General features: G+C 37.0%; 56 protein-coding genes and 1 pseudogene (1 of these 57 running past the window's edge). 31 read left to right on the top strand and 26 right to left on the bottom strand.

Features of this window, described 5'->3' with window-relative positions; genetic code table 11:
- The 4 genes from B3C16_RS08450 to B3C16_RS08435 all read left to right on the top strand — a co-directional run.
- Positions 1-2,121 carry the 3' portion of a choice-of-anchor I family protein gene (locus B3C16_RS08450; RefSeq protein WP_291130871.1) on the top strand. The gene continues 1,806 nt to the left of window position 1, outside the view, so 2,121 of the gene's 3,927 nt are visible here — the last part of the coding sequence; the start codon falls outside the window, past its left edge; its stop codon occupies positions 2,119-2,121.
- Between the two features lie 117 nt (positions 2,122-2,238).
- Complete coding sequence (locus B3C16_RS08445; RefSeq protein ID WP_291130869.1) at positions 2,239-2,832, top strand: TetR/AcrR family transcriptional regulator; 594 nt, start codon at positions 2,239-2,241, stop codon at positions 2,830-2,832.
- A 63-nt stretch (positions 2,833-2,895) separates the two neighbouring features.
- Positions 2,896-3,774: a hypothetical protein gene (locus tag B3C16_RS08440; protein ID WP_291130867.1), complete on the top strand. Its 879-nt coding sequence runs from the start codon at positions 2,896-2,898 to the stop codon at positions 3,772-3,774.
- 4 nt (positions 3,775-3,778) lie between these two features.
- Positions 3,779-4,267 carry an acyl-CoA thioesterase gene (locus B3C16_RS08435; protein WP_121314271.1) on the top strand — a complete coding sequence of 163 codons (489 nt, stop codon included), beginning with the start codon at positions 3,779-3,781 and terminating at the stop codon, positions 4,265-4,267.
- A gap of 217 nt (positions 4,268-4,484) precedes the next feature.
- Here the strand turns inward: B3C16_RS08435 and B3C16_RS08430 are convergent, their stop codons facing one another.
- Together B3C16_RS08430 and B3C16_RS08425 are read right to left on the bottom strand one after the other, a co-directional pair.
- Complete coding sequence (locus B3C16_RS08430) at positions 4,485-5,366, bottom strand: pirin family protein (RefSeq protein WP_291130863.1); 882 nt, start codon at positions 5,364-5,366, stop codon at positions 4,485-4,487.
- A gap of 104 nt (positions 5,367-5,470) precedes the next feature.
- Positions 5,471-6,001, bottom strand: coding sequence for a YceI family protein (locus tag B3C16_RS08425; protein WP_291130860.1), 531 nt, complete (start codon positions 5,999-6,001; stop codon positions 5,471-5,473).
- Between the two features lie 222 nt (positions 6,002-6,223).
- Between B3C16_RS08425 and B3C16_RS08420 the strand changes: the two genes are divergently transcribed.
- From B3C16_RS08420 to B3C16_RS08400, 5 genes are all read left to right on the top strand, one after another.
- Positions 6,224-7,972 carry an ABC transporter ATP-binding protein gene (locus tag B3C16_RS08420; RefSeq protein WP_121314268.1) on the top strand — a complete coding sequence of 583 codons (1,749 nt, stop codon included), beginning with the start codon at positions 6,224-6,226 and terminating at the stop codon, positions 7,970-7,972.
- Between the two features lie 177 nt (positions 7,973-8,149).
- Complete coding sequence (locus B3C16_RS08415) at positions 8,150-9,670, top strand: tetratricopeptide repeat protein (RefSeq protein ID WP_291130856.1); 1,521 nt, start codon at positions 8,150-8,152, stop codon at positions 9,668-9,670.
- Between the two features lie 195 nt (positions 9,671-9,865).
- The gene (locus tag B3C16_RS08410) at positions 9,866-10,741 is read left to right on the top strand and encodes a T9SS type A sorting domain-containing protein (protein ID WP_291130853.1); all 876 of its coding nucleotides are present in this window, start codon (positions 9,866-9,868) and stop codon (positions 10,739-10,741) included.
- Positions 10,742-10,959: 218 nt separating this feature from the next.
- Entirely contained in the window at positions 10,960-15,999 is a 5,040-nt protein-coding gene (locus B3C16_RS08405; RefSeq protein ID WP_291130850.1) for a translocation/assembly module TamB domain-containing protein, read from the top strand.
- A gap of 21 nt (positions 16,000-16,020) precedes the next feature.
- On the top strand, positions 16,021-18,330 hold the full coding sequence (locus tag B3C16_RS08400) for a BamA/TamA family outer membrane protein (protein ID WP_291130846.1): 2,310 nt from the start codon (positions 16,021-16,023) through the stop codon (positions 18,328-18,330).
- Here B3C16_RS08400 and B3C16_RS08395 read toward each other — a convergent pair.
- On the bottom strand, positions 18,307-18,804 hold the full coding sequence (locus B3C16_RS08395; RefSeq protein ID WP_291130843.1) for a DNA-deoxyinosine glycosylase: 498 nt from the start codon (positions 18,802-18,804) through the stop codon (positions 18,307-18,309). The genes B3C16_RS08400 and B3C16_RS08395 overlap by 24 nt on opposite strands.
- Before the next feature lie 2 nt (positions 18,805-18,806).
- On the bottom strand, positions 18,807-19,562 hold the full coding sequence (locus B3C16_RS08390) for a S1/P1 nuclease (RefSeq protein WP_121314262.1): 756 nt from the start codon (positions 19,560-19,562) through the stop codon (positions 18,807-18,809).
- Between the two features lie 208 nt (positions 19,563-19,770).
- On the opposite strand from B3C16_RS08390, the gene B3C16_RS08385 reads away from it, so the two are divergent.
- Positions 19,771-20,871, top strand: coding sequence for an AI-2E family transporter (locus B3C16_RS08385; protein ID WP_121314261.1), 1,101 nt, complete (start codon positions 19,771-19,773; stop codon positions 20,869-20,871).
- Positions 20,872-20,963: 92 nt separating this feature from the next.
- Here B3C16_RS08385 and B3C16_RS08380 read toward each other — a convergent pair whose 3' ends face one another.
- The 3 genes from B3C16_RS08380 to B3C16_RS08370 form a co-directional block, all read right to left on the bottom strand.
- The gene (locus tag B3C16_RS08380) at positions 20,964-21,407 is read right to left on the bottom strand and encodes a DUF6265 family protein (protein ID WP_121314260.1); all 444 of its coding nucleotides are present in this window, start codon (positions 21,405-21,407) and stop codon (positions 20,964-20,966) included.
- 70 nt (positions 21,408-21,477) lie between these two features.
- The gene (locus tag B3C16_RS08375) at positions 21,478-22,293 is read right to left on the bottom strand and encodes a helix-turn-helix transcriptional regulator (RefSeq protein WP_291130837.1); all 816 of its coding nucleotides are present in this window, start codon (positions 22,291-22,293) and stop codon (positions 21,478-21,480) included.
- A gap of 139 nt (positions 22,294-22,432) precedes the next feature.
- Positions 22,433-23,500 carry a branched-chain amino acid aminotransferase gene (locus B3C16_RS08370; RefSeq protein ID WP_291130834.1) on the bottom strand — a complete coding sequence of 356 codons (1,068 nt, stop codon included), beginning with the start codon at positions 23,498-23,500 and terminating at the stop codon, positions 22,433-22,435.
- Positions 23,501-23,779: 279 nt separating this feature from the next.
- Between B3C16_RS08370 and B3C16_RS08365 the strand changes: the two genes are divergently transcribed.
- The 5 genes from B3C16_RS08365 to B3C16_RS08345 all read left to right on the top strand — a co-directional run bounded on the left by B3C16_RS08365 (position 23,780) and on the right by B3C16_RS08345 (position 26,149).
- Positions 23,780-24,286 (top strand): DUF4920 domain-containing protein, encoded by a 507-nt coding sequence (locus B3C16_RS08365; protein ID WP_291130831.1) that lies wholly within the window; start codon positions 23,780-23,782, stop codon positions 24,284-24,286.
- A gap of 6 nt (positions 24,287-24,292) precedes the next feature.
- Positions 24,293-24,751: a hypothetical protein gene (locus B3C16_RS08360; protein ID WP_291130829.1), complete on the top strand. Its 459-nt coding sequence runs from the start codon at positions 24,293-24,295 to the stop codon at positions 24,749-24,751.
- A gap of 2 nt (positions 24,752-24,753) precedes the next feature.
- Complete coding sequence (mnmD, locus tag B3C16_RS08355) at positions 24,754-25,428, top strand: tRNA (5-methylaminomethyl-2-thiouridine)(34)-methyltransferase MnmD (protein ID WP_291130826.1); 675 nt, start codon at positions 24,754-24,756, stop codon at positions 25,426-25,428.
- Between the two features lie 119 nt (positions 25,429-25,547).
- Positions 25,548-25,742, top strand: coding sequence for a hypothetical protein (locus tag B3C16_RS08350; RefSeq protein WP_121314254.1), 195 nt, complete (start codon positions 25,548-25,550; stop codon positions 25,740-25,742).
- Positions 25,743-25,954: 212 nt separating this feature from the next.
- On the top strand, positions 25,955-26,149 hold the full coding sequence (locus B3C16_RS08345) for a hypothetical protein (RefSeq protein ID WP_121314253.1): 195 nt from the start codon (positions 25,955-25,957) through the stop codon (positions 26,147-26,149).
- Positions 26,150-26,180: 31 nt separating this feature from the next.
- Here B3C16_RS08345 and B3C16_RS08340 read toward each other — a convergent pair whose 3' ends face one another.
- Positions 26,181-27,122 carry a LysR substrate-binding domain-containing protein gene (locus B3C16_RS08340; protein ID WP_121314252.1) on the bottom strand — a complete coding sequence of 314 codons (942 nt, stop codon included), beginning with the start codon at positions 27,120-27,122 and terminating at the stop codon, positions 26,181-26,183.
- A gap of 102 nt (positions 27,123-27,224) precedes the next feature.
- On the opposite strand from B3C16_RS08340, the gene B3C16_RS08335 reads away from it, so the two are divergent.
- The 5 genes from B3C16_RS08335 (at position 27,225) to can (ending at position 31,166) form a co-directional block, all read left to right on the top strand.
- Positions 27,225-27,704 (top strand): Dps family protein, encoded by a 480-nt coding sequence (locus B3C16_RS08335; RefSeq protein ID WP_121314251.1) that lies wholly within the window; start codon positions 27,225-27,227, stop codon positions 27,702-27,704.
- Between the two features lie 61 nt (positions 27,705-27,765).
- Positions 27,766-28,050, top strand: a complete 285-nt coding sequence (locus tag B3C16_RS08330) for a hypothetical protein (protein ID WP_233549822.1) — start codon at positions 27,766-27,768, stop codon at positions 28,048-28,050.
- A 58-nt stretch (positions 28,051-28,108) separates the two neighbouring features.
- Positions 28,109-29,740: a SulP family inorganic anion transporter gene (locus B3C16_RS08325; RefSeq protein ID WP_291130819.1), complete on the top strand. Its 1,632-nt coding sequence runs from the start codon at positions 28,109-28,111 to the stop codon at positions 29,738-29,740.
- A gap of 15 nt (positions 29,741-29,755) precedes the next feature.
- Entirely contained in the window at positions 29,756-30,439 is a 684-nt protein-coding gene (locus B3C16_RS08320) for a carbonic anhydrase family protein (RefSeq protein ID WP_291130816.1), read from the top strand.
- 85 nt (positions 30,440-30,524) lie between these two features.
- Positions 30,525-31,166, top strand: a complete 642-nt coding sequence (can, locus tag B3C16_RS08315) for a carbonate dehydratase (RefSeq protein ID WP_121314248.1) — start codon at positions 30,525-30,527, stop codon at positions 31,164-31,166.
- Positions 31,167-31,223: 57 nt separating this feature from the next.
- Here can and B3C16_RS08310 read toward each other — a convergent pair whose 3' ends face one another.
- From B3C16_RS08310 to B3C16_RS08280, 7 genes are all read right to left on the bottom strand, one after another.
- On the bottom strand, positions 31,224-32,420 hold the full coding sequence (locus tag B3C16_RS08310) for an LETM1-related biofilm-associated protein (RefSeq protein WP_291130813.1): 1,197 nt from the start codon (positions 32,418-32,420) through the stop codon (positions 31,224-31,226).
- A gap of 71 nt (positions 32,421-32,491) precedes the next feature.
- Entirely contained in the window at positions 32,492-33,067 is a 576-nt protein-coding gene (locus B3C16_RS08305; RefSeq protein WP_291130810.1) for a YdeI/OmpD-associated family protein, read from the bottom strand.
- 6 nt (positions 33,068-33,073) lie between these two features.
- On the bottom strand, positions 33,074-33,601 hold the full coding sequence (locus B3C16_RS08300) for a superoxide dismutase family protein (RefSeq protein WP_291130807.1): 528 nt from the start codon (positions 33,599-33,601) through the stop codon (positions 33,074-33,076).
- A gap of 69 nt (positions 33,602-33,670) precedes the next feature.
- Positions 33,671-34,195: a hypothetical protein gene (locus B3C16_RS08295; protein ID WP_121314244.1), complete on the bottom strand. Its 525-nt coding sequence runs from the start codon at positions 34,193-34,195 to the stop codon at positions 33,671-33,673.
- A gap of 121 nt (positions 34,196-34,316) precedes the next feature.
- Positions 34,317-34,715, bottom strand: a complete 399-nt coding sequence (locus B3C16_RS08290; RefSeq protein WP_291130805.1) for a response regulator — start codon at positions 34,713-34,715, stop codon at positions 34,317-34,319.
- Positions 34,712-36,220, bottom strand: coding sequence for a PAS domain-containing sensor histidine kinase (locus B3C16_RS08285; RefSeq protein ID WP_291130802.1), 1,509 nt, complete (start codon positions 36,218-36,220; stop codon positions 34,712-34,714). Before B3C16_RS08285 ends, B3C16_RS08290 begins: the two co-directional genes overlap by 4 nt.
- Positions 36,221-36,548: 328 nt before the next feature.
- Positions 36,549-36,950, bottom strand: coding sequence for a hypothetical protein (locus B3C16_RS08280; RefSeq protein ID WP_291130799.1), 402 nt, complete (start codon positions 36,948-36,950; stop codon positions 36,549-36,551).
- Between the two features lie 335 nt (positions 36,951-37,285).
- Between B3C16_RS08280 and B3C16_RS08275 the strand changes: the two genes are divergently transcribed.
- The 8 genes from B3C16_RS08275 (at position 37,286) to B3C16_RS08240 (ending at position 43,556) form a co-directional block, all read left to right on the top strand.
- Positions 37,286-38,380 carry a sensor histidine kinase gene (locus tag B3C16_RS08275; protein ID WP_291130796.1) on the top strand — a complete coding sequence of 365 codons (1,095 nt, stop codon included), beginning with the start codon at positions 37,286-37,288 and terminating at the stop codon, positions 38,378-38,380.
- Positions 38,381-38,382: 2 nt separating this feature from the next.
- Positions 38,383-39,717, top strand: a complete 1,335-nt coding sequence (locus tag B3C16_RS08270; protein WP_291130793.1) for a sigma-54-dependent transcriptional regulator — start codon at positions 38,383-38,385, stop codon at positions 39,715-39,717.
- A gap of 172 nt (positions 39,718-39,889) precedes the next feature.
- Positions 39,890-40,114 (top strand): hypothetical protein, encoded by a 225-nt coding sequence (locus tag B3C16_RS08265; RefSeq protein ID WP_291130789.1) that lies wholly within the window; start codon positions 39,890-39,892, stop codon positions 40,112-40,114.
- A 6-nt stretch (positions 40,115-40,120) separates the two neighbouring features.
- A complete protein-coding gene (locus B3C16_RS08260; RefSeq protein ID WP_291130786.1) occupies positions 40,121-41,395 on the top strand; it encodes a Glu/Leu/Phe/Val family dehydrogenase in 1,275 nt (424 codons plus the stop codon).
- Positions 41,396-41,420: 25 nt separating this feature from the next.
- Positions 41,421-41,813, top strand: a complete 393-nt coding sequence (locus B3C16_RS08255) for a GreA/GreB family elongation factor (protein WP_121314232.1) — start codon at positions 41,421-41,423, stop codon at positions 41,811-41,813.
- Between the two features lie 18 nt (positions 41,814-41,831).
- Positions 41,832-42,245, top strand: a complete 414-nt coding sequence (locus B3C16_RS08250) for a hypothetical protein (RefSeq protein WP_121314231.1) — start codon at positions 41,832-41,834, stop codon at positions 42,243-42,245.
- A gap of 162 nt (positions 42,246-42,407) precedes the next feature.
- Positions 42,408-42,989 carry a DUF417 family protein gene (locus tag B3C16_RS08245; protein ID WP_291130781.1) on the top strand — a complete coding sequence of 194 codons (582 nt, stop codon included), beginning with the start codon at positions 42,408-42,410 and terminating at the stop codon, positions 42,987-42,989.
- A 12-nt stretch (positions 42,990-43,001) separates the two neighbouring features.
- A complete protein-coding gene (locus B3C16_RS08240) occupies positions 43,002-43,556 on the top strand; it encodes a TetR/AcrR family transcriptional regulator (protein ID WP_291130776.1) in 555 nt (184 codons plus the stop codon).
- Positions 43,557-43,586: 30 nt separating this feature from the next.
- Here B3C16_RS08240 and B3C16_RS08235 read toward each other — a convergent pair whose 3' ends face one another.
- Positions 43,587-44,303: a hypothetical protein gene (locus tag B3C16_RS08235; RefSeq protein WP_291130765.1), complete on the bottom strand. Its 717-nt coding sequence runs from the start codon at positions 44,301-44,303 to the stop codon at positions 43,587-43,589.
- A 10-nt stretch (positions 44,304-44,313) separates the two neighbouring features.
- Positions 44,314-44,937, bottom strand: a complete 624-nt coding sequence (locus B3C16_RS08230) for a hypothetical protein (protein ID WP_147406866.1) — start codon at positions 44,935-44,937, stop codon at positions 44,314-44,316.
- A gap of 164 nt (positions 44,938-45,101) precedes the next feature.
- Between B3C16_RS08230 and B3C16_RS08225 the strand changes: the two genes are divergently transcribed.
- On the top strand, positions 45,102-45,344 hold the full coding sequence (locus tag B3C16_RS08225; RefSeq protein WP_121314226.1) for a hypothetical protein: 243 nt from the start codon (positions 45,102-45,104) through the stop codon (positions 45,342-45,344).
- A 355-nt stretch (positions 45,345-45,699) separates the two neighbouring features.
- On the opposite strand, the gene B3C16_RS08220 is transcribed toward B3C16_RS08225, so the two are convergent.
- The 9 genes from B3C16_RS08220 to B3C16_RS08180 form a co-directional block, all read right to left on the bottom strand.
- Positions 45,700-46,707 (bottom strand): alpha/beta hydrolase, encoded by a 1,008-nt coding sequence (locus tag B3C16_RS08220; protein ID WP_121314225.1) that lies wholly within the window; start codon positions 46,705-46,707, stop codon positions 45,700-45,702.
- Positions 46,708-46,906: 199 nt separating this feature from the next.
- The gene (locus tag B3C16_RS08215; RefSeq protein ID WP_291130754.1) at positions 46,907-48,046 is read right to left on the bottom strand and encodes an acyltransferase family protein; all 1,140 of its coding nucleotides are present in this window, start codon (positions 48,044-48,046) and stop codon (positions 46,907-46,909) included.
- Between the two features lie 165 nt (positions 48,047-48,211).
- A complete protein-coding gene (locus B3C16_RS08210) occupies positions 48,212-49,591 on the bottom strand; it encodes an alginate export family protein (RefSeq protein ID WP_291130751.1) in 1,380 nt (459 codons plus the stop codon).
- A 13-nt stretch (positions 49,592-49,604) separates the two neighbouring features.
- A complete protein-coding gene (locus B3C16_RS08205; protein WP_291130748.1) occupies positions 49,605-50,120 on the bottom strand; it encodes a CYTH domain-containing protein in 516 nt (171 codons plus the stop codon).
- Between the two features lie 159 nt (positions 50,121-50,279).
- Complete coding sequence (locus B3C16_RS08200) at positions 50,280-50,873, bottom strand: short chain dehydrogenase (RefSeq protein WP_121314221.1); 594 nt, start codon at positions 50,871-50,873, stop codon at positions 50,280-50,282.
- A 136-nt stretch (positions 50,874-51,009) separates the two neighbouring features.
- Positions 51,010-51,921 (bottom strand): NAD(P)/FAD-dependent oxidoreductase, encoded by a 912-nt coding sequence (locus tag B3C16_RS08195; RefSeq protein WP_121315080.1) that lies wholly within the window; start codon positions 51,919-51,921, stop codon positions 51,010-51,012.
- A 95-nt stretch (positions 51,922-52,016) separates the two neighbouring features.
- On the bottom strand, positions 52,017-52,313 hold the full coding sequence (locus tag B3C16_RS08190; RefSeq protein ID WP_199717180.1) for a hypothetical protein: 297 nt from the start codon (positions 52,311-52,313) through the stop codon (positions 52,017-52,019).
- A gap of 88 nt (positions 52,314-52,401) precedes the next feature.
- Positions 52,402-53,262 (bottom strand): AraC family transcriptional regulator, encoded by an 861-nt coding sequence (locus tag B3C16_RS08185; RefSeq protein WP_291130743.1) that lies wholly within the window; start codon positions 53,260-53,262, stop codon positions 52,402-52,404.
- A 39-nt stretch (positions 53,263-53,301) separates the two neighbouring features.
- Positions 53,302-53,559, bottom strand: a complete 258-nt coding sequence (locus B3C16_RS08180; protein ID WP_121314219.1) for a hypothetical protein — start codon at positions 53,557-53,559, stop codon at positions 53,302-53,304.
- A 1,062-nt stretch (positions 53,560-54,621) separates the two neighbouring features.
- Between B3C16_RS08180 and B3C16_RS16495 the strand changes: the two are divergent.
- Both B3C16_RS16495 and B3C16_RS08175 read left to right on the top strand, forming a co-directional pair.
- Positions 54,622-55,344: pseudogene (locus B3C16_RS16495) on the top strand (Calx-beta domain-containing protein); the annotation flags it as partial.
- Positions 55,345-55,899: 555 nt separating this feature from the next.
- Positions 55,900-57,671: beta strand repeat-containing protein (locus B3C16_RS08175; protein ID WP_414655260.1), on the top strand; the 1,772-nt coding region annotated here is incomplete at its 3' end.

Genomic DNA, 57,671 nt, shown 5'->3' with positions numbered 1-57,671 from the left:
ATGTCTTGTCCATTCTCATATCCGTTTTCTTACAATACTTCAGTAAGCTTAGCTTCGAATTTTATCACGGTAAATGAAACGGCTGGCACACTTTCTTTTGTAGTTAATTTGTCAAGTCCGGCGACAAGTTCGGTAGATTTAGTAGTAAAAGGAACGCCTTTCAGTACGGCTGACAGCAACGATTTTACTTTGGTAACACAAACTTTAAACTTTAACGGTTCAAGTGCTTTGACACAAACCATTACTATTCCAATTATTGACGATATTTTGGAAGAACAACAAGCGGAGTACTTTGTGTTGAGTCTTGAAAATGCAGTAGGTTTATCAATTTCAGGAACTCCAACTGCAACGGTTTATATTATTGATAACGACAGATTAGCGCCGGTTCCAAACAACCAAATCGAGTTAAATTATATTGGTAGTTTTGATCCATCTGGTAGTAATACAAGTACTTGTGAAATTGTAGTTCATGATCCGGTTTCTCAACGATTATTTACAACGAGTGCGATTGCAGGATTTTTAGATATTATCAATTTTAGTGACCCAACAACACCAACAGTAGTAAGCTCAATCGATATGAATTCATACGGTGGCGTAACTTCGGTTGCGGTTAAAAATGGAGTAGTAGCAGTGGCTTCGCCTAATGCTGATGAAACTTTGAACGGTTCTGTCGTGTTTTTTGATACCAATGGCGTTTTCTTAAAACAAGTTACTGTTGGCGCTTTACCTGATATGATTACGTTTTCACCGGATGGAACTAAAGTAATGACAGCCAATGAAGGTCAGCCAAACGCTAACTATTCTGTCGACCCTGAAGGTTCAGTAAGTATTATTGATATTTCTGGCGGAATTGCTGCTTTGACACAAGCCAATGTAACTACCTTATTGTTTACGGCTTATAATGCGCAAGAAGCCACTTTAATTGCATCGGGTGTTAGAAAATTAAAATTGACAAGCACTATGTCTCAAGATTTCGAACCGGAATACATAACAATTAGTGCTGACTCTCAAAAAGCTTGGGTTACTTTACAAGAAAATAATGCTATTGCTGAAATCAATTTGGTAACAACTTCATTCACCGATATTTGGGCACTAGGAACCAAAGATGTTAGCGTTCCGGGGAACGGAATGGATATCTCTGACAATAACAACCAAGTATTAATTGCCAACTGGCCAATTCAAGCGTTCTACATGCCGGATGCCGTTGCCAGTTACAATGTTGGCGGTGCAACTTATATAGTAACGGCCAATGAAGGAGATGAAAAAGAGTACACAGGATTTGTAGAAAGAACTACCGTTGGTGCGGCTTCTTATTTGTTAGATGCTGTGAATTTTCCAAATGCAAGTGTCTTGAAACAATCGTATAATATGGGTCGTTTTAGAGTTTCTAACTTAAGCGGAAATACAGATGCTGATCCTGAATTTGAAACCATCAATGCTGTTGGAGCGCGTTCATTCTCTATTTTCAACGCTACAACTAAACAATTAGTTTATGATAGTGGTGATGATTTCGAAATGTTTACAGCAGCTAATTTACCAACACTTTTCAATGCAGACCATGAAGATAATGTAGCCAAAGGAAGAAGTCGTGCCAAAGGACCGGAACCGGAAGGTGTAACGGTTGCTCAAATTGGATCAGAAACTTTTGCTTTTGTTTCTTTGGAAAGAGTAGGTGGTGTGATGGTTTACAATGTAACCAATCCGAATAATCCAACTTTTATAGATTATAAAAACAGTAGAAGTACATCAGCGTATGCTGGTGATCATGGTCCGGAAGGGATTACGTATGTGTCTGCAGAAAACAGTCCAACAGGAACACCTTATATTTTAGTAGCGAACGAAATTAGTGGAACGATTACCATTTTCGAAGTTGACGCAAATGATTTGTCTACACCTGATTTTGAAGGGAATGTGCCAACATTTGTTGTTTTCCCAAATCCTTCTGTGGATAATGGTTTGGTTTACTTCAATCGTACAGCTGATATTGAAGTTTATGATATTTCAGGAAAAATAATTTTATCGCAAAAAGAGGCACAAACTATTGATACGAAAGATTTCAGTGCAGGAATCTATATTATCAAAACCGGTGAAGGCATCGTAAAACGATTGATTATTAAATAAATTGGGTTAGTTATCAATTTGTGAAAACCTCTGATGAAAGTCAGAGGTTTTTTTTTTTAGTCTTAAAATATACCGATAAGTATATTTTGTATATATTTGCTTAATAATAATTTTCAAATGATTTCAAAAGCAGACCGTACCAAACAATTTATTATTGAGAAAATCGCCCCTATCTTTAATTGTAAAGGGTACGCGTGTACTTCGCTCAATGATATGATTGTGGCTACCGGCTTGACCAAAGGAAGCATTTATGGAAACTTTGAAAGTAAAGATGAAGTAGCTTTGGCAGTTTTTGATTATAATTTTCAACTTGTAGTTACTCATATCAGAAGTAAGATGGAAGCCCGAAATTCCATTGTGGAGAAATTGCTTGTTTATCCCGAAACGTATAGAAATTATCTTCAATTGCCATTTTTGCAACACGGTTGTCCGGTGATGAATACCGCTATTGAAGCTGATGGAACGCATCCGCAATTAAAAGCTAAAGCGGCTAATGCCATACAATTCTGGAGAAGTTCAATGGAAAGACAATTGAACGAAGGAATGGCATCAGGCGAAATCAAATCAGATAGTAATACCAACGAAATTTGTACGGTCATTATTTCACTTATACAAGGCGGCGTTATGCAGACAAAAGTTACAGGGAATACAATTGCGCTCAACAGCGGAATGGATTATTTAGTGCGTTTTATCCAAAACCTTAAAGGCTAAAAAAATTTATCATAAAATATACCGATTGGTATATTGTAATATTTAAAACTAAAACCAAAAACAATGAAAAATTTATTCAAAATGATGCTTCTCGGAAGTATAACGCTAAGTAGTGCTATTGAAGCACAAACTATTAAAGGATTCAATCATCTCGAAAGTGTAGTCGCCGATGGACGCTATTTTTATGTCGCCGATATTGGAAAAGACTTAACACCGGATGCTAAAGACGGCGATGGCAAAATTCTAAAACTTGATTCAAAAGGAAACATACTTGAGTCAAATTTTGCCAAAGAAATACTGAATGCTCCAAAAGGTTTAGCGATTCACAAAGACATTTTATTTCTTACCGATATTGACAGAGTCGTGGCTGTTGACAAAAAAACCGGAATGACTTTATACCAAATCGATTTTAGCAATGATGCTCATTTTCTCAATGATATAGCCGTTTGGGATGCGAATACACTTTACGTTTCGGCTACCGATGTAAGCAAATTGTACAAAGTTAATCTCTTAGATAAAACCTATACTGAAGTGGTTATTGATAAACCCATAGCCGGAATCAACGGATTGTTTTGTTATAAAAAAGCAAGTTTATTGTATGTCAACGGTTTGGGAACCAATAACAAATCGAATGGTGTAGTGGGTTTCATTAATTTAAAGAACAATACTTTCACCCAATTGACGGCTGCCGAAGGGATTTATGATGGATTATTTGTAGCCAATGATGTGCTTTACACCAGCAATTGGGTAGCTTATGAAAAGAAAGGAATTTTGCTTTCTATTCAATTGTCAACCCGACGCATTAACCGATTGCCATTGGCCGAACCTATAGCCGGACCGGCTGATTTTATTATAGAAGGCAACAGTTTTGTTGTTCCCGCTATGATTTCGGGAGAATTGCATTTTCTTCCCTATACTAATTCATTAACTCAAAAATTATAAAAATATGGACATAACTCCAAAATCGGTTTATACCGTTCGTTTCAGCGACTGTGATTTATTTGGACATTTAAACAACGCTCGTTACATCGATTATTTTTTAAATGCCAGAGAAGATCATCTTAAAACTTATTACAACTTAGATTTGGTTGAATTCTATCAAAAGAATGTTTCTTGGGTTGTTGGCGGTCACGAAATTGCTTATCTCCGTCCGGCTATGTATAATGAAAAAGTATCCATTCAATCCACTTTGCTCAAAGCCGATGCCGAATATTTATTAGTAGAAATCCAAATGAAAAGCGAAAATGAATCACATCTAAAAGCCATTATGAGAACCAAATTTGTACCCATTGATACAAAAACCGGTAGAAAATCACCTCATGAAGCTTCCTTTTTTGATTGGGCAAAAACCATTGAGAACAGTAAAATTGAACATTACAATACACTAGAAGAGCGAATTAATCAGTTATTGTTCAGAAAAGTATCAGAAATATAACTGTTTGTCAAAAAGCAAATACACAAAAACCGTCGCGATTGCTCGTGACGGTTTTTTATCTTTTTCATAGCATAAATTGTCATTGGTTAGGACCAAAATGGGGATTTTGGTGAAAGCTTCTTCTCTTGACCCAACAACATTGTTTTATTATAAAAACAAATTTGCTGCTTTTTAAAAAAGTTGTGTTCTAAAATTTTTTCTAATTGTTATATAATTTTCATCCTCCAAAAGGTTGAGGTAACGGAACAAACTCGGTTTCATTGGGCACTTTCGGAAAGCGTTGGGCAGTCCAGTCTTCCTTAGCTTGATCAATAAAGTCTTTGTCAGAATGCACAAAATTCCAATAAATAAAATGCTCTTCAGGAAAAGGTTCACCACCAAAAAGATAAAGCGTAGTGTTTTCACTCATTTCAAATTCGCAAAGACTGGCTTCTTTGGCAACTAATAACTGTTTGGTGCCATAAATATGACCATCATTAGTAATGCTTCCATTCAAAATATACATGGCACTTTCACCATAAAGTTCGTGACCGATATTGACTTTGGTACGAGCAGTACTTTTGATTTCAATAAAGTATAACGGACTATAAACCGGAACCAATGATTTTTTACCAAAAGCTTTTCCGGCAATCAGTTTTATCGTAACACCATCTTGTTGCCATTCGGGAATGTCTTGAGCTTCTACATGTGTAAACGAAGGTTCCATGTTTTCTAAAGCTTTGGGCAAAGCAACCCAAATCTGTAATCCGTGTAGCCTTTTTTCGGTATGGCGCAAATATTCGGGTGTTCGTTCCGAGTGTACAATTCCTTTTCCGGCAGTCATCCAATTTACCGCTCCGGGTTCGATGACCATTTCGGTGCCCAAACTGTCTCTGTGCATAATAGCGCCTTCAAATAAATAAGTCAGCGTAGAAAGTCCGATATGCGGATGAGGCGGAACATCCATATTTTGATAGTCTTTTAATTGCGCCGGTCCCATATGATCGATAAAAACAAATGGACCAACGGCACGTTTTTCTCGAAAAGGCAACAATCGCCCAACCAAAAAGTTCCCAATATCTGCGGCGCGTTCTTCTATAATGATTCCAATATTTGACATGTCGTGTTGTTTGTTTTAATAACTACTAAATTAATCATTTTTGGCTCAAAAAAAACCGCAAAGCTCAAAAGTGCCTTACGGTTTCAATCAAAAACTATCAATCATTATTGTTTCACGAATTGTACTTCGGCGTTTAATTTTATGTCTTCTCCAACCAATACACCACCGGTTTCTAAAGCAGCATTCCAAGTCAAGCCAAATTCTCTACGGTTGATTTTTCCATTTAAAGAAAGCCCGATTTTAGTATTTCCCCATGGGTCTTTCATCAATCCGCTGTATTCAGTGTCTAAAGTGATGCTTTTGGTCACGTCTTTAATTGTCAAATCACCACTGATTTTGTATTCGCCTTCGTTTACTTTTTTGACATTGGTGCTTTTGAAAGTCAGTTTTCCGAAGTTTTCCACATCAAAGAAATCTGCACTTCTCAAGTGATTGTCTCTGTCGTCGTTTCCGGTGTTGATAGAATTTACTTCTGCGGAGAAATTAATCGCTGCGGTTTCAAAATTTTCTTCTTCGTTTTCAATATCCGCATCAAATAAATTGAATTTTCCGGATACGTTTGTAAACATCATGTGTTTCACTTTAAAACCTATTTCTGAATGTGTTGGGTCTATAGCCCAAGTTGTTTTTGCCATTGTTTTTTATTTTAAGGAGTTAAATAATATGTCTTGTTTTAAAGTATGGCTGATACTTCTTATGAACATTACAAAGGTAGAATGAGTTCAACCCTGACGCACTTAACCTAGATTAAGAAATGACAAGGTTTTATTTCTGGATATTTAAAAGTTAATTTTTTCAAAAATTAATTACAGTGACCAATAGTATAGTAGTTTTGCACTGTCATTTTTTAGATAACTATGAAAATATTATATACTTATATTCAAAAGCACAAAATGCTTTTGTTTTTTGCTCTTTTTTTAGCCGCGATAAACCAATGTTTTTCTTTATTCGATTCGATTATTATTGGAAAATTACTAAATGAATGTGGCGTAGGTGTTGCCAACTTCAATCACAACCAAGAAACTTTTGTCAAAGCGGTTTTGGGTTGGTTGGGCTTGTCATTAGGCGCCGCCATGATGTCGCGTATTGCTAAAAATTTCCAAGATTATTTTACCAATATTATCATCCAACGCACCGGTGCTCAAATGTACACTGACGGAATTCAAAAAGCTTTGCAATTACCGTATCAGGATTTTGAAGACCAACGAAGTGGTGAAACTTTAGGCAAATTGCAAAAGGTAAAAATTGATTGCGAAAAGTTTATCACTTTGTCCATCTCGATGGTTTTTCAAACGTTGATAGGCATTATTTTTGTCGTGGTTTATGCGATAAATATCCATTGGCTTTTGGGTCCGATTTTCTTGGCAACCGTTCCTGTTATTGCTTTGGTTAGTTCCTTTTTAGGCAAAAAAATCAAAAAGGTTTCTCGTGAGATTTTAGGTGAAACTACTGCTTTAGCCGGCGCTACTACTGAATCCCTTCGCAATATCGAATTGGTCAAAAGTTTAGGTTTAACCGAACAAGAAGTCAATCGATTGAACAATACTACGATTAAAATTCTGGGATTAGAATTGAAGAAAGTGCGTTTCATCCGTTCGCTAAGTTTTATTCAAGGCACGTCCGTTCACTTTATGAGAACGACTTTGGTGTTTGCTTTATACATGTTTATTTTTAACGGTATTATCAAACCCGGTGATTTAATTACATTGATGTTTTTCTCTTTCTTTTTGTTCAATCCGTTGCAGGAATTGGGGAATGTGATTGCGACTTATAACGAAACCAAAGCTTCGATGGACAATTTCAGTGAGTTAATGAATGCGAAAAGTGAAAGCAAACCACTGCATCCGCAAACTATTGGTGCAATCAATCATTTGAGGTTTTCGCATATTTCGTTCAAACACCAATCGGCTTCGACTTATGCCGTAAAAGATATTTCTTTTGAAGCCAAAGCAGGTGAAACCATCGCATTTGTTGGTCCGTCGGGAAGTGGTAAAACGACTTTGGTTAAGATGTTAGTCGGATTATATACGCCGGAATCAGGCTCCATTTTTTACAATGAAAAAAATGCGAAAGACATCGATTTGAATGAACTCAGACAGCAATTGGGATTTGTGACACAAGATGCGCAATTGTTTTCGGGAACAATAAAAGACAACTTATTGTTTGTAAAACCAACTGCTACCGATGAAGAACTAAATGATGTTTTGCAAAAATCAGCCTGTCAAAACCTATTGTATCGTGCCGAAAAAGGGATTGAAACCACCATAGGCGAAGGCGGAATCAAAGTTTCCGGCGGAGAAAAACAACGTTTGTCTATAGCGCGAGCTTTGTTGAGAAATCCGAGATTACTGCTTTTTGACGAAGCGACGTCAGCATTAGATTCAATTACTGAAGAAGAAATTACCCAAACCATCAGAAATATTTCTTCGAAACAAGACCAAATTACGGTTTTGATTGCGCATCGTTTGTCTACGATTATGCATGCGGATAAAATATTTGTGTTGGAACAAGGGCAAATTATTGAGCAAGGAAAGCACCTCGATTTAATTGAAGAAAAAGGATTGTACTACGCCATGTGGCGACAACAAATTGGAGAACGAAAATAGTTTCTCAGCACAATAAAGAGTACATTTAATTAAAATATTAGCCTTATTTTTGGTGTGGTTTTAAAATTAAGGCTTATCAAATCAGTATATCTTTTTATTAGCTTATTTTGGCTTACTACGGTCAGTGCCGCAGATAGTAAGCAATGCGATTCTCTTATCAAAACGGGAGTCGAATTGATGCTGAAGAAAAATCACGTCAAGTCGTTAGAGTTACTTTCCAATGCCCGAAATATGGCAGAAAAAAACAAATGGTACAAACAATTGTTTTTAGCCCAAAACAATATCGGAAACAATTACTACATGCTGTTGGATTATGGCGAAGCTTTGAAACAGTATTTAATTAGTTACCAAATTGCCGTCAAGCACTTAGATCCGCAACACGAGATGATAGTGCTGAATAACATCGCGATTTTATACGGTAAGGAAAAGAAATTTGAGAAATCCAATGAATATTTTTACAAGGCCTTTCTAATTGCCCAAAAAAGCAATGATTCCCTTAAAATGGGTTTGTATTCAATGAATTTAGGCAGCTTGGCCAACGATGAAAATAAACTCCGGAAAGCCCGAAATTATTTCAATGATGCGCTGCGTTATACCCAAAGACCTGAAGTGAAAATTCCGGCGCAAATCGGACTTAGTGCCAATGATTTATTGTTGGGTGAAACCAACAGAGCTCGATTAAGAGCAATTGCGCTGCTTCCAAAACTAAAAGAAGAGCAAGACATAGACCATCGCATCAGTCTTTCTACCATTATTGCCAAAACTTATTTGAAGGAAAATAATTTGTCGGCCGCATTGCAATGGACGAATAATGCCTTGGCAGAAAAACCTGATTTGGAGAATAAAATGGAGTTGTTCAAACACTTGTCTGATATTTATTTCAGATTAAAGTCTTATGATTTGGCTTTTCAATATAAAGATTCCATCAATGTTTCTAATAATGAACTGAATAGAATAAAAAACGGAAAGCTTTATGAAAGTAGTGAAGTCAAGTTTCAAATTCAGAATTACAAAGAGAAGATTTCAGAAAACGAAGCCAAAATAAAGAGCGAGCGCAATATTTTCTATTCTATCATCTTGGTGATTGTTTTAGGGATTATCATTCTGATTTTAATCTTCCGGAACCAACTCATCAAAAACAAGCAAAAGGCGCTCATCATTCAACGCGAACAAGAATTGATATCGTTCAAATTGGAAAAGGAAATTGCAGACAATGCTTTGTTGTTGGAAAAAGAAAGAACAGCTTTATTGGAACAAGAGCGACTTCAAAATGAAATAGAACTTCGAAACCAAAAAATTCTCTCTCGAGGTTTATACCAATCGGGCAGAAACCAATTGTTGCAGGATATTTTAAAATCATTGTCGAATATACCGCAACTTTCTGAAAACGGAACTGTTATCAATGACATTCGCGCTTTAAAAGAGCATCTCAAAACCGAAGAAGGTTGGGACAATTATGTGCGTCATTTTGACGATGTCAACCAAGGATTTATTAAAAAGCTCACCGAAAAGCATCCCGATTTAACTACTACAGACATCCGTTATATTTCTTATGTCTACATGAATTTAGATACCAAAGAAATCGCCACCATGCTCAATATTACTCCGGTGGCTTGTAGAAAACGCAAAGAAAGAATTGAAAAGCGTTTGCAGTTACCCGAACACCTTTCTTTGAACGCTTACTTGCTGAGTATTTAATCTTGATTCTCATTTTATCGAATTTTTAATTATTAATCATCCGTTAATCAGCTGATTGTAATTGCTTGAATTGATGCTGTCACAATTTATATTGTCCAATGTCACAATTTGTCACGCCCAAAAAGAGAGTTGTTTGATGTACCCTTTCTAAATTTGTGTACAACTAACAAATTAATCTTTTAAAAAACTTGACTTATGAAAAAAGCTTTACTTCTTATCGTTTGTTTAATTGGTTTTGCAACTGCTTCCGCACAAGCACCGCAAATTACTGGTGACTTGATGCTTTGCCCTTGGACGAATGGAACGGCGACGGTTACTAATCAACCTTTTGATACTTACCAATGGTATTCTAAATATTGGTTTACTGATGATCCATATGTGGCTATTGATGGGGCAACTCAGTCGTCTTTTACTTATGATTGGTACACTTATGACCAATCTCTTTTTAAAGTTGTGGCAACGCTAAACGGTGTTACTTATGAATCAAATGTGATTCAGATTGACAGTTATGCTTGGGTTGGTTTTACGGTTGGCTCTGAAATGAATGAATTTGTAACCATTGATCCAAACAATGGGAATATGTTATTGTGTCCAGGAGGCAGTTTTACGGCTTCCATTTTTATGCCTTACAATTCCGGTATACAATGGTATAGAAATGGAGATCCTATTAATGGTGCCAATCAAATGGAATATTTGATTACCGGTCCGGGAAGTTACCACGTTGTAGCGGCGCCAAGTTTTTGTCCGAATAGCTCCAGCAACAATGAATCCCTACCAATTGTTGTAGAAGTGAATGCCAATTGCAATTTAGGAACTAATCCTAATACCAGAGAAGATTTTGCGGTTTATCCCAATCCCACTAAAGAAACATTATTCCTGAATTTAGAGGCCAATACTCATTTCAACAACTACCGCATCATCGATGCTTCAGGGAAAGTATTAACCGAAAGCAATTTGATCTCAGGACAAAACACAGCAGCTATCAATGTGAGTAATTTATCCGATGGATTTTACTTCATTCAATTACAAGGCGAAAACCAAAGCACTGTGAAACGATTCATTAAAAACTAAATCAACATACTTGCAACTGAAAAATCGGGACTTGTTCCCGATTTTTTTATTCCTTAACTATTAAATTTCACTTTCAAAATTACCTCGGCAATATGCGAATTATATAAGAAAATGCTTTTCATCTATAAGGCTATTCTAATTTTTTTATGCCAAATTTGTAGCAATAACTGAATATCTTCTAATTAATATTATTAGCACGTAATCATTAAAAGCGTAAAGTGAGATTACATAAGTATGTAAAAAAAGGACTGAAAATAACCGGCTGGGTAATAATATCTATTATTGGGCTGTTTCTTCTTGTGGTATTGTTAATCCAAATTCCTGCGGTGCAAAATAGTATCAAGGAAAAAGCGGTTGCTTATTTAGAAGGAAAAATTCACACGCCGGTTCGGATTGGCCGAATTGAAATTGGTCTTCCCAAAAAAGTCATACTCGAAGACGTTTATTTCCAAAGCCAATCCGGAGATACTTTGCTCGCCGGAGGAAAAATAGCCGTTGACATCAGTCTGTTTAAATTGTTTGATGATGAAGTAGAAATAAATTCTATTAGCCTTAAAAATATCACCGCTAATGTCAAACGCGATAAGGATTCTGTTTTCAACTTCGACTATATCATTGATGCTTTTGCTTCTAAAGAATCTAAAAGTACTAGTAAGAAAACAATATTTTCAGTGCACAACATCAATTTGGACAACATCAAAGTGCGTTTTGATGATGCCATTACCAAAAACAATCTGAACGTATCCTTGGTTCATTTTGATACCAAAATGAAAGTCTTTGACCTTGATCAAATGAGTTTTGAAATTGCCAAAATTAAACTCGACGGACTCAATGTCAAACTCAAACAAGGAGAATTGATAAGGGAAATTACCACCAACACGATTGTAAAGACAGATTCTCTTCTAAGAAAAAGACCCGATTTAAAAATCAAACTGGGCGAAATCGCTTTGTCCAAAATAAAGGTTAGTTATGACAGTGATGGTACGCATCTCAATAGTGGAATTTCACTCGAAAAACTCTTTGTTTCTTTTGCTGAAACCAATTTGCCCAAACAACGAATTACTATCGATAAGTTTGAATTAGAAGGTGTTAAAGGCGGACTGACTTTTGGTAAATACGACCGTGAACTAAATATCAAAACCCCTGCACAAAAACTGCCCGACTGGAATGTTTCGCTTGCAAATGCCAGTATAAAGCAAGTCGATTTTCGTTTTGATGATGAAAATGCTATCCGAGCAACTCGTGGCATCGATTATAGACATTTGGATATAAAACAGCTCCAACTGGAAGCCAATAAGTTGAAGTGGAACACCACAGCTTTTTCCGGCAATATCAAATCCTTTGCCGTAAAAGAACAAAGTGGTGTTGAGGTGAAAGCATTACGAACCGATTTTATTTACAGTTCAAAAGGTGTACAGCTCAAAAAGCTGTATTTAGAAACGCCAAAAACGTTGATTCGTAACGAAGTGGAAATCAATTATCCGTCTTTAGAATCACTGAAAGAGAATCCGGGATTATTGGGTTTGAATGCCAATTTGCAGCAAAGTCGTATTGCTTTCACCGACATTCTACTATTTGCTCCTGAGTTGAACGAAGTCTCTTTTTTTAAAAATAATCCAAAAGCGATAGCCCAAATCAATGGTCAAATTACCGGTCAACTGCGAGATCTTACTTTTCCTCAAATGCAAATCAGTGGTATTGGAACAATGAGTATTGTTGCCAGCGGAAGAATTATCGGCTTGCCGGATGGCGCAAAAGCTTGGTACAACCTTGACATAAAAAATCTTCAATTGAGCGCTGGTGATGTTCGCAACGTTTTAGGTTCGGAGCTTATTCCGAGTAACATTCAGCTTCCGGAACAGATGAACGTTAAAGGAACTTTCAAAGGAGAATTGGATAATTTTAATACTGATGTAGTTTTAAACAGCAGTTATGGAGCCGCCAAAATTAAAACCAATTTTGACTATCGATTAAAAAATAAAGAAAAGTATAATGGTGTCGCCGAACTGAATAATTTCGATATTGGCCAATTAATTAAAAACAATGCTATCGGCAAAGTTACCCTAAAAGCCAAAGTAAAAGGCAATGGACTAAACCCAAAAACAGCTACTGCGAATGTTGATGGCTTTATGAGTAAAGGCTTTTTGAATGGCTATACTTATCAAAATCTTGCGGTAAAAGGTAATATTGTAAACGGAAATTATAAAGCTATTGCCAACATCAACGACCCGAATCTTGAGTTTGATTTGGTATCCGAGGGCAGTTTCAAAGACAAATATCCTCAGACAAAAGTTAAGCTGAATGTAGATATAGCCGATTTGGAAAAACTGAATCTGCATGCCGGTCCATTTAAACTTAAAGGTCAAGTCGATGCTGATTTATCTACCGCTGATTCCGATTATCTAAACGGGAAAATAGCGATTCATCATTTGCTTTTTGCCAATGGGAAAGAGAATTTTCAATTGGATTCAATCAGCGTTTTGGCAACTGCAACCGCCGAAAAAACCGCAATACAAGTGAAATCACAAATTTTAAAAGCGACTATTGAAGGTAAATACCAGTTGAGCCAAATCGCAACAGCCTTGTCCAATTCGTTTGCCAAATATTATGATTTTGAACCTTCGGTGAAGAAAAAAGTATCCTCACCACAACGGTTTAATTTTAGCGTTAACATCAACAACGATCCAATCATAAGTAAATTATTTCCCGAGATTACACAACTACAGCCCATCAGTATGAACGGCCGTTATAACAGTGTTAATGATACTATTGTACTCAAAGCTTTGATGCCAAAAATCGTTTATGGTGCGAGTACGATTAACAATGCGGTTATTAATATCAATACGAAAGACAATGCCTTAGCTTACAGCGTCTTTATTGATGAAGTACAAAATGCGGAATTCCGTTTGCCCCATACTTTAGTAGAAGGTATTATAAAAGACAATACGTTAGGCTATAGATTGCTATTGCTGGATGATAAGAATAAAGACCAGTACATAGTGGCAGGAACATTAAAAGCGGTCAATGGTAAAACAGAACTCCGCTTTTTACCCGAAGATTTACTGCTGAATTATGAAAAGTGGAGTTTGTCGGAAAGCAACCTGATCAGTTTTGGAAAGCAAGGCATTTATGCTAATGATTTTGAGTTGCGCAATGGCAATACTATGATAAAACTGCAGTCTCAATCGAATATTGCTAATGCGCCTTTATCAATTGACTTTACCGATTTTGATATCGCCACCTTATCACGAATGGTACAAAAAGAAGCACTGGCTTTCGGCGGTTTGATTAACGGAAAAGTGACTTTTGAAAATTTGGCGACTCAACCCAATTTCACTTCGGATTTGACTATTGGAAATTTTACCTATAAGAAAGAAGCCATTGGCGATATCAGTTTAAATATCAACAATCGCGTAGCCAATACCTATGATGTAAAAGCAGCAATTACCGGTCAAGGAAATCAAGTCGGATTGGCGGGAATTTACCGAAATGGTGATCAAAGTTTTGATTTAAAACTCGATATGCAACATTTAAATTTGTTGAGCATCCAACCGTTTACGCTCGACCAACTTTCAAAAAGTAGCGGTTATGTTTCGGGAAAATTTCATATTAAAGGTACTTTTGAGCAACCCAAAATCATAGGTGATTTGCAATTCCACAATGGTGCTTTTACAGTAAAAACGCTTAATTCGGCCTTTGAATTACTGAACGATTCTATGAGTTTTACAGAAGAAGGTATGGTGTTCAAAAAGTTCAGTTTAGGTGATTCCGAAAAAAATACTTTAGAACTGCGAGGGAAAATAGATACGCCGAATTATCGCGATTATGCTTTTAACCTTAGGATCAATGCCGATAATTTTAAAGTGACCAATTCGACGGCAAAAGACAATGATTTGTATTACGGTAAACTCTATGTCGATTCGCGTTTGCGCATCAACGGAGATTTGAACAAACCGATTGTCGATGGAAGTATTAAAGTCAATAAAAACACAGAATTGACCATTGTTTTACCACAATCAGATCCGGCTATAGCCGATAGAGAAGGCATCGTTGAATTTATCGACCAAGATGCGCCACCCATAGACGAAAGATTCAATGTTGCTTTGGATTCGCTCAACCAGTCCAAATTTAAGGGGATGAATATTTCGGTCAATATTGAAGTCGATAAAGAAGCCGAATTGACTTTGGTTATTGATAAAGGAAATGGCGATTACCTTAAAGTGAAAGGCGAAGCCCAACTTAACGGAAGCATCGACGAATCCGGAAAAACTTCGCTAACCGGACGTTACGAACTTCAAGAAGGTTCGTATGAAATGACCTTTAATTTCCTGAAAAGAAAATTCGAAATCCAGAGCGGCAGTTATATTTTATGGACAGGCGAACCGACGACGGCAGATATTAATATCAAAGCCGTTTATAAAACTAAAACCGCGCCGATTGATTTGCTCGATGACCAGTTGGGTGATATTTCTCCGACGGTGAGAAATACCTATAAACAGCGAATCCCTTTTGAAACTGTGTTGAAAATGACTGGTGAATTGCTAAAGCCTACTATTGCTTTTGATATCATTTTGCCGGAAGGTAATTATAATGTTTCTTCTGAAATAGTGAACACCACGCGAACCAAATTAGAACAACTACGCCAACAGCCGGATGAAATGAACAAACAGGTATTTGCGCTGTTGTTGTTGAATCGTTTTATCGGAGAAAACCCTTTTGCCAGCGAAGCCGGAACCGGAACAGAAACCTTTGCCCGTCAAAGTGTGAGCAAAATATTGTCGCAACAATTGAACAATTTGGCCGGAGATTTAATCAAAGGCGTTGAACTCGATTTAGACTTAGAAGCTACCGATGATTACACTACTGGTGAAAAGGCCAATCGAACCGATTTGAACGTAGGCGTTTCCAAACAATTGTTGGATGATCGATTGAAAGTAAGTGTTGGAAGTAGTTTTGGGATTGAAGGACCGGAACAAGTTAATCGGGATGCCACCAATATTGCCGGAGATGTTTCTCTAGATTACAAACTATCTAAAGACGGGCGATACACCCTAAGAGCTTATCGAAAAAATGAATACCAAGTCGCTTTACAAGGACAAGTAATAGAAACCGGAGTGGCTTTTATCATCACTATGGATTACAATAAGTTCAGCGAACTTTTTCACCGCTCCGAAGAAGAAAAAGAAATCAAAAGGAAGTTGAAAAGAAAAGCTAAGGAAGAAAAACGCTTAGAAAAGGAAAAGCGGAACAACCTATAAAGCCGGAATAGAGATTAAAATATGAAAGCATTAAACCGATATTGTTTTATTTTTTTACTGTTGCTAATTGCATCGTCCTGCAGCAATACCAAGCGTTTACCTGAAGGCGAATTGTTGTATGTTGGCGGCAAAGTGAAAGTAGTAGATACGTCAACTTCCAAAAAAGAACGCAAGGCATTAGCCAAAGAACTAAAGCTATTGGTACGTCCCAAACCCAATACTAAGTTTTTAGGAATTCGTGCGAAACTGTTTTTCTACAATCTGGCAGGAGAACCAAAAAAGCAAAAAGGGTTCCGCCATTGGTTGCGCACTAAAGCTGGCGAACCACCGGTGTTATTTAGCCAAGTCGATTTGGATTACAATACCCGTTTGCTCCAAAATTATTTAGAAAATCGAGGCTATTTTAAAGCGACGGCAACGGCCGATTCTACCAAAATAGGCAAGCGTGCTACCACAGAATTTACCGCAATGCCAGGTAAACAATACCATATCAAAGCAATTAAATTTCCAACCGATTCTTCGGCATTAGGAAAAGCAATCGCAGCTACTCAGGATAAGACACTTTTTAAGAAAGGCAAAGGCTATGATTTAGAGGTGGTAAAAGCAGAGCGTGTCCGAATTGATGCCCGACTCAAAGAACAAGGCTATTATTATTTCGGTCCGGATTATATGATAGTCCAAGTCGACAGCACCGTTGGAAGTTATGAAACCGATTTGATTCTGAAAGTCAAACCTGAAACGCCCGCGCAAGCCAAAAAAGTGTTTACCATTGGCAAAATAACCATCTTTCCCAATTATTCTATCAAAGACAATAAGCGCCGTTTGGACAAACAAGAAAATGACACTACAGCGGTTGTACAGTATAAAGATTTTACGATAGTTGACAAGGAAAAAACATTCAACCCACGCATTTTTGACAGAACGCTTTATTTTTCTAAAGGTGATTTGTACAACCGAACCGACCACAATCTTTCGCTCAATCGATTGGTAAATTTGGGAACGTTCAAGTTTGTAAAGAACCAGTTTACCGTTTCTGATTCTTTGGATAATGTTTTGGATGCTTATTATTATCTCACGCCTTATAAAAAGAAATCGATTCGGGTAGAACTTTTGGGTAAAACCAATTCGGCCAACTACACCGGAACCGAATTGAATGTGAATTGGAGCAACCGCAATACTTTTAAAGGAGCCGAATTGTTTACGGTTTCTGTTTTTGGCGGATTAGAAGTTCAAGTATCCGGTCAGAATAACGGCTTTGATGTTTATAGAGTAGGTTCGGAAGCGAGTTTGATTTGGCCTCGTTTTGTAGCGCCTTTTAAATTAAAATCTTCCAGCGGATTTGTACCCAAAACCAAAGCCACGATTGGTTATGAATTTCAGAAAAGAGAACAATTGTATGCGCTTAATTCCTTTAAAGGTTCTTTTGGTTATTTATGGAAAGAAAACATCCGTAAGGAACACCAATTCAATGTCACTAATATCCAATATGTCAGTCCGAATAATGTGACCAGTTTGTATTATGAGCAAATTGAGGCCAATCCAACTTTGGCGAAAGTCATTGAAAAGCAACTGATTTTTGGCCCGACTTATTCCTATACTTATACCAATACCATGGAAACGGCAAGGAGACATACCATTTACTATAAAGGAATGTTTGATACTTCGGCTACCTTGACGGGTTTACTTAGTGGTGCCAATGTAAAACAAGGCGATACGGTTAAAGTGCTTGGTGTTCCTTTCAGTCAATTTGTCAAATTTGAAAATGATTTTCGCCATTATATGAAGCTTGGAACAGAGTCTCAATTGGCGAGCAGAATTATTGTTGGCGTCGGTTACGGCTATGGCAATTCTACCGAACTTCCTTTTATCAAACAGTTTTTTATTGGTGGTACCAATAGTATTCGGGCTTTCCGTTCGCGTTCTATTGGTCCGGGTTCTTATCTTCCGGAACCGGGAACGAGTTCTTTTTTACCCGATCAATCAGGTGATATCAAACTGGAATTCAATACCGAGTATCGAACCAAATTGTTCAGTTTTGTCAAAGGTGCCGTATTTGTCGATGCCGGAAATATATGGTTGATGAACAAAAATCCGGATAAACCGGGTGCAGAATTTTCTAAAAAGTTCATGGATCAAATGGCGGTTGGAACCGGAATTGGACTTCGGTTTGACCTTTCGTTTTTACTGTTGCGTACCGATTTTGCCTTTCCTATCCGAAAACCTTATTTGGAAGACGGCAGTCGGTGGGTTTTAGACCAAATTGATTTTGGCAGTGGTTCGTGGCGCAAGGAAAATCTGGTATTCAATTTAGCTATTGGCTATCCCTTTTAAAATATTTTCTTGCCAAAAGACTAACTTCTTTTCAAAAGACATTCCTGCATTCGCCGGACTTGTAGAAGGCAAAGTCGCCAAAGTATAAATGGATTCAGTCTTAACATAGCGCTTAAAAAAATGAGCTGCTTTTTGACCGTTAAAATAGATATGGGTAATGTTCGGATGTGCTTTGAGAAAGGTTACAAAATCATTTGGGACTTCTTTCATGATGGCACTGTCTAAACTACCTGTTCGCTCACAGGCTTGCAAGACATCCCATAATGCAATCTTATTTTGCAGCAAAAGACTTTTCTTTGTTTGATAATCCGTTGAAAAGGGTTGTTGGCAAATGGTGAACAAAAACTTCCAAAAGTGATTCCTCGGATGTCCGTAATATTCATTGGCACGCAACGAAGCTTCGCCCGGCATAGTGCCTAAGATTAATATTTTGGCAGTTGGATTGGAAATAGGAGGAAAGGAGTAAATTTTCATCTTTATTTTAGTACAGTTCGCAACACAGCAGCCAATCTAACGCCGGCTTTGGCTATTTGTTTTTTTACAATAATGGCACTATGGTCAACATATTTTTGAGAAACTTTGGGTTTCTGAAAAGCATAGCATTGGTTCAGTAGGTTATTAGATTCTTGTGCCCAAGTCACTACATTGATTTTTTGAAGATTGGTTAATTCTGTTTTAGAGAATGGGTTAGCCGACAGACAGTCTTTCAAATTAATTTTTTTATGTCGGATAATGCCACTGTCCCAAAACGCATGTAGGTTGGTTCCTTGGTTTTTATAATTGAGCTGCGTTTTATTCCCGCCTTTGTCATAGCCATAACCCACATGCAATGGTTGGTGAACATCGCCGATTAAGTGAAACAAAAACAGCAACTTCGTTCTGATTTGGGCTTTATTGAATTGCTTTTTGTTTTGTAACTCACGGATGGTTTTATCTAAAACAGATAGGATGTTATTGCCTTTTTTGAGCGTTACTTTTTCGCCTTTGTTAAAATTCACATAGTGATAAGTTTTCATATAACCATAACCCGGTTTTTGACTCACTTCATCCATCCAAGTAGCGGCTTGTTGTATGGTCATGCCGTCAAGATAGAATAACACTTTCTTTTTGGTAGCGGCATCCAGTTGGTTAAAAGCGGCTTCCGCCACCATAATGTGTCCTTTTTTACCCCAAGCGAAAGAATGAGTTGTAAAGAATAGCATTAAGAAAAGGAGTAAGAATAGGCGTTTCATAGTTGGAATTTTGGTAAAGACAAATATAGGTCTTTTGAGGTTATTGGATAATTAGCGATAAGGGAAAAGGGATAAGGCAATATGAATTTCTTATTGTAATCATGTAAATAATCGACCGGATTGTATAATAATCCGCAGGGTAGATTCTCCGAAATTTGTAGGGTATTAAAATCATAATTGCCAAGTAATTAACCAATCAATATTTATTATGACAACAGACATACAACAGCTACCGTTTTATGCAAGATTTGCTTTTATACTTATTATAATAATAGCACTTGGTTTTTTATTCTATATCGGACAAAGCGTTCTTTCTCCTTTATTGTTGGCGTTATTGTTTGCCATATTGCTAAGACCCGTAACGGGGTTTCTAAGTAATAAGTTACACATGCCCAACGTTTTGGCGTCCTTAATCAGTGTCATGCTTTTCTCTTTGATTTTTATTGCTATTTTTTATTTCATTACTATTCAGGTGGCTGATATGGCCGATGATTGGGGTAAGATTAAAAGAAACGTAAACATTCATTACCATAATATACAGGCCTACGTTACGGAAACATTTAACTTTAGTAAAAGAGAACAAGATGTAATGGTTAGTAATGCAACCAGCAGTTCAGCCGATAGCGGAAAAGAAATCATCGGAATCACCTTAGTTACTTTTACCGATACGATGCTTACGATGGTGTTGATTCCGATTTATATGTTTTTAATATTGTTATACAGAACGCATTTCACCAAATTCTTCTCCAAATTATTTAATATAAAATACCATGGTGTGCTTCAAGATGTTATCACGACCATAAAGATTTCTGTGCAAAGCTATATTTTAGGACTGTTGATAGAGTTGCTGATTGTTTCAGGTCTTACAACGGTAGGATTGTTATTTCTAGGTGTTGAATATGCTATTTTATTAGGGGTTGTAACCGGTCTTTTAAACTTAATCCCTTACATCGGAATTCTAATTGCCGGACTGCTTACCATAATCGCCTCGCTAACCGGATCAAGTGACTTGTCTATCATTATTGGAATAATTGTAGTGAATGTGGTCGTACAAATTATCGACAACAATCTTTTAGTACCATGGATTGTTAGTTCAAAAGTTGAAATCAATCCGATTGCTTCTATTGTCGGGATTGTTATAGGTGGCGGTCTCGGAGGTGTAGCCGGAATGTTCTTGGCGATTCCGTTGATGGCCATGATGAAAGTAGTTTTTGACAGGGTTGAATCCCTTGAAGCTTGGGGTTATCTTTTAGGCGATGACTTACCAAAGTCTTTCAGATGGCGGCGTAAACCGGTGCCGAAAGAGTAAAAGTATTAAGTGAAAAGTCAAAAGGGAAAAGTTCATATCGTTTAAACGAGGACTTACTTATCCCTTTTGACTTTTCCCTTATCCCTCCTCTACTACTGCTTCAACATCTTATACGAAAATCCCTGATCGTTATCTCCTAAAACTTCCACAAACAAGGTTTTGTCATCGACAACAGTATATTGTATTTTTTTAGGAAAATCGTGGGTTAGGTTTTCAAAGGAGAATTTGTTTTTCACTTCTTTATTTAAAACAAAATCAACCGGTTGTCCGTTATTTTGGTCGAGAACTATGGCAGTGTAAGTTGCTTTATCTCCTGAGATTTTGATAGACAAATTCTCGGTAGTGATTTTTTTATCGCCTTTTATTCTATAAGAACTGCCTTTTAGTTCATGGTCATTAACCATTTCCCAAGTTTCATAATTTTCTTTGGCTTCCATTTTCCAAGTGCCATGCAGAAAGCCTAGTTTGGGAGTTTCTCCTTTTGGAGTAAAAGAAAAAATGGTAAAAAGTGTAAGTAAGCTAAGGATAGTTTTCATAATGTTTGTTTTAAATGAGAAGACAAAGATGAGCGTTCCTTTGCTGACAAAATTGTAAAAACGCGACAACTTATTCGTTTTCCGTAAACAAGTTGGACAGTTTTAAGTTTTCAGAATAAAACGCCTTTGGACTAACACCGGTAAACTCCTTGAATTCTTTTACAAAATGGGCTTGATCATAGTAATGGTTGTCATGGGCAATTTCAGTAAAGTTTTTGAAATCATTCTTTAAGACCATTTTTAAGGTAGTTTGTAGCCTGACGATTTTAGCCAATTGTTTAGGGCTAACGCCAATTATCGTGGCAAATTTTCGTTCCAGCATTCTTCGGTTGATTTTCATATTCTCCGATAATTCATCGATAGACAATTGCCCTTTCAATTCCAACATCATCGCCACGCTTTCTTTGATGGTTTTGTCAATTTGTTTGGCATCCGTTAGCGCATTTAGTAAAAATTTTTCGGCTATTTGAATTCGCTCTTCAGTCGTGGTGGCTTCGAGTATTTTGTGTTGAAAAATTATTCCGGCTTCGCCAAATAGTTCTTCCAATGGAACGGCTCGGTTTTCCATATTGCTAATCGGCATAGTAATAAAAGGCGTAAACCCATCTGTTTCAAAACGAATCGCAAAAATGTCGGTATGACCTGTAGGCTCAATATACAATGGTTTGGTAATTTGTCCAAACACAAAACATTTTGGTTGAATGATATAATGGTCACCTTCAATATACTGTTGGTATAAATCGCCACAATGAAATATCATTTCCATACAACCATCCGGAACAATACGTTGTCTTTCAGGATAAGCTTCTTTGGGGGAATTTAGTGTCCAATAGCAATTGATAAAAGCTGATAAATCGGTATGCGGTTCAAAAGTTAAATAAGTCATTGTCCATTATTTGCTTTGCTAAAATTAATTAAAGTTTGCCTAGATTGTTGCTTTTAGTTTCTGGAATCATAATAATTATAAATAAAAAACTCCGAGTTTCCCCGGAGCTATTATTTTAAGCTGAACACTGTCAACTGAACTACACTTTAACTGTCCAACCAAAAGTATCGTCGGCCAATTTGTATTGAATTTTAGTCAGCTTGTCTTTTAATTCTAAAGCAAATGAGTTTTCTAATTTCGGCAACTCATAATACACGTCTTTGTATTGGAAACCAACAATTGGATTCACTACCGCAGCAGTTCCGGCACCAAAAATTTCTTTTAAACTTCCGTCTTTGGCAGCGTTTACTAACTCTTCTACCAATACCGAACGCACTTCCACTTTAATACCTTCGCGTTTGGCCAAGTCAATTAAACTTTTACGCGTTACACCATCCAAAATTCTTTCGCTGGTTGGTGCCGTATATAAAGTATCGTTAATTCTGAAAAAAACGTTCATTGTTCCGGCTTCTTCCAGTTTGGTATGCGTGGCATCATCCGTCCAAATAATTTGTTGGAATCCTTTTTCCTGAGCTAATTTTTGTGGATAAAATTGTGCCGAATAATTTCCGGCCGCTTTTGCCGCTCCGATTCCGCCATTGGCAGCGCGACTGAAATGTTCTGCAATAATTACTTTCACTTCACCCGAATAATAAGAACGAGCAGGCGAAAGGATAATCATAAATCGATATTGAGTTGAGGGTTGCGCAATAACGCCCGAACCAATCGCAATCATAAAAGGTCTGATGTATAAAGTGTTGCCTAAGCCTTTTTTTACCCAATCTTTTTCTAAATCGAGAATAGCATTTAAACCACCAATGAAGATGTTTTCCGGAACTTCCGGCATGGCCATTCTTTTGGCCGATTTGTTGAAGCGATGTAAATTTTCATCCGGTCTGAACAACCAAACGTCATCATTTTCATCTTTATAAGCTTTCATCCCTTCAAAAATGGCTTGACCATAATGAAACACTTTAGCAGACGGATCAATTAAAAACGGTTCGTAGGGTTTGATAACTGGTTTTTGCCATTGCCCTTCTTTGAAATCACAGATTAACATGTGGTCAGTAAAAGTATTTCCGAAGGCAAGGTTTTCAAAATCGACATCCTTAATTTTAGATGCAGTAGCTCTAACTATATCGATTTCGGAAGGTGTTTTTAACATCATTTAGTGATAGGTTTTGCGAAGAAAAAATATTTAATTTATTTAAAATCAAATAGTTGTGTATTTTTTCCTCAAATTATGCGTTGTGTTGTTAGTTTTTTGTAAAACTAATAAAAATATATATGCATTTAACACCCCAAAAAAATATTGAATACTTTTTCTCAAATTCTCTTTTGGGGCTTATTTTTTGTCTTAATTTTTCATTAAATATTCAATTTATTTGTCATTATATTATGTGAATTTGTTAATTGGTTTACTTTTGTAATTCTAAAACAGAAAAACATGAAAAAAATAAACTTATTCCTAATTGCTTTTGTATTGTTAGTAGGTGGCAATGCGATGGCACAATCAAAATCTAAAACACCAACCAAAGTATTTAATGCTAAAGATTATACCTTATTTGGCGAAAAATTTAAAGTAACTAAGATTTTGACCAAAGACCAAATGCTTGATAAGTACAAAAACCTTAAAAAAGGTGACACTATTACGGTTCAATTTCAATCTACTATCAAATCGGTTTGTAAAAAGAAAGGATGTTGGATGAAAATGGAATTGGTCGGCGATGATAATTCTTTTGTGAAATTTAAAGATTATGGTTTCTTCGTTCCATTGAATGCTGACAACAGTAAAGCAATTGTTAATGGAAAGGCTTTTGTAGATGTGGTTTCTGTGGAAGAATTGAAGCATTATGCGAAAGACGGTGGAAAATCGGAAGCAGAAATTGCTAAAATTACTAAACCGGAAGTGACTTATTCTTTTCTGGCTGATGGTGTTTACATCAAAAAATAAACCTCGATGAAGAAAGTTATTGTTGTCATTCTGGTGTTGCTGTTTTTAGCTTTATCTGTGATTTCTTGTCAAAAAAAGGAAGATAAAGTAGCGAAAGAAAAGTGTGAACCCAAAACCGAAAAGAAGTTGGAAATGTACCAAATGTCAGAAATGGCAGCTTTAATGGAGCAAATGTACGTTGACAACAAACGATTAAAAGAACGCATTCAAAAAGGCGATACGATTGGTCAGTTTCCACAACATTTTATGAGAATTCATGAAGCCGTGATGACCGATGAATCGGATAATGATGCTTTTTTTAAAGAACAAGCGTCGAAGTTTATCAAGGCACAAGAAATGATTTATAAAGATCCGAAAAATGCCGCAGCGCATTTCAATACCGGTGTTGATGCTTGTATTCAATGTCACCAACAAAAATGTGGCGGACCGATTCCAAGGATTAAAAAATTGTATATAAAAGAATAATTTTGAAACGCGAAATTATTCAAACCCAAGATGGTTCAACCACTATTCATTTGCCCGATTGGAATGAAAGTTACCATTCGAAACACGGTGCAATCCAAGAAGCCTATCACGTATTTATAAAGAATGGGTTTTCTCTTTTCGAGGGAAAATCCATTTCCATTTTAGAAATAGGTTTCGGCACAGGATTGAATGCTTTTATCACTTATTTGGAAGCAAAGAAAAACACCAATCAAATGATAAATTATGTTGGAGTAGAAGCCTATCCTGTAGTTTTAGAGGAAGCTTTGCAAATGAATTATGCCAAAGAAATTGATAAAAATGAGCAGCAAGTTTTTGAGCTTATGCACCAATCTGATTGGGAAGAAACCAACTCAATTTCTGCTGATTTTACGTTAACCAAACGCAAGCAGTTTTTTCAAGACATCAAGGATAGTAATACTTTTGACTTGATTTACTTTGATGCCTTCGGTTTCAGAGTACAGCCCGAATTGTGGTCGGAAGCCATCTTTAAATCAATGTATGAAGCTTTAAAACCTAATGGTGTTTTGGTCACCTACGCATGCAGAACTTCCATTAAAAAGGCTATGTTGTCTGCAGGATTTTCTGTAGAAAAGCTGCCTGGCGCTCCGGGTAAAAGAGAGATGTTGCGCGCAACAAAAGGCGTTGTGAAAAATTAACTTTTTGTGTAGTTATTTTTAACTATGTTTTCTATTGACGAGATTAATTTTTCAATAAATTTGATAAAACAATTATTCGTTCTTATCCAATTCCTAAACCTAAAAAATTAATCCACTCTATGTCTAAAACAATGTTAGACCACACTAAGTCAGTGTTAAAAAGAGTAAGTTTTGATGTTGGCCTTTTTGGCAAAGAGCTTTCAAAAGCCTATAAGTTCTTATTACCTTATGAACTTGAAGAGTTAACCAATTGGTTACTAAAATTTACCGAAGAAAAACCGGAACTTAGACAATGTATTTTAAATGTGAAATAATATAAAACTAAAGGAGCTTAAACGGTTCCTTTTTTTATATTTAATAATCAATATAGTAAGATAAAAGCTAATTAAAATGCTAAAAAATGTGTTTTATCGATTATTATAGTAATTAAACGATGGTTTTTAACATTTTTTGTGGGACGAAAACATTTTTTATTTTACTTTTACGAAACGTTCTTACAATAAGATAACCCCAAATCTTAACCATTATGCCTAGAATGATCTACGATTACACTAAATCTGTACTCGAGCGAGTAAGTTTTGACCCGATTCTTTTCGCTAAAGAACTAAAAAAAGCAGTAAAAAATTTACTGCCTTATGAAATCGAACAATTGAGAAAATGGCTTCAGTTCTTTACAAATGAACATCCGGAACTAAAAGATTGTTTAACAGTAGTTAGTTAACAGAAGAATAAGGAGTTTTGTGCAAAGCTCCTTATTTTTTTTGTATCGGACTGATGATTTCCACATTTTGAAAAGTAATAGCACCTTTGATTACCCCAGAAATTGTTGAACGCAATGCGTCAATAATGTGAATTTTTAATTCGTTCTTAGGAAAAATCAAACTCACTTCACGCGCCGGTTTTGGCTCTACAAAATGCTTTAGTTTCAAAGTGTCTTTTGCGGGTAAGTCTAAAGTATGTAAATAGGGAAGAAGTGTCGTGCCTAATCCTTCATCGGCTAGTTTTATGAGTGTTTCAAAGCTACCGCTTTCTATTTGGAAATGGGTTCTTTCTTCGCTATTCAGGTTTTTACATAAATTTAAAATACCGTCTCTAAAACAATGGCCGTCTTGCAATAAGAGAATTTCATTGATATTCAAATCGCTGACTTCAATTTCCTTTTTGTGAAACGATTGGTGATTTTCCGGAATATAAGCTACAAAAGGTTCGTAGTACAAAACAATTTCTTTAATTTTTTCGTCTTCCAACGGCGTCACGGCAATTGCGGCATCTAGATGACCATTCTTCAATTTAGTAATGATTTCGGCTGTATTTAACTCTTCGATAATGAGTTTAACTTTCGGATACTTTTTGATGAAATTGTTTAAGAACATCGGTAACAATGTAGGCATCACTGTTGGAATAATGGCCAAACGAAATTCGCCACCAATAAAACCTTTTTGTTGGTCAACAATATCCTGAATTCTATCGGCTTCGTTGACAATATTTTTAGATTGATTGACAATCTTTTGACCGATTTCCGTGAGTTGAATTGGCTTCTTGGTTCTGTCAAATATTTGAACGGCCAATTCTTCTTCAATCTTTTGAATTTGCATGCTCAAAGTAGGTTGCGTAACAAAGCATTTTTCAGCAGCCAGCGTGAAATTTTTGTGTTCGGCGACTGCCAAAACATATTTAAGTTGGGTAATGGTCATGATATAGTAAAATTTGATGTAAAGATAAAAACTATCAATTTATTTTATAGCTTTTAGGCATTATTATTTCTAACTTTGGATATAAATTTCAACATCCGTATTATGAAAATGAATAGCCTTGGTTTACCTAAAAAAGAATCTGATATATTATCGGCAGAGCTCAACATCTTATTAGCCAATTTTCAAGTGTATTATCAAAACTTGAGAGGATTACATTGGAACATTCGCGGCAAGCGATTTTTTGATTTGCACTTGAAGTTTGAAGAATTGTACAACGACAGTCAATTAAAGATTGATTTAATAGCCGAACGGGTTTTAACTTTAGGCGGAACACCATTACATACTTTTGAAGATTACATTAAAAACAGTAAATTACCGGTTGGGAAAAATGTTCATAATGATGAGGAAGGAATCAACTTAATTTTGAGTTCACTGACCCAACTATTACAAATTGAGCGTGTTATTCTTTCTCAGTCGGGAGAGATTAACGACGAAGGTACCAATTCGATGATGAGTGATTTTATAGCCGAGCAGGAAAAGACTATTTGGATGATGAGTGCTTGGTTAGAACAAGAAATATAAAAGATGTTAAATTTATTATAATGCCCGATTTTAAAGGGCTTTGAATGCTTATTTTTGCGATATGAAATACATAGCAAGATTAATATTAGTCTTATTTGTTTCTTTTCTTTCAACTCCTACCGTGGTAACTTTGATTAAGAAAAGTACAGATGTGTCTATATTTTATAGTTTTGCTGAAGAAGAAATTCATAAAGATTTAAAAGAAGTAAAGTGCTTAAAACAAAGTTTTGACTATCCTTTTACAGAGTTGCTTTTAAATCCAAATTCTAAAATTATTTCTGAGAACTTGTCACGTCATGACAATGCTACTGAAGAAATATTCTCTCCACCGCCCGAGTTAATTTAATACATCCGTTGTGGTTTCGCATGCGCGAAGCTTTTATGTATTAAATTAATTTATAGGTATGAAAAAAATCAATCTTTTTGCTAACCTTAAATCTGATTTTGCATCAGGTTTAGTGGTTTTCTTGGTAGCGTTGCCATTGTGTTTAGGTATTGCACTGGCTTCGGGCGCACCATTGTTTTCGGGTATTATTGCAGGTGTTGTGGGTGGAATTGTAGTAGGCTATTTAAGTCAATCTCATTTAAGTGTTTCCGGTCCGGCAGCTGGTTTAACCGCTATAGTTTTAACCGCCATTTCTGATTTAGGCGCTTTTAATATTTTCTTATTAGCGGTGTTGATAGCCGGATTCATTCAATTGGCACTCGGTTTTATTAAAGCAGGAAGTATTTCTAATTATTTCCCAACTAATGTTATTGAAGGAATGTTGGCCGGTATTGGGGTGATTATCATTCTAAAACAAATTCCTCATGCTTTTGGTTATGATAAAGATTATGAAGGTGACGAATCTTTTGTACAACCCGATGGTCAAAATACTTTTACTGAAATATTCAGTGTATTAGACCATATTCAATTAGGCGCTTTATTAATTACATTAGTATCCTTAGCGATATTGATTTCTTGGAATAAAGTCAAATTTTTAAAGAAGTTGAAATTGGTTCCTGCAGCTCTAGTTGCTGTAATTGTAGGGATTCTGTTGAATGAGTTTTTTATTCAGTCGGGTAGTAATTTGGCAATAACGAAGGAACATTTAGTTTCATTACCGGTGCCAACCTCTTTAGCTGAATTTAAAGAAATACTAATATTTCCGGATTTCACAGCCATAACCAACAGCAAAGTTTGGGTGGTTGCAGTTACTATTGCGGTAGTGGCATCAATTGAAACTTTATTGTGTATTGAAGCGGCAGACCGAATGGACAAGTTAAAAAGATATACTGACACTAATGTAGAGTTGAAAGCACAAGGTTTAGGTAATATAATCAGTTCATTGCTTGGCGGATTGCCTATGACCTCTGTGGTAGTTAGAACTTCTGCTAATGCTGCAGCCGGAGCCAAATCAAAAATGTCAGCAATTATTCATGGTGTGTTATTGTTGGTGAGTGTTTTGGCAATTCCTTTTATTTTGAATAAAATTCCGCTGGCAACATTAGCTGCCGTTTTACTTCTCGTAGGTTATAAATTAGCTAATCCAAAAACAATTAAGCATTTTTGGGAGAAAGGGAAATACCAGTTTATTCCTTTTATAGCCACTTTTGTCGGTGTTGTTTTTACCGATTTGTTAAAAGGCGTTGCTTTGGGAATTGTCATCAGTATCATTTTTGTATTAAAAGGAAATCTTAAACGTGCTTATAGCTTCAGAAAAGAAGAGTATGCCGATGGTGATGTAATTCACATAGATTTGGCCCAAGAAGTTTCATTTTTGAACAAAGCGGCTATAAAATCTACTTTAAATGATTTACCGGAAAATTCAAAAGTAATTATCAATGCTACGGATACAGTATATATTGCCCATGATGTACTCGATTTGATTAAAGAGTTCAAGACCATCAGAGCCAAAGAAGAAAATATTAAAGTTAAATTAGTAGGTTTTAAAAAGGCCTATCAGCTCGAAAATAGCGAAGGCTTTAAAAAAACTGTTACTGTTGAACAAAAATATGATGCCATGAAACGTAAAATGGTAGATTTAGAAAAATAAAATTTAAAAAAAGATATGAAAACATTAAATAAAGAATTACAAGCATCAATTTCTCCAAGAAAAGCTTTGGACATATTAAAAAAAGGAAATAACCGTTTTGTTAACAATTTAAAGGCGCACCGTGATCTTTTAGAACAAGTAAATGACACACGCGATGGACAATGGCCGTTTGCCACTATCTTGAGTTGCATTGACAGTAGAACATCAGCAGAACTTATTTTTGATCAAGGTTTAGGAGATGTTTTTTCAGTGCGTATTGCCGGAAACATTGTTAATACTGATATTTTAGGCAGTATGGAGTTTGCATGTAAAGTAGCCGGTTCCAAATTGATTGTAGTGTTAGGACACTCTAAGTGCGGTGCTGTCAAAGGCGCTTGTGACCATGTCGAAATGGGTAACCTTACAGAACTACTTTCCAAGATTCAGCCTGCAGTTTATGAGGAAAAAGCAACACAAGACAATCGCAATGCTTCTAACCCGGTATTTGTTGAGAATGTAGCGGAAATCAACGTAAAGCGAAATGTAAAGAACATTATCGAGCGCAGTTTTATTTTGGAACAAATGATTGAAAAAGGAGAAATCGGTATCGTGGGAGCCATGCACAACATTGAAACGGGTGAAGTAACTTTTTATGAAGACAGTCAATACATTAAGGATGAACTGAATCCTGATTTTTCAGTAGCTGAATTGAGACATTAATAATTGTTTATTTTATTGATAAACATCAGTTTCAATCCTAATAACAGGTGTTTATTATTTACTATATTTGATGCAAATACAAAAGATGGACGATTTTTATAAAAAAATATTAGATAACAACAAACTATGGGTTGAGTCTCAACTCGCCATCGATAAAGATTATTTCAAAGATCTTTCCAAAGGTCAAAATCCACCACTTTTGTGGATAGGTTGTTCTGACAGTCGTGTGCCGGCCAACGAGATTATTGGTGCCAAACCCGGGGAAGTTTTTGTGCACAGAAATATTGCCAATATGGTTATCCACAGCGATATGAATATGTTGAGTGTATTGGATTATGCGGTCAATGTCTTAAAAGTGAAGCACATTATTGTTTGCGGACATTATGGTTGTGGTGGTGTCAAAGCCGCAATGAGTAACCAATCTATTGGTTTAATTGACAACTGGATAAGACACATCAAAGACATCTATCGTTTGCACGAACATTACCTCAATGCTATTAAAGACGAGGAAGAGCGTTTTAATAAGTTTGTGGAAATCAACACCCAAGAGCAAGTCTTTGATTTGGCGAAAACCTCCATCGTTCAAAGTGCTTGGAAAAATGGTCAAGAACTAACTTTACACGGTTGGGCTTATGGTTTAAACTCAGGTTATGTAACCGATTTAGACGTAAATATGAGTTCCAATGGTGATTTAGACGAAGTTTACCGCTTGAAGTTTACCAATTAAAATACCTATAAATTAATTTAATACCTCAAAAGCAATCTAGAAATAGGTTGCTTTTTTTTAATCCTCAATGTTTTCATTAAATGCTGAAGGCATCATTTGCGGAATAAACTTGATTAATATCGGTAGGAGCAAACTTCCGCCCGGCAACAGAAAAATCGTTAAGGAAGGAATGGTTTTACAGATGTCAAGTATTTGCTTTTTTATCTTCTTCTTTTCCTCTTTATCTAAATCTTTGTGGGTTGATTTGGCTAAAAGCTGCATCAATTCTTTGCTTTGCGAAATCTCTTTTAGCAATCGCGATTTGTTTCTGTTGATTAAAACGACAACGCTTTCGGTAGTTTGGTCATAAAAATGTTTCACCGGATTGGAGAAGTTGAAATACGGAATCTCCTTTTTGTATCGGACAATAAAGTCATTAATGAAATTGATGCTTTCGAGAATTAAATCATCTGAAACATTGATGGTTTCACCCAATTTAAACAAGAAATAACGCTCTTCATTTTCCACTTTGTCATCACTCCATAAACTGATACCTGCCAAGTCAATCATATAATGTTTTTCAAGGCTATTAGACAGGTAACTCAAATCTAAAGCTTCGATAGAAGTAGAGGTAGTGGCGGCAAATTTATTATAACGAACAGACGACTCAAACAGTTTTGCTAATAAATCATCATGTTGTGAAATTCCTGTTTTGGCTTTTAGCGAAAGCGAAATAATACTGATAACAATATCTTCTATTTTGTTTGAATATTTTTCGGGAACAGTGCCTTTTTCAAGGTGTTGTTTGAAGGCTAAAACATCAATAAACAATAGCGCATTAGTAATGACATGAGAAAAGTTTTTGCTAAACATGTCCTCATTGGTCTGCACTCTATCGTGAATGATTTTTTCTAATTTACTCGAAGGCAAACTCGATTCCAACATCTTTTTTAAAGGATTGAAACCTTTCGGAATCATCGAGTTATAAAAGGAAACGGCTTGAACAATAAAGTCTTCCGCATCATTTTTTTGCTTAATCAAACGGTACATTTGGTAAAGCGTATTGAGCATTCCAATTTTTGATAACTCTTGCGGCAATCGGTCTTTGGATTCTATCAAAATTGACGCATCAAAGCTGACTACATGACCAAAAATGAATCCTGTGGCTCTGGTTCGGGCGTAGAAATCCGTTTCGTTCAGCGGAAACGAATGCTCTACCTGATTTTGCTCTGCAAAAAACTTGTCTATCCAACCGTGAACTGATGGGTTAATCATTTTAGGTGCTTATTATTGGCACAAAACTAAACCATTTTTGTTTGTGATAAGTAATGATTTTGTTACCAAATTTAAAATGTGCCGCGCGCTTTGATATTTTGCTCGCAAAGCGAAATGATTTCAGTGATTCTGGCTTTTCGGGTTGCTTCTCTTTTGGCTTGACTTAACCAATAAAGATAGCTTTTTCTATAAGATGGACTGAACTTGTTGTAGTTTTCTAAAGCAGTTTTGTTTTGGTCAAAAGCCAACTTTAAATCATCGGGCAGGATGTGATTCTCAACATGGTCTAAAGATTCCCAAGAACCGTTTTGTTTGGCGATTTCAATTTTACGCATACCACTTTCGTGCATTAAATTCTCGGCGATGAGTTTTTCGATATACGTTTTGTTGAGTTTGCTCCAAACGCTTTTGTCCTTTCTTGGGGTAAACATTTGGCGTCGGCGTTCGTCGTCTAGTCGTTTCACTGTTGAGTCAATCCATCCATAACAAATGGCTACCTGAACGGCTTCTTCCCAACGCATGCTTTCCATTGGGCTGTCAACCCTATAAAATATCAGGTATACTCTAGTGGCGGAATGGTGGTTTTCGTGCAACCATTCGCGCCATGCTGCAGCATTTTTGAAGTAGAAATGATCTTGTTCTTCCAAAGACGATTATTTTATGATAGCGGAACATGCTAATCTCGCGCCAGCATTTCCGGTAGGTTGTGTGGTATAGTCATCACCTTTTTCGTGTACGATTACCGCTTTGCCTAAAATATCTTTTGTTTCGTCGCCACAACCCACACACCATTCATCGGTTTTGAATAATACGGTAGCATTGCCGTCAGTATTGGCATAAAAATTATCCATATCTCCTTTGTGGTGTTCGGCATCTGTCCATCGTCCGTGTTTTTTAAACGTTGGATTCCAGTGTCCGCCGGTTGAAGTGGCATCGGCAGCGGAACAATCCGACTTTTCATGAATATGAATCGCATGAACGCCCGGTTTTAAGCCGGTGAAATTAGCGGTAAAAGTTACTTCGCCTTTTTTCTCAGTAAAAGTTCCGGTACCTTTGACTTTACTACCGCTTTTAGATTCAAAAGTGATATTGACCGTTTTTGTTTTGTCATTGGAAGAAGAACTTTTGCAACCGAATATCAGCAATCCAATTGCCAAAATCCCTAAGACTATTTTTTTCATGAGTGATTTCTTTTAGAAGTATAAAAGTACACAATTCGACAGAGGAATTCCTTTAATTTAGGTTAAAGTTTACTTAGATTTTTCTCCTACGAAATAATCGGTTTGCGATTTAAACAATACATTGAAAGTGGTTAAACTGCCGTAAATTCTGGTGATGTATTGTTGTAAATCTACTTTTTCAATCTCTTCTAATTTACTGGCGTTGATTTTTTGTTCCATTACCCTAAGACGATCACGAAGCATTACGATTTTATGAAAAAACACATCGATTGGTACATCTTTAGCGGCTAATCCTGCTTGTCCTGGCGTGAGTTTCATATTGCCACCTTTCCATTTGTCGCCTATAGCAACAGGTTCTCCAAGGCCGTTCCATTTTTTTAAGATTGATAATAAACTTTGTTCAACATCGTAAAAACTTACGGTGTCTACTTCGTTTTCGGCGTGTTCTATAACTTCGAATTCGCTGTCGATAGCGATAGTTTCTAAACCATTTTCTATAAAGGTTACCCAGTATTCTTTAGACGATACATTGGTTACTACGCCTTTACCATATTCGGCGTGGTTTATTCTGGAGCCTATTCCCAAGAGTTTCATGTTTGTGATTTATAGTTTATGGGACTAAAATAGTAATTTGTTGTGAATAAAAAAATGCCGCTTCATTGAATAATGACATTTAAGTTTATCTGATTAAGAGTGAATTTTTTTGGCTGAATAATTATAAAGCTAAAATGATTTCAGTAAACCTGTCTTTGGTAACCGGCTTTATGATGTAATCGGTAACGGCACTTATTTTTTTTGCTTTCATAATGTCATGTGGTGAAATAGAAGAAGAGCAAATGTAAATGATGATTTTTTTAACGTTATTTGATTCTATTGAAGTGAACTCGTCTAAAAACTGCCATCCGTCCATGATAGGCATGGATAGGTCTAAAAATATTATTTCGGGTAGTTTATATTGCGTATTCAAATTGTCTTTTAGGTAGTTTAAAGCGTCCAATCCATTGTTGAATACTTTAACTTCTTTGACGTGATTTGTTTTTTCAATAATCTTTTTGGTGATAAATATGAAGGTGTCATCATCATCAACCAGTGCTAATAGTTCTATTTGTTTCATGATAATTTGGGTTTAAATTTTATGTAAAAAGTACTTCCTTTATTTGGTGTACTATCAATCCAGATTTTTCCTCCCATGGCTTCCACTTGAGTTTTGGTCATAAATAAACCGAAACCCCTTGCGTCGGGATGTTTGTGGAACACTTTTCGTATTTTGAACAAATTGTGTTGGTGTAAATCTAAATCGATACCTAAACCATTATCGGCAACCGTAAGCACAATTTCGTCGTCCTCATAATAGGTTTTTATTTTAATCGTAACGTTTCTGTCCGGAGATTTATATTTTAAAGCATTGCTGATTAAATTGGTAAAAATACTATCGATATAGCGTTGGGGATAAAATAGTGTTCCAACTTCCTTAAAGTCGATAGTAATCTTTGCATTATATCGCTTTATTTGTGTCTCAAAACCGATTAAAATTTTATCCAACGTATTTTTTAAATCAATATTGGTTGATTCAACGTCAGCATCTTGTCTTATTTGAAGAGATTCCACCAGTTCATCTAAAATACCATTCAGGTGATTGATTACCGGCTGTACTCTTCCCAGTACTTCAGATTTTTCGCTTTCAGTGTCACAAGTCTCCATATAATCAAGCAGCATTGAAATATTGACCAACGGCGCCCTAAGGTTGTGGGAAACGATGTTACAAAAGTCTACCAATTGTTTGTTTTGGTATTCAGCATTGATCAACATTTTAGCGATTTTTTCTTCGCCTCGTTTTCTTTCTGAAATATCAGATCGTATCGCTACGTATTGATAGGGTTTTCCTTCTTCGTTTAAAAAGGGAACAATAGTAGTGTCTACCCAATAAGCGGTTCCGTCTTTAGCTTTGTTTTTTAATTCGCCTTTCCATACTTCACCTTTAGCGATGGTTTTCCATAATTCTTTAATGAATTTTGAAGGATGAAAGGTGGAATTGATAATTCTATGGTCTTGACCCAGCAGCTCTTCACGGCTGTATTTAGAGATTTTACAGAAATTATCATTAACGTGTGTTATTATTCCTTTTTGATTGGTGATGGCAACAATAGATGATTCATCTAAGGCATATTTGTAATCTGATATTTCCTTTATCTTTTTTAATAATTCCTCTTCAGCGTATTTTCGTTCGGTGATGTCGGAACGAATGGCAACGTACTGATAAGGCTTTCCACTTTCGTTTAAAAAGGGTACAATAGTGGTGTCGACCCAATAAGCCGAACCGTCTTTAGCCCTGTTTTTTAGTTCACCTTTCCAAATTTTGCCGTTAGCAATGGTTGTCCAAAGATTTTTTATATACTCTTTTGAATGATAACTTGAGTTGATTATTCTGTGGTCCTTCCCTAAAAGTTCTTCACGAGAAAATTTTGATATTTTACAAAAGTTATCATTTACATGATGTATAATTCCTTTTTGGTCTGTAATAGCTATAATTGATGATTCATCGAGCGCATATTTGTAATCAGAGATTTCTTTAATTTTTTGAAAAAGTTCCTCTTCTTCTTTTTTTTCTTTTTTGCTCATACCTACTTTAAGCTTTTTTTGAAATTTTTAAGTCATACCTAATTAATTTTAAAGGATATTATCAAATTTAAGTAACTTTTTTCATCTATTTTGTTTTAAAATGTTAAAATAATTAACAATTGTAATTATTTTTATTTCAAAATTCAATCAATTGTATGGAGTCGATGAAAAAAAACAACTGCTCTATAAGTACTACAGTTATGGTGTATTGGAAAACTTCTTCCATTCAGATTTTGGTACAAAAGCACTTGACTACTAAATGTCATTCCGGAAGTGTAACCCAATTTAGTCTACGCTTTTTATTATTTTATCTAATGCAAGAAGTCATTTAACCAAAGATTTTGTTGGGGGTTCCTTTATTCAAAGGCTTTTCAATTAAATCTACAATTAACGGATTGAGTGGGGCACGATTAATATCTGCAGGATCTACGGAAGACGAAAGCATATAGATGCTGAATTGTTCTTTAATGGGCTTTTCGAAAAGTGTTTTGGCGTCTTTGGCTTGCACAATGACCTGATTGACTTGACTGATAAAAGCATATTGTGCCGTGCGTTTGACTACTTTTTCTTCTAAGGCGGTGTTCAATAGCCGGATATCAGCTTCTGCTAACTTTTGCACGTTGATGTTACGGAGAAGACTTTGTATATGCTGGTCCTTTTCATTGTTTTGTTGCTTAAGTTGTTGTAAATTAGTATTTAAGGATGTTGAAGATTTTTCTTTATCCATCATATAACATTTATTGTTCTAGCCATTGGATTTTAATCCAAAGGATAACGAGGTTAAACTAGGTAATTTTGGGGCTTTACAAAATTATAGCTTATTATTTGAAGCGGGTTATATAGTAAAATATAAATATTATATGTTTATATTATTTTTGAGATATTAAAATAATCAAAACCGGGCGTGCCTTAAAATTTATAGATTAATTACTAACCTTTTAATTGTATTCATAGCACAGAGTATTTAAAAGAAATCTTAAAATTGAGGCGTAACTTTTTAGATATGTTTTTTAAAAGTATCTTTGATTGACAGCATTTTTTCTGTGAGAATAAATAGTAAAGACCATGTTTCCCAATTCAACAAAAGAACAATTAAAAGAGCGGATTAAGGAGCTTGAATGTTTATATGAAATATCTACCATAATAAATCAAAGCGAGGGTAATGTTAACAGTACTTTTGAGGAAATATGTCTCAGTTTAAAAAAAGCATGGCGATTTCCCCATAGTGCTATTGTAGAATTGAAAGTGGAGGAATACCATATCTTCACAGATCCGTTGCCTCCAAAAACGGTTTTTCAATATGTTAAGATTTTAATCTTCAAACAGGAAATGGGTTATCTTAAAGTGCATTATCCATCACCCCAATTTTCACAAGACAACTTTTTGCCCGAAGAACTTATTTTGTTGTTTACCATTGCCAATGATATCAATGGGTATTATGAAAAGCATTTAAACAAAGAAAGGGAAGCTTTTGTAAAACAAAATGCTGAACGGGTTGACCGACTTTCTATACTCGGAGAAATAACAGCCGGTATTGCTCATGAACTGAACACACCATTGGGTAATATTTTAGGATTTTCTGAATTGATTTCCCAAAAAGAATTGGATGAACAAAATACAAAAGATTTAAAGAAGATTATCAGTGCGGCTATATACTCCAGAGAAATAGTCAAGAAACTTATGTTTTTTTCCTGTGAAATGCCTCGCAGTATGGAGCTGCTCAAAATTGAACCTATAGTGACTCAGGTGCTCTCTTTTTTGGAACCGAAATTTAAAATGCAACAGGTGTCCTACCGACTTGACTTTGAAAATTCTAAATTGGAAGCGCGATTGGACAATATTCAGTTTACACAAGTTTTGTTCAATCTACTATTAAATTCCCTGTATGTTTCACCTGTTGGCAGTACTATATATATCAAGGTTTTTAATGATGAAAAGTTCTTTTATTTTGAAATAACTGATGAAGGACCGGGAGTTTCCAATGAAATCAAATCGAGTGTTTTTGAACCTTTTTTTACCACAAAGCCTCTGGGAGAAGGAACCGGATTGGGTTTGAGTGTGGTGCATGGTATTATAAAAAGCCATAAAGGCGCCATTGAAATTTCGGATAATAAACCAAACGGAGCCATTTTTAAAATAACGCTTCCTTTATACTTATAAGCATGAAACTGAATAAAGAAAATGTACTTATTGTCGATGATAATTATGATATGCTTGAACTATTGCAGCGCAATTTAAAAGCACAAAATTATCACACTTACAAAGCCTCATCAGTAGCCGAGGCTATTGGTGTCTTGGAAGAAAGTACTATTGATTTATTGATAACCGACCTTCAAATGCCGGGGATGAACGGTATAGAGTTGTTAAAGTATACTGAAGAACATTATCCGAGTCTTCCTAAGCTCGTCATAACAGGTTTTCCGACGGTTACCAGTGCATTAGATTCCATTAAAGCCGGAGCTAAAGATTATTTAGTTAAACCATTTACGAGTGAAGAGTTAAAAAAAGCCATTCAAAATGTTTTACATCGAGTAGATGGCAATAGAACAGTTGATTCGAAGATGACAAAAGTTGTCGCTATACCAGAGAACCATTATGGAGGCATGGTGGGTAAATCAGAACAGTTTTTGAAAATGATTGATGTCATTGAACGCGTTAAAAACAATAGCGCTACGGTTTTAATTTTAGGCGAAAGTGGAACCGGTAAAGAATTAGTGGCCAGAGCCATACATTATCAAGGCATGTTTGCGAACAAACCTTTTATACCTGTAAACTGCGGAGCCATTCCGGAACATCTGATGGAGTCAGAGCTATTTGGGTATGTAAAAGGAGCTTTCACCGGAGCAAATGAGAACAGAACAGGTTTGTTTCAAGCTGCCCAAGGCGGTACCTTATTTTTAGATGAGATAGGCACGGCTTCTTTTGCGGTACAAACCAGATTGTTAAGGGCTTTACAAGAAAAAGAGATTACGATGATTGGTTCACAGAAACCTCAAAAGATTGACGTAAGGATTATTTCTGCTACCAATAATAACTTATTTGAAATGTGTCAAAAAGGAACTTTCAGAGAAGATTTGTATTATCGCCTAAATGTGGTTCAAATAGAGACTTCTCCGTTGAGAGAACGTCCAAAAGATATATTTCCTATTGTTACTATGCTTTTAAAGAAATATGGTGCTGAATACCAGAAAAATGATATTTCACTATCTGAAAAAGCCGTTGATCTACTAGTCAGACACCCATGGCCGGGAAATGTACGAGAATTAGAAAATGTAATTCAACGCATGATAATATTGGGTGGATCAAGTTTAGACGTAGCAGATATACCGAGTTATCTCAAGTATACGTTACCATCAGAAGCCAATGGATTAAAATCGCTTAAAGAAGTGGAAAAAGAGCATATCCTAAAAGTATTGGCGGCAGTGGATAACAATAAGAGTAAAGCTGCTGAAATTCTACAAATAGACAGAAAAACACTCAGACATAAGCTTTTATAAACCCCTAAAAAGAGAGTAATATTTCCTCAATCGGGTAATTTCTCCTCACCTCATTTTATTTGTTTTTTTACAACATAATTTATAATGTGTTGTATATCAGCGCGTGCCAAAATGTCTAGTGTTATTGGCATGCACCTTGCCTTTAGGAGATAGAAATAAAAACTAATTGATTATGAATTTAAAAGAAGAGGTTAAAAAGAATGGGTTTAACACCTTAGAAAGTGTCAGTAGCACTAAAGGGCTATTGAATGGAATTATCGATACTTATAATGCAGGCATTACAGTAAATGAACCTAAAGAACAAACGTTGACAGAAGGCTTATGTATTTCTTGTGATAATAGAGGTAATTGCCAATGGGAAGAGAATAACAAAATGTACTGTGAACATTATCAATAAAGTATCATGAACAATATTGTAGAGAAAAAGACGATGTATGATACGGTCATGCAGCAATTTAATAAAACCGCTGATGCCATTAAACTGGATTCTGAAATTAGAAAGATTTTGGAAGCGACTACCAATGAAATTGTAGTTCATTTTCCGGTGAAGCTGGATGATGGCAAGATAAAAATTTTTACAGGATACAGGGTCCAACATAACAATGTGCTCGGACCTTACAAAGGAGGATTACGCTACCACCCATCACTAGACATAGAAGATGCCAGGGCACTAGCCATGTGGATGACTTGGAAAACCTCTTTGGCAGGGTTGCCTTATGGAGGAGCCAAAGGCGGAATACAATTAGATCCAAGGGACTATTCTCTTTCAGAATTAGAGCGAATCAGTAGAAGGTTTACTTATGCTTTGGGCGATAATATTGGACCAGAATATGATATTCCGGCTCCTGATGTAAACACCAATGAACAAACGATGGCGTGGATTGCCGATACCTATATGTCAACAAAGTCCGCATCGGAAAGGTCTAGGAGTAAACATGTCGTAACCGGTAAACCGGTTGGTTCAGGAGGGCTCGAGGGCAGGGACAGGGCGACCGGTTTTGGAGTTTTTTTGAATATCAAGTTATGGTATCAAAGTAAAAATGAAAGCCTGAAAGGAAAAACATTTATAGTACAAGGTTTTGGAAATGTAGGATATTGGGTCTCTCATTTTTTAAGCGGAGAAGGCGCTGTTTTAATTGGGGTACAAGATGCTCATGCGACATTGTACCATAAAGAAGGTATTGATGTCGTTGATTTACACAATCATTGTAAACCGCGAAAAGGGTCTATAAAAGGTTTTAACGGTGCTAAAGAAATTTCTGCTGCTGATTTTTTTGGTTTGGATTGCAATATTCTCATACCTGCTGCCATGGGAAATCAAATTACAAGCGCTAACGCCTATAAGATTAAAGCTAATCTTGTTGCGGAAGGAGCCAACGGACCAACAGATGCAGAAGGTGAAGCTATATTATTGAATAAAGACATCATTATTATCCCTGATATTTTATGCAATTCGGGTGGCGTAATTGGTAGCTATTTTGAATGGCTTCAAAACCGAAATGGTGAAATATGGCATTTGGAAGAGGTAATGAGCAAGTTAGAAAAAAAGATGACCGAGGTATTTAGAAAAGTGGAATCTATTGTGAAAGAAGGTAATATAGATTGGCGTTCTGCCGCTTTCATTTTGGCGATCACCCGAATTGAAACCGCATACAAGCAAAGAGGAATTTTCCCTTAAACAGTAATTTACAAAATAATGAGATATGAAATACGGAGGATTAGTAGTAGAAAAAAAAGAGTATGAAATAGTCAAGAAGATAACCTCAAAGGAGGCAAAAGCAGCCGATAGAGCACAGAAAATAGCCATCGAAAAATTATTGACTGAGTTGAAGTCTGCCAAATTGCTCTCTTCAGCCGATATGCCCAGCGACGCTGTACGTTTAAATTCAACTGTAACTTTTGTTATTGCGGATTTATTCAGAAAGAGATTCAAGATTGTTTCACCGGAGCAAAGCGATATTGCTCAAAATAAGTTATCCATACTATCACCAATGGGACTTGCTTTATTTGGCTACTCACAAGATGATGTAGTGGAGTGGCAGTTCCCATCGGGACCGAATACTATCAGGATAATTCAAGTGGATCAAGATAATTAACCTTAAATACCAAATAGAATGAAAAAGACGCAAAATAATTTTAAAGCCTGTGATTTGGAAAATATTTTCATCGACAAGGATTTTATCAGTTGGACAGAAGAACTGAATATAGTCACTGTAGAAATTGAGTTTTGTCAAAATTTATTCATTTCTATTTTGAACGATGTTGATGCTTCTTATCAATCAAAATACAATAATATTATTGAGAAGTTAAGATTGCTAAAAAATGAAAATAATCAAATAAAGAAAGAACTTTTTGCTCTTGGGATACAATTTGAAGGGTATGTAGAATGTCAAGATATGCAATGTGATAATTATTATATGGTCATGCATCTTGCCTTTAGAGACAGAATTGAACAGCATTTTTCGATTTACAGTAAACTTAAAAAGAAGTTATTACTAAAGATAAACAAGGAGAATCCGAAAAACTAAACTCTTTTTTGACAAGTTGTTTTTAGATTACTTAGGTTGATTAGTTAATTGGTTGAAAACACCGCTCAGGCGGTGTTTTTTTGCTCAACTTGTCAATAAAAGAGTTATCTTTTGCCAGATTATCATGAAAACTAAAAGAACAGCGTCTATTATAAAAATGATATGAAAAAACTAATTAAATTCTTAGCGAATAGTCAATCCCACTTTATCAACTTAAGCCGAATCTCTATCTTTGTCGTAATGGTTTGGATTGGCGGATTAAAAGTGTTCCAATATGAAGCAGAAGGTATTGTACCCTTTGTGGTTCACAGTCCTTTGATGTCTTTCTTTTATACTAAAGAAGTACCGGAATACCAAGATTATAAAAATCCTGAAGGGAAAACGGTTCAAAAGAATGTGGATTGGCATAAGGCAAACAATACCTATCTTTTCGCTTACGGATTAGGAGCTTTAATTGTGTTAATCGGGCTATTGACTTTAATGGGCATTTGGTTTGATAAAATCGGAATGATTGGCGGACTGCTGACCTTTGGAATGTCTATAGTCACTCTTACCTTTTTAATCACGACGCCCGAAGTATATGTTCCCAATCTTGGCGGTGATTTTCCGACACCCGAATATGGATTTCCTTATTTGTCAGCCGCGGGACGATTGGTTTTAAAGGATATTATTATGTTAGCCGCCGGTCTAATTTGTGCCGCAGATAGTGCCAAACGAATTTTATACAAGGAAAGATGGGCCTAAGATTAAATTTTGATGGAAAGAGCGCAAATAATAGAAAAAACAGCCACTTTTATAAAAAGGTATGGCATTAAGAGTTTGACTTTAGCTGAAATTTCGATTCGGCTTCGTATACCCAAAAAGGCATTGTACTTTCATTTTAAGACCAAAGACGAACTTTTGTTAGCCTGTTTGCATTTTATGTATGATACCTTAAAAGATTTATTGACTGTTGCCCAATCTAATGTTGAGAATCCTGTCTTAAAACTAATCAAAACCTACAATGTTACCATCGGATACCTTTCTCAATTTCACAGTACTTTTTACTTTGACCTGAGAAAAATTATCCACTTGAAAAGTGTGACACAACAGCATATCAATGACTATAAATTAAGTAGTATTCGCCCGCTTATTGAGGAGGCTAAAAACAATAAGCTATTACTTCCTGATGCTGAGGTTGAGGCAGCGTTGGAGTCCTACATGAAATTTGTGCCTTTCTTCTTTGTGCATTTCAAAGATGACCAAGCGGCAATTGAAAATCATCTTACTTTATTTCTCCATAATTACTTTAAAGTGGATTATTGTCATTAATGCAACTTATAGACAATTCGCAACCTGTCCTTACAACGTCACGCCAATACTCTCCGGAATCACATCGGGTGTTTTGGCAATTTCAAGCGAAAGGCCGCCTTCTTGGATATCGTCTAAAAGCCATTTGCCTTCGGTGTATTCTAAAAACCATACATATTCTAAATCGTCATACCCCGATTTGCCTTGCACGACCTTTTGCGTATCGCGGTCTACCAAATAATCTTGGGCAATCACGTTGATTGCGATGGCAATTCTGGAACCTTCCAAGTTAGGGTCCTCGGTTAGTTCTAAGTACAACGGTTTTATTTTGGAGATCTCTTTTAAATTAGATACATTTTTGAGGTTTTCCTTTTTCCATTGGTCTAAAAATACGGCTTGTTGGTTTTGCCAATACCAATGGTTTACATAATTTTTTACTTCACTTAAATCTTCTTCAGACCAAGCGTTGTAAACCCTTCTGATGATATTAGAAAATTCTTTGTGCAGTTGCAACCAGTGAAATGATTTGTGTTGGACGCTCAGTTGCGCCAAGACTTTCTTAATCTTTCGGGCTTTTCTAAATTCAATTAATCTGATGTAGATAATTAAAGGCAAAAGCACTATGGTGAGCACAATGAGAATCAGTTTTCCCCACCATGTTTTAAAAAATGCTTTGGCTACGGTACCACCCGGACCGGCATAAACAGGATCTATGGTAAATAGTATCACCATCACAGTAAGCAAAATCAACCATTCTTTTCTAGACATATTTTATGATTTAAAAGTTTAAACTGATTATCCTGATAAGCGTCACTATTCCTATCAAACATAGGATAACGATATATCGGTAATTTTTATTGGTAAAGAAATTTTTACGCAAAAAGTACCCACTGAAAACAACAAAAACCAACGCTATCCCCAACTGAAAATAAACCTCATTAGTGCTATTCTCCAAAACAATCCCACTTTCGGGCAATTGCAATGTCTTTACTTCTTTGGTAAAATATAGTATTTCCAAGTTTACTTTATCGCCTTGCTTTACTTGATTATAAATCTCGGGGATAAACTGGTCGTTGTTATCTGAGAAATCAATAGAGTAGGTAAGACCCGATTTTGTGCTCTCGCTTATCCTTTTGCTCTCTACAATTGTAGTCACTTTTTGCAACGGTAAAAACTGTTCTACTATAGTAAGCAAACCGGCTATTAGAGGAATTATTAAAAATACTTTGGCTATTTTTTGATAGGTTTCGGCAGTCATGGTTTTGGCTTTGAATTGTAAATATATTATTTTCTTTGAAATATGACTTTTTTGTTTTTGGATTTTAGCACCATATTTTTTTAGCGTAGCACTTATACAAGGTGTCATCCTATGTAGGTATTGATATATTTCTCTTCTGCTCATTTTCAGTACTGCCCAACCTGAAAGTTCCAAGGTTTCTTATTCAAAATGTATTTCTATTATCGATGAACTACTGTTTTTTTTAACACCCTGTCGCAGCTTCTTTAACACTTTGGCATTAGAAAATACACTATTTTTATAGTCCCAAACCATAACAACTTAAACCTATGTCTGTAACTACTGTTTTAGAGTATTGTCAAAGCATCGATAACCCATTGGTGTTAGAGTATTTTTATAAAGGAGAAAAATTAGAAGATCCTGCTTTATTTTTTGACCTGAATCCCGGTCTTTTTGAACTGGCTTTCCCTTCGCACGAAGAAACCCAAGAGATGATTAACAAAAACCTACTGTTTGGCACTACCCACAAACTTGTCATTTCAGAGTACGGTTTCAATTTGGTCTTCCGCTAATTAGCTGGTACAAGAGTTCTCGAGAAGCTTCTGAAAAAGCGATTACAATTATTTTCTACACTTAATCTACTTCTTAAACTCCGACTATTTCAATTGTTGACTAGTCCTAAAATAGTGATACAGTGTATTAAATAAATCCAAATGTAATTATACTAACCTATACTGAAATAAAGGTACCGGTAATTGATTATGTTTTTTTGTAGCGTGTTAAATATTGAACAGGTTTTAAGATTAAGTGGGAAAGGGTTACGCTATAGTAGGTTCTTGCTTACCTGACAATCAAAGGCATTAGATGCTCTACTTGCAATCCGTGTAATGGCTACCATACGAATTGTAGAATAGAAATACTGTACGATTATTTTTTAAAACACTCCATCATGGCGGCTTTAACTATCGCTTCATATTCCTTTAGTTCTTTGGCTTCGGGCAATAATCCAATTAAGCAGTGAATTTGACCCGGAAAGCATTTCTCCCAAACCTTAACACCTGATTTCCTTAATTTAGCCGCATACAAAATCCCATCATCTCTAAGCGGATCAAATTCTGCGTTAATAATTACGGCAGGTGGTAAGCCTTTTAAATCTTCGGTAAGTATTGGTGAAACTTCTGGATTGTTGAACTGTCCCGGCGCATAAGTTTCTAACGCAAAATAACAGGCTGCTTTGGTTTGAAAGTAGCCCACGGCATTTTCCTGATAAGAAGCGGAGGTTTCCATGTTTTTTGGGCTCAAGTCAATAGGAAGCCCGTTCATTACTTGTAGTTTTATTTTGTTACTAATCCCTTCTTTTTTTGCTTTTTGAGCAATTACAGCAACGAGATTCGCACCGGCACTATTGCCTTCTAAAACTATACGATTGATATCTCCTCCAAATTCACTACCATGTTCGGCAATCCATTTGAATGCGTTGTAACTGTCGTTTACTGCCGCAGGGAATTTGTGTTCGGGTGCTACTCTGTAATCAATGGCGAAGACAATGGCTTCTAAGTTTTTGGCTTCCTGCCATAAAGGCTGTTCCAAAGAGGGTAACAAAGGCGAGATGAATCCGCCACCATGGTAATTGATAATTACAGGAAGGTTTTTGCCATGGGTTGGATTGAAAACCAAGACAGGAATACTGTCGGCGGTTATTTTAATTCGCTGCACATCGGTTTTAGGATAGGGCATGGCGGGTGGTCCTGCAAATTTAATTTGCTCAATGGGCATTTTGCGCAATTGTTCCAGTGTCAAATCCTGATAGCCAATCAATTTTAGGAAATAGGCGATTTCAGGGTTTAATTGTCGCGTACCACAGCTTTGTGCTATTGAGTATTGAGTACTAAGTAACAGCAAGCTTAATGAAAGAAAGAATAGATATTTTTTCATGGTTTAACACGTTATCAGGTTAGGTTTATAAGATGCTCAGTTAGTTTGTTTTGACTGACCAATGTTACAAGAAAGTAGCATAATAATGACTAAATTACAAATTTTTGACGGAATGAATTATAATACAGTTCGTTACAAAATTAATTTCCTGTAGTTAATGTTCTTACTTCTTTTAAATAATAAAAAATCCGGAGCCGCTCTATTTTTTATCCTGATGGGTTTTCATCCCAAACAAGAATCTGGTTATCTTGTAGGGTTTGATTAAAAACACATAAAAACCGAATGACAGAATAAAAGAAACAAAAGTTAAAAACAGGTATTTACTAAGTATATCATCTTGTGTTTGGATAATGTAGTAAGCAATTATTACTATGAATGTTTGGTGCAAAATGTAAAACGGGTAAATAGCCTCATTAGCAAATTGCAAAAATTTATTAGTAAAGTTTAAATATTTTTTGGCATACCCTAAGAATGCGATTACCCAAAACCATGCGCTTAATACCAACAATGATAGAAACAACGCATTTGGAGTATCAATGTCCCAAATAGGTTCTTTGTCATTCCAACGTAGATAGTTGATAAGCAACATACTAAAAAAGGCAATTTTCAAATTTAGTTTTCTATTATGCTCCAAATTCTTCCAAAAAATAGGATTAATACCGATGAAAGCACCAAATATAAAGTACAAGAAATATTTTGTAAAGCCTGCCCAATCATCAACAAAGGCATGAGTTTCATTAGGATACCAAAAATACAAGAAGCCGGCTATGGCAAGGATTACACCAAATCCAATCATGCCAATCTTATCACATAAAGTGGCTACCTTATTGGTGAAAGTTATTCCCTTTGCCGACTTAAAAAAAAGAATAAAGGGTATAGCAAGTAAGGAATAAACGAATAGATAGGCTATAAACCAAAGATGGTGCCAACTTAGATTCCCTTCAGGATAAACGGTTGTGGTAAAAATAGAAGGGTAAAAATCAAGGTAAGAAGTGTAGTTTGCCCCTTTATATATTCTTTCAAAATAGACTTGCGCCGGAACTATCATCAGCATACCGAAAAGCAACGGAATTAATAGTCGCTTTGTTCTTTGCCAAATGAAATGTAAAACAGATTTCTGATTAAGTACAAAGATGGTTCCGATACCTGAGATGAAAAACAATATTGGCATGCGCCAACGTGACAAAAAGTAATTGCATTCTAACACCAAGTAACTCGTTTCTTTGTTTTTTAAGTGCCAGTCCCACTCTGCAATGAATGGCATGGCACAGTGAAACAGGTGTAACAGTAAGATGGCTATTACTCTCAGCCAATCGAGGTCGTATCGTCTTTCTTGCATGATTTTTTGTTTTAATTTTAAAATAATAGTGCAAAGGTATAGTAGCTGTTTTGTGTCTTACTGACAATAAAGTATCATGAACGGACAGTTAAGTTTATGATTTTTTTGGGTTGTTCTGTTTTTAAAATGATTTGTTTTTAGTCACAAATTAATGCTTTAAACATATTAAAATCTAAACGTTGATTTAAGGGACAGATATAGAATATCAGCACCATTCCCTGTAGCTTTAGGGTAACTTCCTGCTTTGAAATAAGATGTATCCAAAGATAAAGATAATTTTTTTGTTTGCTGGTAGGTAGTTTCCATGACATAGAGTTGCCCCAATGTTTTCTTGTCTGAAGCTAAAAACGCATTGGGTGTAGGACGGTTTTGAACCATCCCCGGGGAATAGGTACCGTCTTGGTTGCTGTTTCTTCCCAAGAAAAATACTTGCGCCAAGACATTCAGCTTTTGTATCGGATTGATTTTCAAATAAGGAGACAAACTGACCATATTGGTGGCTCCGATTGGTGCTACCAGGCCATAAGCCGGTTTGGCGTATAATAAATTATAAGTATTCAATTTATCATCAGTATTGTCTTTGTCTCCGGAAGCTATATTTGCAGCGAATCCAATTACTCCTTTTTTTGAAGGGAATACGGAAAGGTTTATATCTGCTAAGACAGTATAGGCCGCAATGGTTAGGTCATTGAATGTCCCTGTTTGGTATGCTCCTTCGAATTCAAAGTTTACAGTTTTTAAGTTGGAAAAGAAGCGGATACCGCCGGTTTGTCTGTTTTCGTACCCCGCTTGATAATTGTACATTCTGTTACGTGATTGAAAGTTGACCAAATAGTAGTCCAACCCAAGTTTGTGATTGGCATAGAACTGTGTGCCATAAATTCCTAATAAGCCATCGTGCATGCTTTCATCATCAAAGACATATTGTTTCGAAATGACTTTAGAAATGACAAAGAAGTCAAGCGTACCATTTTTAAATTTTCTTTTAACTATTAATCCATCAAAAGCCTGACGGGTATTGGGTCCTTCTCTGAAAGTGATTAAACGATGATTGCCGTAGAATATTTCCTGCTGTCCTAAACGGAAATTCCAATGGGTTAATTTCAATTCGCCAAAGGCTTGATGGAGGCTGAGTTGGTTTTCATCAATTTCGGGTGTCACAGGATTGTCATTAAAATCTCGCGAGGTGTGGTTTAGCTGCATGAAAAAGCGAAAATGATTTCCGAGTTCTATATTGGTATGTATCATAATTCGGCGTAGGTGTTGGAAGACATCGGTTTTGGCATAGGTTGGAGGAACATCGCCAAAATTAAGGTTATCATAGTACTGCAGCTGATCGCGAAATTCGCCACCAAAAGAGATGTTGTTGTTGTTGTTGTTTCCTAAGGAGATGTACTTTACTTTATCTAATCCCTTTTTAACGGTGTCTTTTTTTAGTGTGGTAAAGTCATCGTCGTAACGCAGCCAGCTGATTTTGTTTTGGGCTGAGGTTGTTGTTATTGCCAACCAACCAATCATTACAGTTTTCACTATATATTTTTTCATTTTTATTTCCAGTTTATTTTTCTATGTCCATCAACAACTCACTGTAAGACGCACTGATCAGTTGGTCTTTTTTCAGTTCGAAAAACTGCAGGTATTGATTAATTTCTATTTGCATTTTTTCGAGTGAAAATAATTCCTCTGTCTCTGTTACTTCAACCTCTAAGAAGGTACCTAAATCAGCCACAATATCGAAATGAAAAACAGCATTCTTGATACTGTATTTTTTTCGCTTTTTGTTGACAATTACTTTTACACCCAATTGTTCTGTGAGTATTTCTTTCAGCATTATGTTAGGATCATGTTGGTAGAGCATTACTTCTGCAATTTTTGTCCCTGAACTTTCTTCTCGGTAGTAGTTGATTAATATGTTTTTTAAATTGCTTTCCCTTAATTTCAGGCGACCGTTTGTAGCGTTGAAGTAGGTGTCCGTTTGCAGTTCGGTTCCTAAATATTTAGGATGTAGCGTTTGTAATTTTTCTTCATACTCCTTAAGATTGCTGATTGAGGCTTTAAATTCTAAATTTTTCATTTTTCGTTACTGGAGTAAGTTTTTTTATTCTGATATAATTTGATTGTGATTTTTTCCTCTTTGCTCCAAACCATTCGGCAAAGCCTCGGGTGAAACTAAATCAAAACCACAGGCCATTACCATTGCGAATATGACCCGTGGAAGTGATCGCGTTGGCGATTAAGGTGTGATTACCTGTCCGGTTACTTTTCCAAATACACTTTTGCGGAACATGAATTCCAGTTGTCTCATGGTGGTTGGCATTTCTCCCGGGAAGTAAGGGAAGTACTGTGGTGAGTTTTCGATAACCGTTGGGCTAACCGCATTGATACGGATACCGTTTTCTAATTCAATGGCTGCTCCACGAACAAATCCTTCCACCGCACCATTGGCCGCTGAGGCATTGGCAAAGTTTACCTGAGGTTCGTGGGTTAAAGCTCCTGTGATTAAAGTAAACGACCCTTTTGGATTAATGTATTTCTGACCAATCAGTACTAAGTTGATTTGCCCCATCATTTTACCTTCTACCCCTTGTCTGAACGTAGTGTCGTTTAATTTGGCCCAAGGCCCTACGAATGTTGGTCCGGCCGTTGAAATTAAAGCATCAAATGTGCCTACTTGTTGGAACATCTTTTCGATGGATGCTGTTGAGGTGATATCCGCTTCGATGTCGCCGCCTTTAGAAGCTACTTTGATTATTTCGTGCTCGTTTTCTAAGGCTTTTACTAAGTGGGTTCCCATGGTACCGGTTGCTCCTACAATAATGATTTTCATGATTTTAAGTTTTAAAAATTAACGGTTTGTTTTTCTTTGACAAAGATATTTCGGGTTCTCCACCTTGTGCTAGGACAAAAACTGAGTTGGATAGGATAGATTTTAAATAATTTGCGCTGTCCTCATTTATTGGTTTTTAAAATTGTTCTAAAATCAGTTTTTTGCTGGCAGACATGCCTGCAGTAGTTCCCATGGCTACGGCATTGGCCACGGTTCTCATGCGGGTGGTATTGTCACCACAAGCGTAAACACCGGCTACAGTGGTTTCCTGAAATCCATTAACTTTGATATAGCCATCTTCAGTTATTTCGCATCCTAAGGATTCGGGAATGGTACAATGTTGTACAAATGGTCTGGGCGAATACAAGGCAGTTAATGGTGTTTTTGTTCCATCGGTAAACACCACATTTTGCAGTTGTCCTTTGGTGTGGTCCAGTTTTAGGATTTCTTTATCTACTACTGCAATGTTGTGTTTTTGCAACTTAGTTCTTTGCTCCACCGTTAAAATGGATTGGCCATTGGTATAAATGGTCAAATCTTTTGTCCAATTGGAAATCATTTTGGAAAGCTCATAAGCATAATCACCATTTCCTAAAATTCCTGTTTTTGTATTGCGCACTTCATAACCATGACAGTAGGGGCAATGTATAGTGGTTATTCCCCAGCATTCTGAGAATCCATCAATTTTTGGCATTACATCTTTAATGCCTGTGGCGAAGATTAGTTTTGATGCCAAGAATTTTTCGCCTGTTTCTGTAATGATTTCAAATCCTTTTTCAATTTTACTTCCGGTAGCAGCAATCCCATTAAAAAACGTGACATTAGGATATTTTTCTACTTGTTGTTTTCCTAAAGAGGCAATTCCTTTTGGAGTATTACCATCCTGAGTAAGGAAATTGTGTGAGTGAGGTGTTTGGACATTGCATGGCTTACCACTGTCAATAATTAAGACTTGTTTTAAAGCTCTTCCTAGTGCCATGCCTGCTGCTAAACCCGAATAGCTTCCGCCGATAATAATGGCGTCAAACTGTTTGCTATCTGTTTTCATATCAAAATCTTTAAATGGAAAGGGGAGGTTAAAAGCTATCATTCCCAATCCTGTTTGTTTAATAAACTCACGTCTGGGGATATTTTTTTTTGCCATTATTTTTTGTCTTTTGTGGTAAACTGACGCATGATAAAGTCTACCACCGGAACACCAACAAATACAATCCACGGTACTAAAGCGATGGTTAGAATAAAGGTTCTTTGGTATAAGGCAAGCGCATTTAGTGCTTTACCAAAAAAGAATAAGAAGAGTGTGATGGACGGATAAATGGCCAACCATATTTTTAAGGAAGCCATTAGTTTCATTTTTGTTTTACTCCCTTTAAAATTGTTTTTTTGGAGTTCGTGACCCGAGCCTGAAAGGCGAACGGATGAAATAATCTTTGATTTCATATCGATTTCATTTTGAAATAATTTTACAGGACAAAATTACTTCGAGAAGAAACCTAGAGAATAGGACAAAAATGAAGATGACTAGTACTTATTTAGAGTTTTGTCGGAAGGCTTCCGGTGAAGCGGAAGTATGTTTCTTAAAAAATCGGGTAAAATAAGAAGCATCTTCATAGCCCAAATTGTAGGCAATTTGGCTGATTTGATTGGAAGTCGCCAAAAGTTGGCGCTTGGCCTCGAGTATGAGATAATCATTTATAATCTCAGAGGGTGTTTTGTTTAATAAGTTCTTTGTGATGGCACTGAGTTGATAGGAAGACAAGTGTAGTAAGTCGGTGTACTGAGAGACCTGTTTGTGTGTTGTACACTTGGCTTCTACGAGTTCCAGAAATTGTTCCAATTTTTCCTGTACATAAGGACTGCTTTGCGCGGCAGGCATTACTTTAAGCTGCCGTTGTCTCAGCAATTCGATAAGGAAAATACTCAGGTTGGCTTTCAGTACTTCCTGGTACCCTTTGGCTTTCTCGGTATATTCCTTTATTGCTTCCCCTAAAACCCCTTCGATTTTAGCAAATCCTTCCGGTTCCAGTTGGTAGGTATTGTATTGGATCAATTTGGTTAAATGGTTTTGCGAGGCACTGTTATGGGAGTATAAAAAATCTGTTTTAAATTGTATCAGATAGCCCGTGCTGTTGGCTTTCAACGCAAGTTGGTGCACTTGACCGGGACGCATCATAAAAACAGTATGGTCGTTTACGTCGTAAGTGGTAAAGTCAATTTCGTGGCTGCCGGTTCCTTTTTTTACCACCAGTATATAGTAAAAATCATGTCGGTGCAATTCCTGAATCATGTCTTTTTCAAGCAACAAAGGCGTGATATCCCTGATAGTAAAACTACCGGAGAGTTGGGGTTCATTTTGTCCCTTTATTCGTCGTATCGGAATGTTTTTCACGCTGTATTTTTTACTCCTTTCAAAGATAAATAAGTTTTTTTAAAATCTCGTGTTTGCCTTATTCAGGTTCTCAAAATCTAACGGAAAAACCTCGTTGGTGATGTTACTTTCGATAATTTGATTGTCTTCCCAAATCACTTTTTTCAGGGTGCTTTCAATCGCTGAAGTGGTGCTGTTTTCGATGTCACTTTCGATGATTTTGTTGTCCTCGGCAATTACTTCTTCTATTGTTTTTTTATAGATAGCGGTTATTGTTATCGGGGCATCAGCCTCTACAGCTAAGGCTGGTTTCTTCAAGGTATTTGTGTTTGAAACGGATGCTAATGCTATTGCAGTAGTGTTGCTTTTTTGATGGTCATTATATCAATAACTATGATGTTAATTGTACACCCTGAATTAATAACAAAAAAAAGTCCAACTATTTCAGGACAAAACACTATCGGGATGCCGAAAGGTCGATGGGAAAATTAAGTACCTCATAACCTAAAACAGGGATTAGTTATTGTACACCTTTTCATCGAAATGTGGTAAATGGGGTGATTGTACTTCCTATTAACCGCAAAAATGCGGTGAAAAGTAATTTTAGCATAGTACTAATGTAGTATAAGGTTCACTTATGTTAAAGATTCACTTGTAAACAGTATATAATATATTATCTATTTTTGTGTTATAGTTCATGATTTGGTTTCTATAGATGCAGGGAGTTTCTTTATGAACTATAACGCCACATTATGTAACTAAGCTTGGGAGGAAAAATTTGCTCACGGCGTATTTATTTGTCTTTAAAGGAGCTCGCCGATGCCGTGGGCAGGTTTGGCGCAAGTCACGCAGTGTACGTGTTGTTGTTTTTTCCGATCAAAGGCTTTTAAAAAATACACCTTGTGGCTTTAAAACCAAAACGGTTTTCCCGGTTTTCCTGACGGAAATCCGTCAGGATACTACGCTTGTACATCCGCGAAAAATTACCCATCCATATTCGCTATCATTGCACTGAAAAATCGGTCCAAAAACCACTGGTAAAAAAAACAAAGCAATAACGTTTTCTTTTACATAAAAAAATATATTTCGCCAAAACACAGAAAAATAATTCCGTACGTTTGGCAGATTTTCTTTTTACAAAAATTAAAACTATAATTATTAAACCTAATTAAATTGAAACAGAATTACTTTTTCGGATGGAAAAGGTCGTGGCATTCGCGATTTTCCCTTTACGCAACTCTGGCGCTACTTTTCTGCTGCCATGTAGTATTCTCCCAGTTGACGATTCCCGCCAACAACACTTTCACGACAACCAGCAACCGGCCGGTAGGCGCTTTGTATGGGCATGACCGTACAGCATCAATCTACACGGCGACCGAAATGGGGATCGCGTCCGGTTCCACTATAACGGGCGTACGTTATTTCGTGCAGACAGCGCCTGCTCCGGCAACACTGCCTGTTTTCATCTACATGAAAAACGTCAACAATAGCTCATATTCTTCGGGAATTTACAATTCCACGTTTATAGGCTCGACTACGGTACATTCCAGTATCCTGCAAGGATCAAGCGTTACGGCTGGCCGATGGATCACACTTCCGTTGTCGACACCTTTTTTATATACGGGGAACAACTTACAGGTGCTGGTAGCCACGGACATCAGCGACGATCCCGGGCAAGGCACAACCGACAAGACCTTCAGATGGACATCTACTGGCTCTGCCCAGACACAAACCTGGCAAAGCAACATTGCGGCCACTTTTCCAAGCAACGGAACGGTCACGAGTTCAAAACCTAACATCCAGATTTTGTACGACACGCCCGGCGCTGTTGGGACACTTTCATGGGATTACACGGCGCTCACCCTGTTGGAAAACCGTACCCACACCATTTCCGTGAACCGCAACGGCGGATCGACGGGAGCGGTTTCGGTTAATTATGCGACGAGCGACGGTACTGCCATTGCCGGAACCGATTATATCCCAACTTCAGGAACGTTGACCTGGGCGGATGGTGACATGGCCCCAAAAACATTTGCGGTCACTACATCGGCCGATTTTGATCTTGATGATGCCGAAACGTTGAATATTACGCTTTCAAATCCAGTAGGGACGACGATTGTTGGTGCAAACGCGATGGTTGTGACCATTACCGACGTATTGCCGCCGATGAACGGAACATACACCGTAGGAACTGGCGGAAATTATCCGTCACTCACAAACGCCGGCGGAATTTTCCAAGCGATCAACACACGTGTGGACGGTGTTTCCGGTCCGCTTACGATAAATATCATTTCGGATCTTACCGGAGAAACGGGGAACAATGGATTAAACGAAATTTCAGGTGGACATTCAGTGCTGATTCAGCCCTTTGGTAGCCCGAGAACTATTACAGGTACGCTAAGCACGACTGCTAACATGGGCCTTCTCCGCTTCAATGGAACGGATAACGTCACCATCAACGGATCGCTAACCGGGGCAACCGCCGCGAGCTGCCAGATAGGTGGTGACGCTTCACTGCGTCAGCTCACGATAGTAAACAACTCAAATGGATATACTTCGGGAATCTTGTTCCAGTCTAATACCAATGGAGCCTATAACAATACTGTTAAAAACGTCAACGTGGTGGGTTATAGCCCAGCCAGCGATGGATATGGCATTATGTTCCGGGTATTTCCGCACAGCAGTTCGGTTCCGTCATTGGTCAACAACCAAAACAGCCACGTCGAGAACTGTTCGGTCAAAAAAACCACGATCGGTATTTATTCTGCAGGTTCAACCACCGCAAATCCTAGTACCGGTTTGATAATCTCTCAAAATGACATTTCGGCTACGGGAACAGACAGGGTTTCAAGAAGTGCGGTCATAATTGCCAACGAAACGGATCCACAGGTTACCTTCAACAAGGTTTACATCAATAACATCGGCTCTGACTACAGCGAGACGGTCGGCTTGGCCATTGGTGCCTCGCAGGCCTATTCGCCGAGCGTTACCAGCGGCGGAATCAGCGGCGCTTTGGTTGCGAACAACCTGATTACAGGTGTTGTAAGCACCGTCGACCTTGGAGGTTCTACTGCAGGAATTGCTATTTCCGGAACAGCTTTCGGTACACCAAATATCGTTCGGAACAACATGATCAGCAATGTGTCGGGCTTATCCCAATTCAACTACCATGTGGCTGGAATCTGGGTTGTAGGAGCTGTCGCATCTGAAACCAAGCTCTACAATAATACGATTTCGCTTTACGGCGACCGCGGGGCACGGACGAACCAATCGTGCAGCTATGGTATTGCCATTACCGGAATAGACCCATCAGTGGAAATGAAGAACAACATTATCTCAACGACACAGATTGCCACCGGCGGCGGACTTCTAAAAACTTATGCGTTCGGAACACTGAGCACGACGTTCAATAATCTAGTTTCAAACAATAACGTATTTTACAGCGGGGGCGTTCAGGACGGCGGTTTCCGTTCCGGTAGCCTTGCCAATAACGCTGGAACAAGTTACGCGACACTTGCCGATTGGACAACCGCTACTGCAAAAGACGCCAATTCCATCGAAGTGCAGCCGGTATTCGTTGCAGCAAACGACCTGCATCTGGTATCGGGAAGCAACCCTACGATTGATGGCATCGGCGCCCCGATTGCAAGTGTAACGAACGATATCGACTGCCAACCGAGAAATGCAACAAATCCTACTCCTGGTGCAGACGAGACCAATGTGAGTGGCTTCTTGATTTCGGCTTCGGCAGGAACCAACGGAACCATTTCACCTTCTGGGATAACAACTATCGCAAGCAATACAAATCAAACCTATACAATTACAGCAAATTGCGGTTACGCCGTTGCAGACGTGCTGGTGGATGGCATTTCACAAGGTGCCATCGACACCTACACTTTTACTAATGTAATTGCCAATCATACAATTAGTGCAGTCTTCACGGGAAGTCTGCCGATAATTACTGCTTCCGGTTCAACGACATTCTGCCCTGGCGGAAGCGTAACGCTTACCTCATCTTCCACTACCGGAAACATCTGGTCGAACGGCGCAACCACACCGTCGATCACGGTTACGACAGCGGGCTCCTATACCGTTTCGGTAAATAACGGTACCTGTACCACGGCACTATCGGCTGCTACCGTGGTTTCAATCACTCCGGCGCCGGCAACACCAACAATTTCCGCTTCGGGTGCGACGACCTTCTGTAATGGCGGAAGTGTTACCTTGACCTCATCATCGGCTACCGGAAATGTATGGTCTAATGGCGCGACTACTCAATCAATAACTTTTGCTGCTTCGGGAACCTATTCGGTTTATGTAGACAACGGAACGTGTGCGTCTCCAGTTTCTGCCGCTACGACCGTTACTGTAAACCCACTTCCGGCAACACCGTCGATTTCCGCTTCGGGCGCTACGACTTTCTGCGATGG

The organism is Flavobacterium sp. UBA7682, assembly GCF_002482945.1.
In the GTDB taxonomy this organism is placed as follows: domain Bacteria; phylum Bacteroidota; class Bacteroidia; order Flavobacteriales; family Flavobacteriaceae; genus Flavobacterium.
This window is presented reverse-complemented; position numbering and strand designations above follow the sequence as displayed.

What these genes read in the sequence shown, in the direction of transcription:
- B3C16_RS08440 (WP_291130867.1), top strand. Translation starts at nt 2,896, where the DNA reads ATGAAAAATTTATTCAAAATGATGCTTCTCGGAAGTATAACGCTAAGT.
- B3C16_RS08240 (WP_291130776.1), top strand. Translation starts at nt 43,002, where the DNA reads ATGGAAAGAGCGCAAATAATAGAAAAAACAGCCACTTTTATAAAAAGG.
- B3C16_RS08325 (WP_291130819.1), top strand. Translation starts at nt 28,109, where the DNA reads ATGAAAAAAATCAATCTTTTTGCTAACCTTAAATCTGATTTTGCATCA.
- B3C16_RS08200 (WP_121314221.1), bottom strand. Translation starts at nt 50,873, where the DNA reads ATGAAAATCATTATTGTAGGAGCAACCGGTACCATGGGAACCCACTTA.
- B3C16_RS08220 (WP_121314225.1), bottom strand. Translation starts at nt 46,707, where the DNA reads ATGAAAAAATATCTATTCTTTCTTTCATTAAGCTTGCTGTTACTTAGT.
- B3C16_RS08415 (WP_291130856.1), top strand. Translation starts at nt 8,150, where the DNA reads ATGCTGAAGAAAAATCACGTCAAGTCGTTAGAGTTACTTTCCAATGCC.
- B3C16_RS08410 (WP_291130853.1), top strand. Translation starts at nt 9,866, where the DNA reads ATGAAAAAAGCTTTACTTCTTATCGTTTGTTTAATTGGTTTTGCAACT.
- B3C16_RS08435 (WP_121314271.1), top strand. Translation starts at nt 3,779, where the DNA reads ATGGACATAACTCCAAAATCGGTTTATACCGTTCGTTTCAGCGACTGT.
- B3C16_RS08255 (WP_121314232.1), top strand. Translation starts at nt 41,421, where the DNA reads ATGAAATACGGAGGATTAGTAGTAGAAAAAAAAGAGTATGAAATAGTC.
- B3C16_RS08270 (WP_291130793.1), top strand. Translation starts at nt 38,383, where the DNA reads ATGAAACTGAATAAAGAAAATGTACTTATTGTCGATGATAATTATGAT.
- B3C16_RS08375 (WP_291130837.1), bottom strand. Translation starts at nt 22,293, where the DNA reads ATGACTTATTTAACTTTTGAACCGCATACCGATTTATCAGCTTTTATC.
- B3C16_RS08365 (WP_291130831.1), top strand. Translation starts at nt 23,780, where the DNA reads ATGAAAAAAATAAACTTATTCCTAATTGCTTTTGTATTGTTAGTAGGT.
- B3C16_RS08210 (WP_291130751.1), bottom strand. Translation starts at nt 49,591, where the DNA reads ATGAAAAAATATATAGTGAAAACTGTAATGATTGGTTGGTTGGCAATA.
- B3C16_RS08330 (WP_233549822.1), top strand. Translation starts at nt 27,766, where the DNA reads ATGAAATACATAGCAAGATTAATATTAGTCTTATTTGTTTCTTTTCTT.
- B3C16_RS08245 (WP_291130781.1), top strand. Translation starts at nt 42,408, where the DNA reads ATGAAAAAACTAATTAAATTCTTAGCGAATAGTCAATCCCACTTTATC.
- B3C16_RS08260 (WP_291130786.1), top strand. Translation starts at nt 40,121, where the DNA reads ATGAACAATATTGTAGAGAAAAAGACGATGTATGATACGGTCATGCAG.
- B3C16_RS08280 (WP_291130799.1), bottom strand. Translation starts at nt 36,950, where the DNA reads ATGATGGATAAAGAAAAATCTTCAACATCCTTAAATACTAATTTACAA.
- B3C16_RS08285 (WP_291130802.1), bottom strand. Translation starts at nt 36,220, where the DNA reads ATGAGCAAAAAAGAAAAAAAAGAAGAAGAGGAACTTTTTCAAAAAATT.
- B3C16_RS08345 (WP_121314253.1), top strand. Translation starts at nt 25,955, where the DNA reads ATGCCTAGAATGATCTACGATTACACTAAATCTGTACTCGAGCGAGTA.
- B3C16_RS08190 (WP_199717180.1), bottom strand. Translation starts at nt 52,313, where the DNA reads ATGAAATCAAAGATTATTTCATCCGTTCGCCTTTCAGGCTCGGGTCAC.
- B3C16_RS08385 (WP_121314261.1), top strand. Translation starts at nt 19,771, where the DNA reads ATGACAACAGACATACAACAGCTACCGTTTTATGCAAGATTTGCTTTT.
- B3C16_RS08300 (WP_291130807.1), bottom strand. Translation starts at nt 33,601, where the DNA reads ATGAAAAAAATAGTCTTAGGGATTTTGGCAATTGGATTGCTGATATTC.
- B3C16_RS08360 (WP_291130829.1), top strand. Translation starts at nt 24,293, where the DNA reads ATGAAGAAAGTTATTGTTGTCATTCTGGTGTTGCTGTTTTTAGCTTTA.
- B3C16_RS08265 (WP_291130789.1), top strand. Translation starts at nt 39,890, where the DNA reads ATGAATTTAAAAGAAGAGGTTAAAAAGAATGGGTTTAACACCTTAGAA.
- B3C16_RS08295 (WP_121314244.1), bottom strand. Translation starts at nt 34,195, where the DNA reads ATGAAACTCTTGGGAATAGGCTCCAGAATAAACCACGCCGAATATGGT.
- B3C16_RS08420 (WP_121314268.1), top strand. Translation starts at nt 6,224, where the DNA reads ATGAAAATATTATATACTTATATTCAAAAGCACAAAATGCTTTTGTTT.
- B3C16_RS08235 (WP_291130765.1), bottom strand. Translation starts at nt 44,303, where the DNA reads ATGTCTAGAAAAGAATGGTTGATTTTGCTTACTGTGATGGTGATACTA.
- B3C16_RS08430 (WP_291130863.1), bottom strand. Translation starts at nt 5,366, where the DNA reads ATGTCAAATATTGGAATCATTATAGAAGAACGCGCCGCAGATATTGGG.
- B3C16_RS08425 (WP_291130860.1), bottom strand. Translation starts at nt 6,001, where the DNA reads ATGGCAAAAACAACTTGGGCTATAGACCCAACACATTCAGAAATAGGT.
- B3C16_RS08340 (WP_121314252.1), bottom strand. Translation starts at nt 27,122, where the DNA reads ATGACCATTACCCAACTTAAATATGTTTTGGCAGTCGCCGAACACAAA.
- B3C16_RS08195 (WP_121315080.1), bottom strand. Translation starts at nt 51,921, where the DNA reads ATGAAAACAGATAGCAAACAGTTTGACGCCATTATTATCGGCGGAAGC.
- B3C16_RS08395 (WP_291130843.1), bottom strand. Translation starts at nt 18,804, where the DNA reads ATGAAAATTTACTCCTTTCCTCCTATTTCCAATCCAACTGCCAAAATA.
- B3C16_RS08290 (WP_291130805.1), bottom strand. Translation starts at nt 34,715, where the DNA reads ATGAAACAAATAGAACTATTAGCACTGGTTGATGATGATGACACCTTC.
- B3C16_RS08230 (WP_147406866.1), bottom strand. Translation starts at nt 44,937, where the DNA reads ATGAGCAGAAGAGAAATATATCAATACCTACATAGGATGACACCTTGT.
- B3C16_RS08380 (WP_121314260.1), bottom strand. Translation starts at nt 21,407, where the DNA reads ATGAAAACTATCCTTAGCTTACTTACACTTTTTACCATTTTTTCTTTT.
- B3C16_RS08275 (WP_291130796.1), top strand. Translation starts at nt 37,286, where the DNA reads ATGTTTCCCAATTCAACAAAAGAACAATTAAAAGAGCGGATTAAGGAG.
- B3C16_RS08310 (WP_291130813.1), bottom strand. Translation starts at nt 32,420, where the DNA reads ATGATTAACCCATCAGTTCACGGTTGGATAGACAAGTTTTTTGCAGAG.
- B3C16_RS08390 (WP_121314262.1), bottom strand. Translation starts at nt 19,562, where the DNA reads ATGAAACGCCTATTCTTACTCCTTTTCTTAATGCTATTCTTTACAACT.
- can (WP_121314248.1), top strand. Translation starts at nt 30,525, where the DNA reads ATGGACGATTTTTATAAAAAAATATTAGATAACAACAAACTATGGGTT.
- B3C16_RS08370 (WP_291130834.1), bottom strand. Translation starts at nt 23,500, where the DNA reads ATGATGTTAAAAACACCTTCCGAAATCGATATAGTTAGAGCTACTGCA.
- B3C16_RS08205 (WP_291130748.1), bottom strand. Translation starts at nt 50,120, where the DNA reads ATGAAAAATTTAGAATTTAAAGCCTCAATCAGCAATCTTAAGGAGTAT.
- B3C16_RS08445 (WP_291130869.1), top strand. Translation starts at nt 2,239, where the DNA reads ATGATTTCAAAAGCAGACCGTACCAAACAATTTATTATTGAGAAAATC.
- B3C16_RS08335 (WP_121314251.1), top strand. Translation starts at nt 27,225, where the DNA reads ATGAAAATGAATAGCCTTGGTTTACCTAAAAAAGAATCTGATATATTA.
- B3C16_RS08400 (WP_291130846.1), top strand. Translation starts at nt 16,021, where the DNA reads ATGAAAGCATTAAACCGATATTGTTTTATTTTTTTACTGTTGCTAATT.
- B3C16_RS08215 (WP_291130754.1), bottom strand. Translation starts at nt 48,046, where the DNA reads ATGCAAGAAAGACGATACGACCTCGATTGGCTGAGAGTAATAGCCATC.
- B3C16_RS08320 (WP_291130816.1), top strand. Translation starts at nt 29,756, where the DNA reads ATGAAAACATTAAATAAAGAATTACAAGCATCAATTTCTCCAAGAAAA.
- B3C16_RS08350 (WP_121314254.1), top strand. Translation starts at nt 25,548, where the DNA reads ATGTCTAAAACAATGTTAGACCACACTAAGTCAGTGTTAAAAAGAGTA.
- B3C16_RS08250 (WP_121314231.1), top strand. Translation starts at nt 41,832, where the DNA reads ATGAAAAAGACGCAAAATAATTTTAAAGCCTGTGATTTGGAAAATATT.
- B3C16_RS08225 (WP_121314226.1), top strand. Translation starts at nt 45,102, where the DNA reads ATGTCTGTAACTACTGTTTTAGAGTATTGTCAAAGCATCGATAACCCA.